At 62.3% G+C, this 57,671-nt stretch carries 43 protein-coding genes (2 of these 43 only partly in view); 16 read left to right on the forward strand and 27 right to left on the reverse strand.

What is annotated here, in order from left to right; all coding sequences use genetic code 11:
• Window positions 1-211 carry the 3' end of a methyl-accepting chemotaxis protein gene (locus tag JV551A3_RS31515; RefSeq protein WP_372239061.1) on the forward strand. Its footprint begins 494 nt before the window's first position, so the window shows 211 of its 705 coding nt (coding positions 495-705); its start codon lies off the left edge, out of view; it ends in the stop codon at window positions 209-211.
• A 115-nt stretch (window positions 212-326) separates the two neighbouring features.
• Here JV551A3_RS31515 and JV551A3_RS29100 read toward each other — a convergent pair whose 3' ends face one another.
• From JV551A3_RS29100 to pip, 7 genes are all read right to left on the reverse strand, one after another.
• Window positions 327-1,061, reverse strand: a complete 735-nt coding sequence (locus JV551A3_RS29100) for an amino acid ABC transporter ATP-binding protein (RefSeq protein ID WP_013974550.1) — start codon at window positions 1,059-1,061, stop codon at window positions 327-329.
• Window positions 1,054-2,016, reverse strand: coding sequence for an amino acid ABC transporter permease (locus JV551A3_RS29105; RefSeq protein ID WP_112249560.1), 963 nt, complete (start codon window positions 2,014-2,016; stop codon window positions 1,054-1,056). The genes JV551A3_RS29100 and JV551A3_RS29105 overlap by 8 nt, the downstream gene beginning before the upstream one ends.
• 79 nt (window positions 2,017-2,095) lie before the next feature.
• Window positions 2,096-2,893: a transporter substrate-binding domain-containing protein gene (locus JV551A3_RS29110; RefSeq protein ID WP_024087841.1), complete on the reverse strand. Its 798-nt coding sequence runs from the start codon at window positions 2,891-2,893 to the stop codon at window positions 2,096-2,098.
• Between the two features lie 235 nt (window positions 2,894-3,128).
• On the reverse strand, window positions 3,129-5,702 hold the full coding sequence (gene mdoH / locus JV551A3_RS29115; protein ID WP_133975940.1) for a glucans biosynthesis glucosyltransferase MdoH: 2,574 nt from the start codon (window positions 5,700-5,702) through the stop codon (window positions 3,129-3,131).
• On the reverse strand, window positions 5,695-7,416 hold the full coding sequence (locus tag JV551A3_RS29120; protein ID WP_205125975.1) for a glucan biosynthesis protein G: 1,722 nt from the start codon (window positions 7,414-7,416) through the stop codon (window positions 5,695-5,697). The genes mdoH and JV551A3_RS29120 overlap by 8 nt, the downstream gene beginning before the upstream one ends.
• A gap of 263 nt (window positions 7,417-7,679) precedes the next feature.
• Window positions 7,680-8,117, reverse strand: coding sequence for a D-aminoacyl-tRNA deacylase (gene dtd, locus JV551A3_RS29125; protein ID WP_133975942.1), 438 nt, complete (start codon window positions 8,115-8,117; stop codon window positions 7,680-7,682).
• Window positions 8,114-9,085, reverse strand: a complete 972-nt coding sequence (gene pip, locus JV551A3_RS29130; protein WP_133975944.1) for a prolyl aminopeptidase — start codon at window positions 9,083-9,085, stop codon at window positions 8,114-8,116. Before pip ends, dtd begins: the two co-directional genes overlap by 4 nt.
• A gap of 169 nt (window positions 9,086-9,254) precedes the next feature.
• Here pip and JV551A3_RS29135 point away from each other — a divergent pair, with 169 nt between their 5' ends.
• Complete coding sequence (locus JV551A3_RS29135) at window positions 9,255-14,783, forward strand: dermonecrotic toxin domain-containing protein (protein WP_235874652.1); 5,529 nt, start codon at window positions 9,255-9,257, stop codon at window positions 14,781-14,783.
• Between the two features lie 59 nt (window positions 14,784-14,842).
• Here JV551A3_RS29135 and hutG read toward each other — a convergent pair whose 3' ends face one another.
• From hutG to hutC, 7 genes are all read right to left on the reverse strand, one after another.
• Complete coding sequence (hutG, locus tag JV551A3_RS29140; RefSeq protein WP_133975946.1) at window positions 14,843-15,646, reverse strand: N-formylglutamate deformylase; 804 nt, start codon at window positions 15,644-15,646, stop codon at window positions 14,843-14,845.
• 10 nt (window positions 15,647-15,656) lie between these two features.
• Complete coding sequence (hutI, locus tag JV551A3_RS29145; RefSeq protein ID WP_133975948.1) at window positions 15,657-16,862, reverse strand: imidazolonepropionase; 1,206 nt, start codon at window positions 16,860-16,862, stop codon at window positions 15,657-15,659.
• A gap of 16 nt (window positions 16,863-16,878) precedes the next feature.
• The gene (locus JV551A3_RS29150; protein WP_133975950.1) at window positions 16,879-18,282 is read right to left on the reverse strand and encodes an amino acid permease; all 1,404 of its coding nucleotides are present in this window, start codon (window positions 18,280-18,282) and stop codon (window positions 16,879-16,881) included.
• A 153-nt stretch (window positions 18,283-18,435) separates the two neighbouring features.
• The gene (hutH, locus tag JV551A3_RS29155; protein ID WP_133975952.1) at window positions 18,436-19,968 is read right to left on the reverse strand and encodes a histidine ammonia-lyase; all 1,533 of its coding nucleotides are present in this window, start codon (window positions 19,966-19,968) and stop codon (window positions 18,436-18,438) included.
• Between the two features lie 106 nt (window positions 19,969-20,074).
• Window positions 20,075-21,748 carry a urocanate hydratase gene (gene hutU, locus JV551A3_RS29160; RefSeq protein ID WP_133975954.1) on the reverse strand — a complete coding sequence of 558 codons (1,674 nt, stop codon included), beginning with the start codon at window positions 21,746-21,748 and terminating at the stop codon, window positions 20,075-20,077.
• A 244-nt stretch (window positions 21,749-21,992) separates the two neighbouring features.
• A complete protein-coding gene (locus JV551A3_RS29165; RefSeq protein ID WP_133975956.1) occupies window positions 21,993-22,565 on the reverse strand; it encodes a HutD/Ves family protein in 573 nt (190 codons plus the stop codon).
• A complete protein-coding gene (gene hutC / locus JV551A3_RS29170; protein WP_013974563.1) occupies window positions 22,562-23,272 on the reverse strand; it encodes a histidine utilization repressor in 711 nt (236 codons plus the stop codon). Before hutC ends, JV551A3_RS29165 begins: the two co-directional genes overlap by 4 nt.
• A 145-nt stretch (window positions 23,273-23,417) precedes the next feature.
• On the opposite strand from hutC, the gene JV551A3_RS29175 reads away from it, so the two are divergent.
• A complete protein-coding gene (locus tag JV551A3_RS29175; RefSeq protein WP_133975957.1) occupies window positions 23,418-24,782 on the forward strand; it encodes a formimidoylglutamate deiminase in 1,365 nt (454 codons plus the stop codon).
• A gap of 115 nt (window positions 24,783-24,897) precedes the next feature.
• Here JV551A3_RS29175 and JV551A3_RS29180 read toward each other — a convergent pair whose 3' ends face one another.
• From JV551A3_RS29180 to JV551A3_RS29200, 5 genes are all read right to left on the reverse strand, one after another.
• Entirely contained in the window at window positions 24,898-25,470 is a 573-nt protein-coding gene (locus JV551A3_RS29180; protein ID WP_133975959.1) for a lipocalin family protein, read from the reverse strand.
• Entirely contained in the window at window positions 25,467-25,721 is a 255-nt protein-coding gene (bamE, locus tag JV551A3_RS29185) for an outer membrane protein assembly factor BamE domain-containing protein (protein ID WP_003249234.1), read from the reverse strand. Before bamE ends, JV551A3_RS29180 begins: the two co-directional genes overlap by 4 nt.
• 297 nt (window positions 25,722-26,018) lie before the next feature.
• On the reverse strand, window positions 26,019-26,615 hold the full coding sequence (locus JV551A3_RS29190) for a DUF924 family protein (protein WP_133975961.1): 597 nt from the start codon (window positions 26,613-26,615) through the stop codon (window positions 26,019-26,021).
• A gap of 3 nt (window positions 26,616-26,618) precedes the next feature.
• The gene (locus JV551A3_RS29195; RefSeq protein ID WP_133975963.1) at window positions 26,619-27,629 is read right to left on the reverse strand and encodes a class 1 fructose-bisphosphatase; all 1,011 of its coding nucleotides are present in this window, start codon (window positions 27,627-27,629) and stop codon (window positions 26,619-26,621) included.
• A 254-nt stretch (window positions 27,630-27,883) separates the two neighbouring features.
• A complete protein-coding gene (locus tag JV551A3_RS29200) occupies window positions 27,884-30,334 on the reverse strand; it encodes a glycogen/starch/alpha-glucan phosphorylase (RefSeq protein WP_133975965.1) in 2,451 nt (816 codons plus the stop codon).
• Between the two features lie 185 nt (window positions 30,335-30,519).
• Between JV551A3_RS29200 and JV551A3_RS29205 the strand changes: the two genes are divergently transcribed.
• Window positions 30,520-30,924 (forward strand): YkgJ family cysteine cluster protein, encoded by a 405-nt coding sequence (locus JV551A3_RS29205; RefSeq protein WP_003259873.1) that lies wholly within the window; start codon window positions 30,520-30,522, stop codon window positions 30,922-30,924.
• A 182-nt stretch (window positions 30,925-31,106) separates the two neighbouring features.
• Here JV551A3_RS29205 and typA read toward each other — a convergent pair whose 3' ends face one another.
• Window positions 31,107-32,927: a translational GTPase TypA gene (gene typA, locus JV551A3_RS29215; RefSeq protein ID WP_016712460.1), complete on the reverse strand. Its 1,821-nt coding sequence runs from the start codon at window positions 32,925-32,927 to the stop codon at window positions 31,107-31,109.
• Between the two features lie 127 nt (window positions 32,928-33,054).
• Window positions 33,055-34,509, reverse strand: coding sequence for a tRNA uracil 4-sulfurtransferase ThiI (gene thiI / locus JV551A3_RS29220; RefSeq protein ID WP_112249590.1), 1,455 nt, complete (start codon window positions 34,507-34,509; stop codon window positions 33,055-33,057).
• A 489-nt stretch (window positions 34,510-34,998) separates the two neighbouring features.
• Here thiI and glnA point away from each other — a divergent pair, with 489 nt between their 5' ends.
• The 4 genes from glnA (at window position 34,999) to ntrC (ending at window position 39,879) form a co-directional block, all read left to right on the forward strand.
• Window positions 34,999-36,405 carry a type I glutamate--ammonia ligase gene (gene glnA, locus JV551A3_RS29225; protein ID WP_025340936.1) on the forward strand — a complete coding sequence of 469 codons (1,407 nt, stop codon included), beginning with the start codon at window positions 34,999-35,001 and terminating at the stop codon, window positions 36,403-36,405.
• Window positions 36,406-36,555: 150 nt separating this feature from the next.
• Window positions 36,556-37,098, forward strand: coding sequence for a chorismate mutase (locus tag JV551A3_RS29230; protein ID WP_133975975.1), 543 nt, complete (start codon window positions 36,556-36,558; stop codon window positions 37,096-37,098).
• A 262-nt stretch (window positions 37,099-37,360) separates the two neighbouring features.
• Entirely contained in the window at window positions 37,361-38,446 is a 1,086-nt protein-coding gene (glnL, locus tag JV551A3_RS29235; RefSeq protein WP_133975977.1) for a nitrogen regulation protein NR(II), read from the forward strand.
• Window positions 38,443-39,879, forward strand: coding sequence for a nitrogen regulation protein NR(I) (ntrC, locus tag JV551A3_RS29240; RefSeq protein WP_013974578.1), 1,437 nt, complete (start codon window positions 38,443-38,445; stop codon window positions 39,877-39,879). Before glnL ends, ntrC begins: the two co-directional genes overlap by 4 nt.
• 401 nt (window positions 39,880-40,280) lie before the next feature.
• Here ntrC and JV551A3_RS29245 read toward each other — a convergent pair whose 3' ends face one another.
• The gene (locus JV551A3_RS29245) at window positions 40,281-40,718 is read right to left on the reverse strand and encodes a hypothetical protein (protein WP_133975979.1); all 438 of its coding nucleotides are present in this window, start codon (window positions 40,716-40,718) and stop codon (window positions 40,281-40,283) included.
• On the opposite strand from JV551A3_RS29245, the gene trmL reads away from it, so the two are divergent.
• Window positions 40,717-41,178 (forward strand): tRNA (uridine(34)/cytosine(34)/5-carboxymethylaminomethyluridine(34)-2'-O)-methyltransferase TrmL, encoded by a 462-nt coding sequence (gene trmL, locus JV551A3_RS29250; protein ID WP_133975981.1) that lies wholly within the window; start codon window positions 40,717-40,719, stop codon window positions 41,176-41,178. The genes JV551A3_RS29245 and trmL overlap by 2 nt on opposite strands.
• 162 nt (window positions 41,179-41,340) lie before the next feature.
• Here the strand turns inward: trmL and secB are convergent, their stop codons facing one another.
• Genes secB through JV551A3_RS29265 form a run of 3 tightly spaced genes read right to left on the reverse strand, consistent with a single transcriptional unit; the run spans window position 41,341 to window position 42,535 of the window.
• Window positions 41,341-41,826 carry a protein-export chaperone SecB gene (gene secB, locus JV551A3_RS29255; RefSeq protein ID WP_013974581.1) on the reverse strand — a complete coding sequence of 162 codons (486 nt, stop codon included), beginning with the start codon at window positions 41,824-41,826 and terminating at the stop codon, window positions 41,341-41,343.
• Window positions 41,827-41,865: 39 nt separating this feature from the next.
• Window positions 41,866-42,120 carry a glutaredoxin 3 gene (gene grxC, locus JV551A3_RS29260; RefSeq protein ID WP_003249204.1) on the reverse strand — a complete coding sequence of 85 codons (255 nt, stop codon included), beginning with the start codon at window positions 42,118-42,120 and terminating at the stop codon, window positions 41,866-41,868.
• A gap of 1 nt (window position 42,121) precedes the next feature.
• The gene (locus JV551A3_RS29265) at window positions 42,122-42,535 is read right to left on the reverse strand and encodes a rhodanese-like domain-containing protein (RefSeq protein WP_112249599.1); all 414 of its coding nucleotides are present in this window, start codon (window positions 42,533-42,535) and stop codon (window positions 42,122-42,124) included.
• 206 nt (window positions 42,536-42,741) lie between these two features.
• On the opposite strand from JV551A3_RS29265, the gene gpmI reads away from it, so the two are divergent.
• The 4 genes from gpmI to JV551A3_RS29285 all read left to right on the forward strand — a co-directional run bounded on the left by gpmI (window position 42,742) and on the right by JV551A3_RS29285 (window position 48,003).
• Window positions 42,742-44,277 (forward strand): 2,3-bisphosphoglycerate-independent phosphoglycerate mutase, encoded by a 1,536-nt coding sequence (gene gpmI / locus JV551A3_RS29270; protein WP_133975982.1) that lies wholly within the window; start codon window positions 42,742-42,744, stop codon window positions 44,275-44,277.
• A gap of 229 nt (window positions 44,278-44,506) precedes the next feature.
• Window positions 44,507-45,811, forward strand: coding sequence for a murein hydrolase activator EnvC family protein (locus JV551A3_RS29275; RefSeq protein ID WP_133975984.1), 1,305 nt, complete (start codon window positions 44,507-44,509; stop codon window positions 45,809-45,811).
• Between the two features lie 78 nt (window positions 45,812-45,889).
• The gene (locus JV551A3_RS29280; protein ID WP_133975986.1) at window positions 45,890-47,206 is read left to right on the forward strand and encodes a S41 family peptidase; all 1,317 of its coding nucleotides are present in this window, start codon (window positions 45,890-45,892) and stop codon (window positions 47,204-47,206) included.
• Between the two features lie 8 nt (window positions 47,207-47,214).
• Window positions 47,215-48,003, forward strand: coding sequence for a divergent polysaccharide deacetylase family protein (locus JV551A3_RS29285; protein WP_133975988.1), 789 nt, complete (start codon window positions 47,215-47,217; stop codon window positions 48,001-48,003).
• Here JV551A3_RS29285 and JV551A3_RS29290 read toward each other — a convergent pair.
• Complete coding sequence (locus tag JV551A3_RS29290) at window positions 47,987-52,606, reverse strand: dermonecrotic toxin domain-containing protein (protein ID WP_235874653.1); 4,620 nt, start codon at window positions 52,604-52,606, stop codon at window positions 47,987-47,989. The genes JV551A3_RS29285 and JV551A3_RS29290 overlap by 17 nt on opposite strands.
• A 118-nt stretch (window positions 52,607-52,724) precedes the next feature.
• Entirely contained in the window at window positions 52,725-54,671 is a 1,947-nt protein-coding gene (locus tag JV551A3_RS29295) for a BCCT family transporter (RefSeq protein ID WP_235874657.1), read from the reverse strand.
• Between the two features lie 534 nt (window positions 54,672-55,205).
• Here JV551A3_RS29295 and betI point away from each other — a divergent pair.
• The 3 genes from betI to betA all read left to right on the forward strand — a co-directional run.
• Window positions 55,206-55,862 carry a transcriptional regulator BetI gene (betI, locus tag JV551A3_RS29300; RefSeq protein WP_112249611.1) on the forward strand — a complete coding sequence of 219 codons (657 nt, stop codon included), beginning with the start codon at window positions 55,206-55,208 and terminating at the stop codon, window positions 55,860-55,862.
• Between the two features lie 39 nt (window positions 55,863-55,901).
• Window positions 55,902-57,374 carry a betaine-aldehyde dehydrogenase gene (betB, locus tag JV551A3_RS29305; protein ID WP_133975992.1) on the forward strand — a complete coding sequence of 491 codons (1,473 nt, stop codon included), beginning with the start codon at window positions 55,902-55,904 and terminating at the stop codon, window positions 57,372-57,374.
• 77 nt (window positions 57,375-57,451) lie between these two features.
• Window positions 57,452-57,671, forward strand: the 5' end (the start) of a protein-coding gene (gene betA / locus JV551A3_RS29310; protein WP_112249615.1) for a choline dehydrogenase. Its footprint extends 1,478 nt past the window's final position; 220 of the gene's 1,698 nt are visible here — the first part of the coding sequence; the start codon lies at window positions 57,452-57,454; its stop codon lies off the right edge, out of view.

A 57,671-nucleotide genomic window follows, 5' to 3' on the forward strand; every position in this document is an offset into this window, starting at 1 on the left:
GGTGTCCAGCATCCAGGGCATGAACCAGCAGATTGCGACCGCCAGCGAAGAACAGAGTGTGGTGGCCGAGCAGATAAACCGCAGTGTGCTGAATGTGCGCGATGTGTCGGATCAGACCAGTGCCGCCAGTGAGCAGACGGCGGCTTCGAGTGGGGAACTGGAGCAGCTGGGGCAGCAGTTGCGGGGGATGGTCGGGCGGTTCAACATCTGAGATTGTTGGGGCTGCTTTGCAGCCCATCGCGACACAAGGCCGCTCCTACAAGAGATTGCATTCCCCTGTAGGAGCGGCCTTGTGTCGCGAAAGGGGCGCAAAGCGCCCCCAGCGGCTACAGCACCTGGCGCAGGAATGCCTGTGCGCGCGGGTCCTTCGGCGAGGCGAAGAACGCGGCCGGCGCCGAATCTTCCAGCAACTTGCCATGATCGAAGAACAGCACGCGGTCCGCCACTTCGCGGGCAAAGCCCATTTCGTGGGTAACGCAGACCATGGTCATGCCTTCCTGAGCCAGGGTCTTCATCACGTCCAGCACCTCGCCGACCATTTCCGGGTCAAGCGCCGAGGTCGGTTCGTCGAACAGCATCACTTTCGGGTCCATGGCCAAGGCACGGGCGATCGCCACCCGCTGCTGCTGGCCACCAGACAGGCGCGATGGGTATTCGTTGGCCTTCTGCGCAATGCCCACCTTCTCCAGCAACGCCCGGGCCTTGGCCTCGCGGTCAGCCTTGTTGCGCTTGCGTACCACCTTTTGCGCCAGGCACAGGTTTTCCAGCACGGTCATGTGCGGGAACAGGTTGAAGTGCTGGAACACCATGCCGACTTCGCGGCGGTAGGCGTTGATATCGGTCTTCGGGTCGGCCAGTTGCAAGCCGTCGATGGCCACATGGCCTTCGTCGAAATGCTCCAGGCCGTTGAGGCAGCGCAGGAAGGTCGACTTGCCCGAGCCCGACGGGCCGAGCACCACCACCACCTCGCCCTTGGCGACCTGGGTGGTGACGTTATCCACGGCCCGTACCACGTGGCCACGGGTGTCGAAGACTTTCAGCAGGTCACGGACTTCAATCACTTTGCGCAAGCCTCCGCTCGAGCCGGCTGGCCAGGTGCGACAGCGGCAGGTTGATCAGCAGGTACAGGCCTGCCACGCAGAACCAGATCTCGAAGGTCGAGAACGATGTGGTAATGGCCTCGCGGCCGCTCTTGGTCAGTTCGGTGATGGCGATCACCGAGACCAGCGAGGTGTCCTTGACCAGGCTGATGAACTGGCCGGCCAAAGGCGGCAGCACACGCTTGAAGGCCTGCGGCAGGATCACGTGGCGCATCGACTGGCCCGCGTTCAGGCCAAGCGAGCGGGCCGCTTCGTTCTGGCCCTTGGCGATGGATTGCACGCCGGCACGAACGATTTCAGCCACATAGGCACCGGTGAACAGCGCCAGTGCAGCCACCCCGGCAAACTCGCGGGACAGGTTGAGCACGGTACCGATGAAGAAGTAGAAGATGAATATCTGCACCAGCAACGGTGTACCGCGCACCAGTTCGACATACACCGTCGACAGGTCATGCAGCGTAGGGTTGCTGGAGAGTCGGCAGAGACCGGCGAACAGGCCGATCAACAGGCCCAGGGCACCGGATACCACCGAAATCCAAAGCGTTGTCCACAGGCCCCAGGCCAGCGGGCCGGCCGCCCAGTGGCGGGTGACGCCAATCTGGTCGCCTTCGGAAACATCATCGCCACGGGACAGCTGCAGGCTGTCCTTGGCCACATCGAGCACCTGCTCGGCACCATTTTCATCTTTCAGCGTGACACGGGCATTGTCGCCAGAGATGACGATCTCCTGCACGGTGCCGTAACCGGCTGCGCGTTGTGCTTCCTCGGCCTTGTAGGCGAAGTACTGCGGTACGCGGTTCCAGCGCCACTCGTAGGAAATCATCGAGGTGGCCATGTACAGGCTGAACGCCAGGCCCACCAGGACCAGGGCAGTCAAACCGTGCCAGGGCCACTGGGCTTTCTTGTGTTTGATCACGTGGGGTACTTCCGTAAATGCGAACGCGCAGGGTTTGCCTGCGCGTCGAGGTCATAAAGCCGGGCTTGTGGCCTGGGCCTTATTCCATTTCCTTCAGCCAGTCCTTGTTCTTGAACCACTTGTCGTGAATACGATCGTAGGTCCCGTCATGCTTGATCTGGTGCAGGAAGTTGTTGATGAAGTTGATGCTGTCGTAGTCGCCTTTCTTCAGGCCAAAGGCCAGCGGCTCGTAGGTGAAGGGTTCTTCGAGGAACAACAGCTTGCCGGCACCGGCCTTGTCCACTGCCACCACGTTGTACGGCGCGTCATAGACGAAGGCGTCAGCCTTGCCGTTGACCACGTCCATCACCGCTTCCTGCTCGTTGTCGTAGCCGTGGTACTTGGCCTTGGCGATCAGCTTCTTGGAAACCATTTCGCCGGTGGTACCGAGCTTGGAGGTGATGCGGTACTTCTCGTTGTTCAGGTCCTTGTACGACTTGATCTCGCCCGCCAGTTCCTTGCGGATCAGCAGGGTCTGGCCAACCACGATGAAGGGTTCGCTGAAGTTCAGGCGCAGGTTGCGTTCCTGGGTGAGGGTCATGCCGCTGCCGATCATGTCGAACTTGTCGGTCAGCAGGGCCGGGATGATGCCGTCATAGGCCGTGGATACCGGCTCGAACTTGACGCCCATGGACTTGGCCATGGCTTTGAGGATATCGACTTCGAAGCCGATGATCTCGCCACGTTTGTTGGTCATCTGGAACGGCATGTAGGTCGGGTCCATGCCCACACGCAGGGTGCCGCGCTTGACCGCGTCATCGATCGCGCCCGCCTGGGCCGCCGTCACGGCGACCAGGGCGGTGACACCGACCAGCAGTCGCGAAAGGTATTTCTTGATCATCACCAAGTCCCCTAGCAAGAAAAGTAGCGAATCTTATTGTTGGCACGGCCGTGGCGGCCGATGCGTCATATCGGGGAGGGATGCTAACGCATGGCGGCTCGGGGACCTAGAGCCGGGGGGGACTTTGTTGGCCAAAATCTAGGCAAGGACCTAAAAGCTTCGCGGGTGAACCCGCTCCCACAAGGTACTGCACAGCCCCTGTGGGAGCGGGTTCACCCGCGAATTGGCCGGTTCAGGCGCCGACGAGTGCCGGTTGGCCTTCATTCTCCGGGTGCAACGGCAACAGCGGCGAATGCGGGTCGTTCTTGATCGATGCGCGCCACACGTTGATCCATTCCGCATTGTGCTCGGCCCAGACCTGCTCGTGCAGGCGGGTCAGCGCCACCGGGTCGCTGAGCAGGGCCAGGCGGGTATTGAGGTCCAGCCCTTGCGGCCCGACCTCCATCGCCTTGGCCACGCGCTCCACGCGCAGTGCCTCGATCGGTGCCGCCTGACCATGACGGGCAGTGGCCATGGCGCAGGCCAGGGCGTTCTGCCGCGGGTCGACCACAGCCCGCACGAAGCCGTCATGCAGGGCATGCCAGCGGTTTTCGTGGGTGTACTGGTCGGTAGCCAGCAGCTCTGGCGGAGTGGCGTATTCCTCGGGGATGAGGAACAGCTTCTCGTCCTTGGCCGCCAGGCCCAGGCGGGTGCGGCTGGAAATCACCGATACCGGGATCGACAGCACCAGCGAACCGACGATCGGCGCCAGCCACCACAGGAAGCTCGGGTTCAGCCAGGCCACCAGCGCCGCCCAGGCAAGGCCCAGCAGGGTCTGCGGGCCATGCCGGCGCACCGCTTCACCCCACGGCGTGGAGTCATCGTCACGCTGCGGCGAGTTCCAGGTCGCGGCCCAGCCGAGGAAGGCGGCCAGTACGAAACGGGTGTGGAAAATCATGCGCACCGGTGCCAGCAGCATGGAGAACAGCATTTCCATCAGCATCGACAGGGTGACCTTGATGCGCCCGCCAAACTCGGTCGCGCCCTTCGCCCAGATGAGGATGACGCTGAGCAGCTTGGGCAGGAACAGCAGCACGATGGTGGTGGAGAACAGCGCCACGGCTTTTTCCGGGTGCCACTGCGGCCACAGTGGGTAGAGCTGGTACGGCTCGATGAAATACTGCGGCTCCATCAGCGTGTTGGTCGCCAGCAGTGCGGTCGACAGCACCAGGAACAGGAACCACAGCGGCGCCGACAGGTACGACATGACCCCGGTGAGGAATACCGCGCGGTGCACCGGGTGCATGCCCTTGACCAGGAACAGGCGGAAGTTCATCAGGTTGCCATGGCACCAGCGGCGGTCGCGCTTGAGCTCGTCGAGCAGGTTCGGCGGCAGTTCTTCATAGCTGCCCGGCAGGTCGTAGGCGATCCACACGCCCCAGCCGGCACGGCGCATCAGCGCGGCTTCGACAAAGTCGTGCGACAGAATGGCACCGGCGAACGCACCCTTGCCCGGCAACGGCGCCAAGGCGCAGTGCTCGATGAACGGCTTCATGCGGATGATCGCGTTGTGGCCCCAGTAGTGCGACTCGCCCAGCTGCCAGAAGTGCAGGCCAGCGGTGAACAGCGGGCCGTACACGCGGGTGGCGAACTGCTGCATGCGCGCATACAAGGTATCCATGCCCGAGGCTTTCGGCCCGGTCTGGATGATGCCGGCGTCCGGGTTGGCCTCCATCAGGCGCACCAGGCTGCTCAGGCATTCGCCGCTCATGACGCTGTCGGCGTCGAGCACGACCATGTACTTGTACTCGCCGCCCCAGCGACGGCAGAAGTCGTCGAGGTTGCCGCTCTTGCGCTTCACCCGGCGCCGGCGGCGGCGGTAGAAGATGCGGCCGAAGCCTTTGGTTTCACGGCATACGTCCAGCCAGGCCTGTTGCTCGGCAACGGCGATGTCGGTGTCGTTGGTGTCGCTGAGCACGAAGAAGTCGAAGCGATCGAGGTTGCCGCTGGCGGCCACCGACTCGAACGTTGCGCGCAGGCCGGCGAACACCCGCGGTACGTCTTCGTTGCAGATAGGCATCACCAGCGCGGTACGCGCCTCGGGCGCGATCGGCTCGTTGCCCGCACTGCTACCCGAAATCTTGTACTTGTCGCGCCCGGTGAGCAGCTCGAGGAAGCCCATCAGTGCGGTCCAGAAGCCCGCCGATACCCAGCAGAACAGGATGCCGAAGAGGATCAGGATGGATGTCTGCAGGGCATACGGCCAAACCTGCACCACGGTGTCCCACAGCGGCTGGTTGACGACTTCGTCCAAGTCCACGAACGACCAGCCCTGGTAAGGCAGGATGCCCTTCATGTACCAGCCGGCAACGATGGTCTGGCCGATCATCAGCGCCAGCAGGATATAACGGCGGATCGAGCCGACCGTACGCCAGCGAGCTGGCGGCAACTCGCGCTTGGGCGGCTGCGGGGCGTTGGTGCGGCCGGTCATGCGCCGCCACATGCGGATAAGCACGTTGGTGCGCCACGGCTCGGGCACGACCTTGGTACGCTTGATCGGCGGGGCGATCTTCAGGCACAGGCGGCCGCTGCCGTCGACGCCGAGCATTTCGGCGTCTTCCAGCTCGGCGGCGCTGCCTACGGTCAGGCGTGGGCCCACCGAGGCCTGCACGGCCTCGGCAGAGCTGGCGGCCGGGTTGGCCGCCAGGCGTTGGTGCAGCTCACTGAATGACGTGCAGCTGGCGAGTTCCGCCCGTTGCTCGTCGCTCAGTGGTAGGTGGGCCAGGTACTCGCGAAGCGATTCCGGCCTTGCGCTTGAGTTACTCATCGGCAGGCAACTGATAGCTCCAGGTCTCGGTCAGCACCTTCTCGGTGGTGGCCGGGGTCCCGTTGGTGGGCGCCGCATCGGCGGCAGGTTGTTCGGCCTTGGCGGCTTTCTCGGCCTTGGCTTGCTTGGCAGCAGCCTTGTCCTGCTTGGCGTCCTTGGCAGGCTTGGCGGCTTCGACCGGCACATCACGCACCAGGGCGGCACGCATTTCGGTCGATTTGTTGGCTTCCTTCACCTTCAAACGCAGGGTCAGGCGCCAGCCCTTGGTCTCAGGGTTATAGCGCAGGTTGTTCTCGACCACCTCGGCGTTGTCGCCCACGCTGATCTGGCTGCGCACGGCGGAGTCTTCCGGCAGGGCGGCCAGTGCCGGGCCAGCGAAGTCGACCAGGAAGGCCACGCTGCCGTCTGGTTGGCGGATCAGGTTGGACTGCTTGACGTCGCCGGTGGAACGCAGGGTCTGCTTGACCCAGCCCAGCTCGGGAGCCTGGAACTTCGGCTCGTCGATGGTCCAGTGCAGGCGATAGGCGTACTCGAATGGCTTGCCTGGCTCAGGCAGCTTTTCCGGGCTCCAGAAGGCCACGATGTTGTCGTTGGTCTCGTCGGCAGTCGGGATTTCGACCAGGTCGACAGTGCCCTTGCCCCAGTCACCCTTCGGCTCGATCCAGGCGCTCGGGCGCTTCTGGTAGTTGTCATCGAGGTCTTCATAATCGCTGAAGGCACGCTGGCGCTGCATCAGGCCGAAACCTCGCGGGTTCTCGACGCTGAAATTGCTCACGGCCAGGTGTTTCGGGTTGTTCAGCGGGCGCCACAGCCACTCGCCGTTGCCGGCATGGATCGACAGGCCTTCGGAATCGTGCAGGGCCGGGCGGTAGTTGAGGACCTTGGACGGCTGGTTGGGGCCGAACAGGTACATGCTGGTCAGTGGGGCGATGCCCAGGCGGCTGACATGGTCACGCAGGAATACGCGGGACTGCACATCGACCACGGTGTCGTTGCCAGGGCGCAGGGTCAGCTTGTACGCGCCGGTGGAGCGCGGCGAGTCCAGCAGGGCGTAGATGACCAGATGCTTGTCGGCCGGCTTGGGCTTCTCGACCCAGAACTCGGTGAAGCGCGGGAATTCCTCGCCCGACGGCAGTGCGGTATCGATGGCCAGGCCACGGGCAGACAGGCCATATACATGGCCCTTGCCGACCACGCGGAAGTAGCTGGCGCCAAGCAGGGTCATGATCTCGTCCTGCTTGTCGGCCTTGTTGATCGGGTAAAGCACGCGGAAACCGGCGTAACCCAGGTTCTTGGTGGTTTCCGGGTCGTGCGGCACGTCACCGAACTCGAAACGGTTCGGGTCGTACTTGATTTCCTCGACCTTGGTGGCGGTGACCTGGTTGATCTTCACCGGCGTGTCGAAGTGCATGCCCTGGTGATAGAACGACAGCTTGAACGGGGTCTTGTCCTTGGCCCACTCGGCCTTTTCCTGCAGGAAGTGAATCTTCTGGTAGTCCGCGAACTTCATGTCGCGGAATACGGCCGGCAGGTTGCTTTTCGGTGCTTCGTACTTCTGGCCGGCCAGATCCTTTGCCTTGGCTGCAACATCGTCAAGATTGAATGCCCACAGCTGGCCCGCGCTCATCAGGCCGACCAGTGCCACACTGGCCATCAGGGCCTTGCGCAGCCCGGTACCGGGGATTCTTGATGCTTTTTGGGGACTAACAATCACGAGCAACCCTCGCCGAAAACAGATCATGAAACCAACGGCCAGCGACAAATGCCGGGTTGGCGAGCACTGTTCGGACCCCGTGAGGGCGTAATGATTCCCCAAACGGATCCAGACAATGCTCGAGTCAGAGTGAAACGAACCTGCGAACGCAGGTCCATGCAGCGCGCGATTATCCAGCAGGTCGCGTGACAACGCATCAGGCTGGAACAACTATTTATCGTACAAAACCCCTTGTTTTCCTGTGAACAAGGGGTTTTTTGCACTCACATTTGTAACATAAATGTTACGGGGCCATCATTGACCAGGTGCACCTGCATGTCTGCGCCGAATTGCCCGCTTGCCACATCGGCGTGTCGAGCCTTCGCCTGATGCAAAAGATAGTCGAACAACTCGGCACCGAGGGCCGGTGGCGCTGCCGTCGAGAAGCTGGGACGCATGCCGTTGCGGGTGTCCGCCGCCAGGGTGAACTGCGACACCAGCAACAGACCACCCCCGACATCCTTGAGCGACAGGTTCATCTTGCCCTGCTCGTCGCTGAACACCCGGTAGTTCAACAGCTTGTGCAACAGCTTGTCGGCCTGCTCGCGGGTATCTTCAGGCTCGACTGCCACCAGCACCAGCAAACCCTGATCTATTGCACCCACAACCTCCCCCGCTACCTCCACCCGCGCGCCACGCACGCGCTGCAGCAGGCCCCTCATGCTTCTTCCAGGGGCAGGTCCAGCAGGCGCCGGGCCATCTGGTCGGCGGCGCGCACCAGGGCATCGGTGATGCCCGGCTCGGAAGCCGCGTGGCCAGCGTCACGGATCACCTTCAGTTCGCTGTTCGGCCACGCCTGGTGCAGCGCCCAGGCGTTGTCCAGTGGGCAGATCACATCATAGCGGCCATGCACGATCACGGCTGGCAGGTGGGCGATCTTTGGCAGATCGCGGATCAGCTGGTCAGGTTCGAGGAACGCGTTGTTCATGAAGTAGTGGCATTCGATACGGGCGATCGAAAGTGCGCGCTGCGGCTCGGAGAAGCGGTCGACCACCAGGGGGTTGGGGCGCAGGGTGGCGGTACGGCCTTCCCAGGTGGACCAAGCCTTGGCCGCGTGCATCTGGGCGATCTGGTCGTTGCCGGTCAGGCGCTTGTGGAAAGCCGTGACCAGGTCACCACGCTCTTCCGGCGGGATCGGCGCGATGTAGTCCTGCCAGTAATCAGGGAACAGGCGGCTGGCGCCTTCCTGGTAGAACCACTGGATTTCCTGGGGCCTGCACAGGAAGATGCCGCGCAGGATCAGGCCATTCACCCGCTCGGGGTGGGTCTGGGCGTAGGCCAGGGCCAGGGTGGAGCCCCACGAGCCGCCGAACAGCACCCATTTGTCGATGCCCAGGTGCTCGCGGATACGCTCAAGGTCCTCGACCAGGTGCCAGGTGGTGTTGTTCTCCAGGCTCGCGTGCGGCGTGGAGCGGCCACAGCCGCGCTGGTCGAAGGTGATGATGCGATACAGGGTTGGGTCGAAGTAGCAGCGGCTCTGGGCATCGCAACCGGCGCCCGGGCCGCCGTGGATGAATACCACCGGCAGACCTTCTGGCGAGCCGCTTTCGTCGACATACAGCACATGCGGCGCTTCCACGGCCAGATCGTGCCGGGCGTAGGGTTTGATCTGCGGGTACAGGGTCTGCATTGCGCACTCCGTGTGAGGATTATTCGGCCGTGGGCCATCATAAACCTGAATTGCGCTTTGAGCACTGCCCGCGCTGATGCCGCCGCTCCTGAGGGCACATATATCTACCCCCCACAACCTGGACAGGCCAGTGATAGTCCCTTGCCCCATACCAAGCAAGGGCCTCGCCATGCCAACTGCAGTCACTGCCGTGCCTAATGTTCACTACTCCATCATCGAGCGCAAAATCCCCACCTGGCTCAAGCAGGCTCCGCCAGAAACCCACCGCGCGATGCGCAACTGGCTTCAACCCCCTGCCTGGCTGGCGACGGCACTCCAGCAACAACCGGAAGTCGCCAAGGCATGGCAGGAAGAGCATGCACGTCATCGCGAACACCAGGCACAGGTGCACAAGCTGTTCGAGCAGCTGCCAACCCTGGAAACCTACGCCACCAAAGCACTCTCCGAAGCCATCAAGCAGCGATTCGGCCTTGACCTGGATGTGCGTGACACCTACCTCGTCGATGCCCGCCTGATCGACACGACCAATGCCATCGACAGCCGCCAGGCCGTAGACCGGGCTACACGCTCGCTGCTGCATTGCGCCTTGCACAATTTCGACCAGGCCGCCACCGCTGAACATGGCATGGATGCGCCTGCCAACCTGCTCGAGAAGTCGGTCATCGTCGATCACCGGCGCTTCATGGGCACAGTGCCGATCACCAATGCACTGGACATCGCCGCCGAAGACTTTGCCGACTTGTGTCGCACGCTGGATATCGGCGGCAAGTACCATGAGCTGGTACATGCCATCTACTATCCGGCGGCCACGCCGCCACTCAGCGCCGACGAAACTGCACTTGCCGTTTATGAAACGCTGGGGCGTGCCGAGGTCTCGGCATTCCGGCAATCCCTGCATTTCGCCCGCCTCAAGGGCGATATCAGCGAAACGCTATATTCCGCCGCTCTTGCCACGCCACTAGACCAGGCGCCATCGTCCTCCTCCGCGGTGACGTTCAGCTTGCTCGACTTGTGGGAAGCTGAACTGACCGGCGTTGTGCTCCTCACCCTGCACACCGAAGGGCATCAGGCCGTGGCGCTGTATATCCCTGAAGACAGCACGACGCCCCTCAAGGAATTCACTAGCCAGAAGGCCTTGCACGACGAACTGCGCGACAGGCTCCAGGCCGATATCGGCTACCTGGACAGGCACCTTGCCGACCGCGACAAGGCACCGATAATCACCCGCCTCAAAGACCGGCTCACCCCCCTCGCCTGGAGTGTCCGCGGCCTGCAGGAACGTGTTCCGGACCCGCACGCCACCCTGTACCCGGTGAAAAGACCTTTCAGCCACGCATTTCAGGGCGTGATGGCCTTCCAGAAGGCCCAGCGTCATGAGAAGGATGTGCTGTACCACGCCACTCCGACCGAAATCGTCGACCGGCGCACCGCACAAGCCCACCGGGAACTGATTGCCGGCCGCGTACTGACAGGCTTGAACATCGCCGGCTTCTTCGTGCCAGGGCTGGGCGAGGCGATGCTTGCCGTGTGCCTGGCCCAGCTGGCCCATGAGGTATATGAAGGTATCGAAGCCTGGGAAAACGACGAGCGTGATACCGCCTATGGCTACATGGTCGATGTGATCGAGAACGTGGCGATCATGGCCGCCCTCGGCGCGGCAGCCAAAGCACTGAGCGGTGCACGAGGCAGCGAAGCCGGCACGGAGCTGGGAGGGCCGGAGATCGAAGAGCCAGCAGACAAGGTACCAGAGCTAGAACGTATTCCTGTGGAAACGCCTTCCTTCATCGAAGAACTGGAAGACGTGGAAACACCCGATGGCCAGACGCGCCTGTGGAAACCTGACCTCGCGCCCTACCAGAGCCCCGAGGTGCTGCCCGACGACCTGGTACCGGACGAACTGGGTCTACGGCATCACCAAGGGAAACGCTGGCTGGTATTGCAGGGCAATCAGTACCTCGTCACGCAAGCGCCAACGACCGGTGAGTATCGCCTGCAACACCCGGCAAATCCTCGTCGGTACCAACCGCCAGTGCGGCACAACGGTGCCGGGGCATGGTTGCACGTGACGGACAGGCCATTGAGTTGGTCGGGCACGGCACTGCTGCACCGCATCGGCCACTTGAGCGCACACTTCGACGGGCCGACGCTGCAACGGATTGTCGCCGTCAGCGGCATACGTGAAGACGAGCTGCGCCGTGCCCTGGCTGACAGCCAGCGGCTGCCGGCCTTGCTGGAGGACACCCTGCAACGCTTCAAGCTGGACGAAACGATCCGCCAACTGCCCGATGCCACCACACACCCGGCTGAGTTTTCCAATGCCTACGCCAGCCTTCCGCTCAGCCTGGCGCCGGGCGCCGAGGCCATAAAGCGGGTGTACCCGAAACTGCCGAAAGCAGTCGCCAACGAGTTGGCGCGCGGCGCCAGTGCCGACGAGCTGCAAATGCTCGACAACGGCAAGGTACCACTGCGCCTTGGCGAGGAGGCCCGCATCTACCAGCAACAAATCCGCCTTGCCCGCGCCTGTGAAGGGCTGTACCTGTCCAGCGTGCCAAACTGGGATAGCGACCGGTTGATCATGCATACGCTCGAACGCCTGCCAGGCTGGCCCGCAGAGACCAGGCTCCGGCTGCTCCAGCGCATGTCCTGGCCGCCTCAGGACCATGCCATAGGCCCACTGGACGACCACCCGTACAAGACCATCACGCATGCCCAGGCAGGGTATATCGTTCACGATGAAAACCTGTCGAGCGCGGTGGTCACAACACACCCAAGCCTTTACGCCGCCTTGTACGAGGCACTGCCAGCGGCCATGGCCCAAATTGATGTCGCCAACCACCAAGCGCTGCAGCACCTTGTACAGGAAAGCCCCCTGCTGCCCCGCCCAGCCCTGAGGGTACTGCTGGGCATGCAGCCCGTACGCCCAGGCTATCGCTCCCCCATGCGTCTGGCCGATGGCCGCCTGGGCTACCCGCTCAGTGGCGGCGGCCCGGCCACGCAAGGCGTCACCCGCCAGCGCCTGCTTGAAGCGGTCGAAGCCACAGGCCTCGCTGCACGTACCGGCCGCACCCCGGACCAGGTTCTGCTGGCACTTGCCGGTCACGGCCGTACACAACTGCAGATACTCGAACATTTGCAGACACTGCTGGAGCAGCGCATCGAGCTGCAAAGCAGGCTGGACGACTGGAGCGAAGCCATTTCGCCGGCAACCGACCAGGCAGCACAGGATTACGACAGCCTGCGTGACTCGATCATGCAACATTGGTACGACGCCGCACTGGACGAAAGCGCCGGGCCTGGCACGGAGCTTCGTATCGCCCGTGTGCCCCTGGCCGACATCCCCCTGACCTTGCCTGATTTCTTCAACAACCGGGTGCGCAGCCTGAGCCTGATCGACCTGCCTTCAGGAACTCTGGCAGGCTGGGCGCAAAACGAGCGCCTTCTGCAACGCCTGCTCCGGCAGATGCCGCAGATCGAATCGCTGGAAATCAGCCGGCCATTCGACCCCAGGGCAACACCCTCGTCCTTCCTGTTCTGCATTCCCACCATTACCGAACACTTGCCAGGGTTGCAACGGCTGGTGATCACCAACCAGAACATCGCGCTTTCCGAAAGTGACCTGAACCTGCTGGCAGGGCTTCGCCAGTTGAGATACCTGGACTTGAGTGGCAACCGACTGGCACAGGGCAACAGGCCAAGTTTCCATGAACTGACCTTGGACTACCTGGGCCTGGACCAGATGCAGCTGGCCCAGTGGCCAAGCGGGATTGGCAGCGACGCCTTGGCGCGTATTGCCCACCTGTCGTTGCGCCATAACAACCTCAGGTCGTTGCCCTCGTTCCTGCTTCATGAAACAGACACGCTGACAACCCCACCGGTGATCTCCCTGGAAGGCAACAGCATCAATGAATCCCACTTGCAGCGCTTGTGGCTGAATGAGCGTTTCGACACGTCGGGTATCACCACGGACCAGCCCGCAGCACTTTCCGAACAGCTCGCACGAATTCGCGATGAACGACAACAGATGCGTGAAGCGATCGATGGCTGGGCCCAGGCGTCCAGCTCAAGCAACCCATTGACCCAGGCCGCCCTGGCAGACAGGCAGCGCATCGCGTCGGCGATCAGCCAATTCTGGGAACAACAGGAGCAGGGCCAGTCATACCTTCGCTTGCAACTCGATGAGGTGGCCATCGAGCATTTCCCCAGGCGGCTTCCACCGTTCTTCGGTGCGCGCGTGAGTACACTCAGCCTGACGCGATTACAGGGCAGCGCCTCGCAGCTCGATGAACTGCTCAGGCGGTTCCCTAACATCACCCGATTGACCATCGATGAGCACCAGGCCGCCACCCCCGCGCTGGCATCGGCCCTGGCTCGCGTTCCCCAACTCACCTACCTGGAGTTTCGCAACATGGGGCTGGAAGTCGACCAGGCCATGCTGGACATCTTCGCAGGGCTGCAACACCTGACCTCGCTGGACCTGTCGGGCAACCGTGTGGGCAGCATCGACCGGGTACCCGCATCGCTGTCCGGCAGCCTGCAGTCACTCGCATTGACCAACATGAACCTGCAAACCTGGCCTAGTTGGTGTGACAGCTTGCTGCCGCTGGAGCTGCTGGACCTGAGCTCCAACAACATTACCCAGTTGCCCGAGCACATTCTCTCGAACCTGAACAATCCCATGCCGATCACGTCGATTGCCCTGTTCGACAACCCGCTGCCTCTTGAAACCATCCTGCGGGTGCGCGCGTTCTCGGACAGCAGCCAGCACAGCTATTCGTTTGCATTGGATATTCCGGACAACCTGATGCTCGCCGACTCTTCGAGCGAAGGGTCACTAGACCACCCTCACTTCCCCCTGCTGGGCGACGATACGCCCAGACTGGAGGACTGGATGCTGGGCAGCGAGGCGCAGAACGAGGCATTGCAGGACTGCTGGGAACGGCTTGAAGGCAGTGACCTGTTGCGTCTGGCGGGCCGTTTGCACAATGCCGCCCCATACGTTGACCCGAATACGCGAAACACTTTCTGCGAACGGGTACGCATGATGCTGGTGGTGGCTGCAAGCAACGAATCCGAACGACCGATCATGGAAAGCATTGCCGCCGCAGCATTGCCAGACCCGGACACCGGCTCGCAGACCTGTCATGACGGCGCGCTTCAGGAGTTCAACAACATTGAACTGTATCTGATGGGCCAGCGCCTGTTGATCGACGCCGGCGATACCCTGCAAGCCTTGCGACATCGCCTGTTGCAGCTTTTCCGGATCGAACAGCTGGAGCTGCTGGCCACCCAACGGACTGGCTCGGGTGACCGGGTCTCGGTACGCCTGGCCTACCGCCGGGAACTGGCCAGGGAATTGGACCTGCCGATCGCCGACAGCATGCGTTTTCGAGGTGCTGCGAACCTGGCGCGCGATGAGCTATCCAGCGTGCTGGAAAAGGTCCGCAAAAGTGAACTGAGCGATGCACTGGTCGACTACATGCTGGCGAATACGGACTGGACCACGCGCCTGCGCGCCGAGTGTGCCGACCGCTTCGCCGAAATAGACGCACGTTTCCGCCTGCGGGTGCTCGAGTTGGCCAGCAAGGACCACTCGCTTGAGGAGGAGTTGAACTTGCAGCAAGGCCTGCAAGATGACAAGGATCAGGAAGAGAAGGAGCTACTGCGCGAGCTTACCATCAAGCAGATCAACAACAACTGACCCATAGTGACTGGCGACGCGCATGACCTGCATCGCGTCGCCATTCTTACTGGCGAACTTCACCGCCCGTAATGTGCCTTGCTCCAGTCCAGCACTGCCTGCAGAAGCTGCTTCAACACCTCCTGTGTCGGCCGTGCCAGGTCTTCGCGGAAATTGAACGGCTCGGTCTCTTCCATATAGGTGCTCTGCGCCAGCTCCAGCTGCACCGCATGAATGTGGTTGGCCGGGTCGCCGTAATGCCGTGTGATATGCCCGCCCTTGAAGCGGCCATTGAGCACATGGCTGTAGCCCTGGGCCTGGGCGCATACCTTTTTCAGCCGTTCGGCCAGAGCCGGGTCGCAGCTGGCGCCGTTGAAGGTACCCAGGTTGAAATCCGGCAGCTTGCCGTCGAACAGGTGCGGGATCAGCGAACGGATCGAATGGGCGTCCCACAGCAGGGCGTAGCCGAACTGCTCGCGCAGCCGCGCCAGCTCGCGACGAATCGTGTCGTGGTAGGGGCGCCAGATCTGTTCCAGATACTGTTTGCGGTCCTCGCCTGTCGGCTCCAGCCCTTCCTTGAACAATGGCTCACCATCGAACAGCGTGGCTGGATACAGGCCAGTGGTGGCACCGGCGTACAGCGGCTTGTCGTCATCCGGCCGGTTCAGGTCAATAACGAAACGCGAATACTCCGCGGCCACCACACTGGCGCCCATTTCACGGGCAAAGTCATACAGCCGTGGAATGTGCCAGTCAGTGTCCGGCAGGCTGCGCGCCTGATCGACCAGGCCGTCTCGTACAGCCGGCGACAGGTTCAGGCCGGCATGGGGCATGCTGATCAGCAGCGGCAGGCGGCCCTGGTGGAAACTCAGTACCTTGTCCATCGTGCCTCACTCAGTTGGAAATCTCATTGCCCTTGCGCACCACGCGCTTGGGCAGGTCGCCGCCCAGCCAGTAGGCCAGGTCGGCGGGGCGTTCGATCTGCCAGGCGACGAAGTCGGCTACCTTGCCGGCCTCCAGCGAGCCGTGACTGTCGCCCAGGCCCAGCGCCGTGGCAGCGTGCACGGTGACACCGGCAAGGGCTTCTTCCGGGGTCATGCGGAAGCAGGTGCAGCCCATGTTCAGCATCAGCCGTAGCGACAGCCCTGGCGAGGTGCCGGGGTTGAGGTCGCTGGCCAGGGCAATCTTCACGCCGTGGCGGCGTAGCGCGTCCATTGGCGGCAGCTGGGTTTCACGCAGGAAGTAGAACGCGCCCGGCAGCAGCACGGCGACCGTGCCGGCTTCTGCCATGGCAATGGCGTCTTCCTCGGTCATGAATTCCAGATGATCGGCCGACAGCGCCTGGTAGCGCGCCGCCAGGCTGGAGCCGTGCAGCGACGACAACTGTTCGGCGTGCAGCTTGACCGGCAGACCCAACTCGCGCGCCTTGATGAACAGCCGCTCGACCTGGGCCGGGGAGAACGCCAGGTGTTCGCAGAAGGCGTCCACTGCGTCCACCAGGCCTTCGGCGGCCAGGGCCGGCAGCATTTCGTCGCAGATGTGCGCGATGTAGTCGTCAGCCCGGCCGACGTATTCCGGTGGCAAGGCATGGGCTGCCAGGCAGGTGGCGCGCACCGCCAGCGGCAACTCGTCGGCCAGGCGCCGGGCCACGCGCAGCATCTTGCGCTCATTGGCCAGGTCCAGGCCGTAGCCGGACTTGACCTCGATGGTTGTCACGCCATCGCGCATCAGCGCCTGGACCCGCTGGCGAGCACTGGCGAACAGCTCGTCCTCGCTGGCCGCGCGGGTGGCCCGCACAGTGCTGGCGATGCCACCGCCCTGTGCGGCGATTTCGGCATAGCTCACACCCTGCAGGCGCTGCTCGAACTCGCCGCTGCGGTTGCCACCGAACACCGCGTGGGTGTGGCAGTCGATCAGCCCAGGGGTGACCCAGGCGCCGCCCAGGTCCACCGTACGCTCGGCCTCGACCGCCGCCAGCTCGACGCGTGGGCCGATCCACTCGATCAGCCCGTCGTTGGTGACGATGGCCGCGTCCTCGATGGCCGAGTAACGGCCCTCGGCCATGGTTGCCACATGGCAGTGCTGCCAGACGGTTCTCATACATTGACTCCTGTACTTAGCGGTGCAACTCGGCCGGTTCCGCTACCGGCTTGCCCTGCCCTGCGCGCGGCTTGCACCACAGCAGGTAGGACGCCACCAGGAACACCACCCAGACCACGCCGACGAGCAGTGCCGCCTGGGTATCCGGGAAGTAACCGAGCACGCCAAAGATGAACACCATGAACGCAATGGCCATGGCCGGGCCGTAAGGCCAGAACGGTACCGGGAACTGTAGCTGGGCCACTTGTTCACGGCTCATGCTGCGGCGCATGGCTACCTGGGTGAGCAGGATCATCAGCCACACCCACACAGTGGCGAAGGTGGCGATCGAGGCGATCAGCAGGAACACGTTCTCCGGGATCAGGTAATTGAGCAGCACGCCGATCAGCAGCGCAGCGCCCATCACCACCACGGTCATCCACGGCACGCCATGCTTCGACAGTTTACTGAAGCCACGCGGTGCGTGGCCTTGCTGGGCCAGGCCGTACATCATGCGGCCAGCGCCGAAGATGTCGCTGTTGATGGCCGAGATCGCGGCGGAAATCACCACGATGTTCAGCACGGCGGCGGCAGAGCCAATGCCCAGGTTGCTGAAGATCTGCACGAACGGGCTGCCTTGGCTGCCGATCTGCGGCCATGGGAACAGGCACATCAGCACGAACAGGGTGAGCACGTAGAACAGCAGGATGCGCAGCGGCACGGCGTTGATCGCCTTGGGGATGACCCGCTGCGGGTCCTTGGCCTCACCGGCTGTGACGCCGATGATCTCGATGCCGCCGAATGCGAACATCACCACGGCAAAGGAGGCGATCAGGCCAGCCACGCCATTGGGCATGAAGCCGCCGTGGTCGAACAGGTTGCTGACGCCCACGGCATGCCCGTTGCCCACCTGGCTGAAGCCGAAGGCCATGATGCCGAGGCCGGCCAGGATCATCGCCACGATGGCGCCGACCTTGAGCAGCGACAGCCAGAATTCCATTTCGCCAAAGACCTTGACGTTGCACAGGTTGAGGCCGCCGATCAGGAACACGATGCCCAGCACCCAGATCCAGCGGGCGACTTCCGGGAACCAGAAGCCCATGTAGATACCGAAGGCGGTGACGTCGGCGATGGCGACGATGACCATCTCGAAGGCGTAGGTCCAGCCAAGGATGAAACCGGCCATGGGGCCGAGGTAGGTGCTGGCGTAGTGGCCGAACGAGCCGGCGACCGGGTTGTGTACAGCCATTTCGCCAAGGGCGCGCATGACCATGAACACGGCGGCACCGCCGATCAGGTAGGCCAGCAACACGGCCGGGCCGGCCATCTGGATGGCCGAGGCGGAGCCGTAGAACAGGCCGGTACCGATGGCGGAACCTAGGGCCATGAAACGGATGTGGCGGGCATTCAGCCCGCGCTTTAGACCTTGAGCTTGTTGCATGTCACGTCCTTAAATTGTTTTTGTGGTCGTGAGATCGAGGGGGGCTGCCTTGCAGCCCTTTCGCAGCACAAGGCTGCTCCTACAAGAGAGCGCGTCGCCTTTGTAGGAGCAGCCTTGTGCTGCGAATGGGCCGCACAGCGGCCCCTGAGGGCATTAAAGGCTTGGCAGCACACCAGCCGGCAGCAGGCCGGTCAGGCGACCTTTGGCCAACAACTCCACGGCCTTTTCGATGTCGGGCGCGAAGAAACGGTCACGGTCGTAGTGCGGCACTTCGCTGCGCAGCGCCTGGCGCGCCTGCTCCAGCTTGGCCGAGGTCTTCAGGCCCTTGCGCAGGTCCAGGCCCTGGCAGGCGCCCAGCCATTCGATGGCCAGCACGCCACGGGTGTTTTCGGCCATTTCCCACAGGCGCTTGCCAGCAGCCGGGGCCATCGACACATGGTCTTCCTGGTTGGCCGAGGTCGGCAGGCTGTCGACGCTGTGCGGGTGCGACAGGGCCTTGTTCTCGCTGGCCAGGGCAGCAGCGGTGACCTGGGCGATCATGAAGCCCGAGTTGACACCACCGTTTTCCACCAGGAACGGCGGCAGCTGGGACATGTGCTTGTCCATCATCAGCGAGATACGGCGCTCGCTGAGCGAACCGATTTCGGCAATGGCCAGGGCGATGTTGTCGGCGGCCATGGCCACCGGCTCGGCGTGGAAGTTACCGCCAGAAATCACGTCACCTTCGGCCGCGAACACCAGCGGGTTGTCCGACACGGCGTTGGCTTCGATGCCCAGTACCTCGGCAGCCTGGCGCAGCTGGGTCAGGCAAGCGCCCATGACCTGCGGCTGGCAGCGCAGCGAGTACGGGTCCTGGACCTTGTCGCAGTTCTTGTGCGACAGCGACACTTCGCTGGAATCGCCCAGCAGATCACGGAAGCAGGCAGCAGTGTCGATCTGGCCACGCTGGCCTCGCACTTCGTGGATACGCGCATCGAACGGCGAACGCGAGCCCAGTGCGGCTTCGACGCTCAGGCCGCCGCAGGCAATGGCGGCGGCGTACAGGTCTTCACCCTGGAACAGGCCACGCAGGGCATAGGCGGTGGACGCCTGGGTGCCGTTGAGAAGGGCCAGGCCCTCCTTGGCGGCCAGGGTCAGTGGCTCGAGGCCGGCCACGGCCAGGGCTTCGGTGGCTGGCAGCCATTGGCCCTTGTAGCGGGCCTTGCCTTCACCCAGCAGCACCAGCGACATGTGCGCCAGCGGGGCGAGGTCACCGGAAGCGCCCACCGAACCCTTCAGCGGGATGTGCGGATAGACTTCGGCGTTGACCAGGGTGATCAGCGCGTCGATGACTTTGCGACGGATACCGGAGAAGCCACGGCTGAGACTGTTGATCTTCAGCACCATGATCAGCCGCACCAGGTCGTCATCCAGCGGAGCGCCGACACCGGCGGCGTGGGACAGCACCAGCGAGCGCTGCAGGTTTTCCAGGTCATGGCTGGCGATGCGGGTCGAGGCCAGCAGGCCGAAACCGGTGTTGATGCCGTAGGCGGTACGGTCTTCGGCAATGATCTGCTCGACGCACGCAACGCTGGCGTCGATGGCCGGCGCAGCACTGGCATCCAGCTGCAGGCGCACGGGCGCGGCATGGATGGCGCGCAGCTGGGCCAGGGTCAGGGTGCCAGGCTTGAGGGTCAATTCGGTCACTTTACTACTCCAATCGCGTGGAGCCGCAGACCCGTTTGTAGGTGCCTGCGCGCTCCTTCTTGTTGTTCAGTATCACCCTTGTGGGGTGCGATCCAAAGCGTGGCGATCAGCCAGTGATCATCGGCAGGTCCAGGCCCTGCTCCTTGGCGCAGTCGATGGCGATGTCGTAACCGGCATCGGCGTGACGCATTACGCCAGTCCCTGGGTCGTTGGTCAGCACGCGAGCGATACGCGCGGCTGCTTCGTCGGTACCGTCGCAGACGATGACCATGCCCGAGTGCTGGGAGAAGCCCATGCCCACGCCGCCGCCGTGGTGCAGCGACACCCAGGTGGCGCCGCCTGCGGTGTTCAGCAGGGCGTTGAGCAGTGGCCAGTCGGAGACGGCATCGGAACCATCGCGCATGGCTTCGGTTTCACGGTTGGGGCTGGACACCGAGCCGGAGTCCAGGTGGTCACGACCGATCACGATCGGTGCCGACAGCTCGCCGCTGCGTACCATTTCGTTGAACGCCAGGCCCAGCTTGGCGCGCAGGCCCAGGCCAACCCAGCAGATACGTGCCGGCAGGCCCTGGAAGCTGATGCGCTCGCGGGCCATGTCCAGCCAGCGGTGCAGGTGGGCGTCGTCCGGGATCAGTTCCTTGACCTTGGCGTCGGTCTTGTAGATGTCTTCGGCATCACCGGACAGCGCCGCCCAGCGGAACGGACCGATACCACGGCAGAACAGTGGGCGGATGTAGGCCGGGACGAAGCCTGGGAAATCGAAGGCATTGGCCACGCCTTCTTCCTTGGCCATCTGGCGGATGTTGTTGCCGTAGTCGAAGGTCGGGACGCCCTGCTTCTGGAAGTCGAGCATGGCTTGCACGTGCACGGCCATCGACTGCTTGGCGGCCTTGACCACTGCAGCCGGTTCGGTCTGCGCGCGGTCGCGGTACTGTTCCCAGGTCCAGCCAGCTGGCAGGTAGCCGTTCAGCGGGTCGTGGGCGCTGGTCTGGTCGGTGACCATGTCCGGACGCACGCCACGCTTGACCAGCTCTGGCAGGATTTCGGCAGCGTTGCCGTGCAGGGCGATGGAGATGGCCTTGCCTTCAGCGGTGTACTTGGCGATGCGTGCCAAGGCGTCGTCGAGGTCGGTTGCCTGCTCGTCTACGTAACGGGTTTCCAGGCGGAAGTCGATGCGGCTCTGCTGGCATTCGATGTTCAGCGAGCAGGCACCGGCCAGGGTGGCGGCCAGTGGCTGGGCGCCGCCCATGCCGCCCAGGCCGGCGGTGAGCACCCACTTGCCTTTCAGGCTGCCGCCGTAATGCTGGCGACCGGCTTCGACGAAGGTTTCGTAGGTGCCCTGGACGATGCCCTGGCTGCCGATGTAGATCCAGCTGCCGGCGGTCATCTGGCCGTACATGGCCAGGCCCTTGGCGTCCAGCTCGTTGAAGTGTTCCCAGTTGGCCCAGTGCGGCACCAGGTTGGAGTTGGCGATCAGCACGCGCGGGGCGTTGCTGTGGGTCTTGAACACGCCGACCGGCTTGCCCGATTGCACCAGCAGGGTTTCGTCGTCTTCCAGGCGGGTCAGGGTTTCGACGATCTTGTCGTAGCACGCCCAGTTACGGGCAGCGCGGCCGATACCGCCGTACACCACCAGTTCTTTCGGGTTTTCCGCGACCTGTGGATCGAGGTTGTTCATCAGCATGCGCAGTGGCGCTTCGGTCAGCCAGCTTTTGGCGGTCAGCTTGTTGCCACGTGGGGCACGGATTTCAACGTCACGGTATTTGTTGTTGTCGGTCACGGGAAAGGTCCTCTGCGGTCGTCCGCGGGCGGGTATGTCGTGGTAGATATACAAACACACCTTTACTTGTATGTACAAGCATGGACAACCAAAATAATCGGACCTTTCCGCTGAATGGTTGGGAAAACAAAGGGGCCGCTGCGCGGCCCATTCGCAGCACAAGGCTGCTCCTACAAGGGTTTTGAGTTCCCCTGTAGGAGCAGCCTTGTGCTGCGAATGGGCTGCGCAGCAGCCCCTGGCTATCTCAACGTGAAACGAGTTCGATCAGGCAGAACCGCCCTTGCACATCCAACCCCAGCAACTGATCATTACCCTCCAGCCGCAGGCAGTCATACAACCCCAACCGCTGCGTCTCGCGCCCGGCAATACCCACCTCGACCTGGCTGCTGGCAGCAAACAGCAACAGCGTCGTCGCCGAACTGTACAAACGGCTGGTGCCATCGAACCACTGCAACCGTGCCCGGTAGCGCTGCGGTGCATAGATCAGGTTGAAATCGCGGATCGCGCCGCCCAGCAACTTGCAGCTGACCTGGCTCTCGCCGCTGAAGGCAAACGCATCGAACGGAAGCAACGGCCGGCTGACCTGGCCGTCGACCAGCAGGCGCATGCCGTCGCCCTGCAACACGGTGATGATCCGCTGATAGCCGGCGAAGGTGGAAAACCCACCGGACTCCTCGATATCGGCAATCGACAAGCGCCAGCCAAAGCCGTCCAGGCCCTCGCCATTGTCGCGGGTAATCTCTTCGGTGAAACCGCCACCGTTCTTCCACGGCATGCGCGGGTAGCCCTGCGCACGCAACAACTGCAGCTGACTCATTTGCTGAAACGTCCTTCCAGGCGATGACGGGAACCGGGGTGTATCAGCCGCGCGGCGGTCACCGGCTGGCGGCCGGACCAGGTGCGACGGCGGATCAGCAGGCAGGGCTCGCCCCGCTCGATTTGCAACAGCCGGCATTCTTCCGGCTCGGCGAGGATTGCCTCGACCACGTGTTCCCCCTCGGTCAGCGGCGCCACCTGCGACAGGTAGGCGTAAGGCGTCTGCCGGGTGAAGTCCTGCTTGAGGTAGTCGGGGGCAATCGCAGCATTGACGTAGCGGTCCTCGATCTGCACCGGCACGCCGTTCTCGAAATGCACGATCAGCGAGTGGAACACCCGCTGGCCTTCGCGCATGTCCAAGGCCAGGGCCCGCTCGGAACCGGCCGTTTCCTCGGTGAGGGTGATCACCTGGCAGCTATGCTGGTGGCCACGAGCGGCAATTTCATCGGCGATGTTGTTGACCTCGAACAGCGCCGAACGCCCCTTGGGCTCGGCCACGAAGGTACCGACCCCTTGCATGCGCACCAGAAGGCCTTCGGCGGTAAGTTCGCGCAGGGCGCGGTTGATGGTCATACGGCTGAAGCCCAGCTCGCTGACCAGTTCGCTCTCCGAGGGTACTCGGTGATGCGGTGGCCAGCTGCCGTTGTCGATCTGCTGGATGATCATCTGTTTGACCCGGGCGTACAGCGGCGCCGGGCCCTCGCCCATCTGGGCAACCAGCGCGGAGACAGGAGGTGTCGGCACGGCGTTGGATCCTTGTGCAAATGGAATGAGCGGTAGCTTGCCGCAGTTTACCCGGCAGGCAAACGCCTGTATATGTATATACAAGTTAACAATAACAGGATTTTCACCGATGTCCGCCTACTTCGCCGAACGCGCTCTGCTACCCACGGGCTGGGCCAGCAATGTCCGCATCGAGGTCACCTGCGATGGCCACGTGGCCCGCATCGAACCGGATGCTTCGGCCGAAGGCGCCGAGCTGCTGGCCGGCCCGCTGCTACCCGGCATGCCCAACCTGCACTCGCATGCCTTCCAACGCGCCATGGCAGGGCTGGCGGAAGTCGCCGGCAACCCCAACGACAGTTTCTGGACCTGGCGCGACCTGATGTACCGCCTGGTCGGGCAGATCAGTCCGGAGCAGCTGCAGGTCATTGCCCGCCAGCTCTATATCGAAATGCTCAAGGCCGGCTATACCTCGGTGGCCGAATTCCACTACGTGCACCACGACCAGGCCGGCAAGGCCTATGCCGATCCGGCCGAACTGTCCCGCCGCATCAGCGCGGCTGCAGCCGACAGCGGCATTGGTCTGACCTTGCTGCCGGTGCTGTACAGCCACGCAGGCTTCGGCGGCCAGGCCCCGAATGAAGGGCAACGCCGCTTCATCAACTCCACCGAGCAGTACCTGCAACTGCAAGCGCAGCTGGCCCCGCTGCTGGCGGCACAGCCAGCGCAGCAACTGGGCTTGTGCTTCCATTCACTGCGCGCGGTAACGCCTGGGCAGATCGCCGAAGTACTGGCAGCCAGCAACAAGCAGTGCCCGGTGCATATCCATATCGCCGAGCAGCAGAAGGAGGTCGACGACTGCCTGGCCTGGAGTGGCCTGCGACCATTGCAGTGGCTGTACGAGCATGTGGACGTGGACCCGCGCTGGTGCCTGGTGCACGCCACCCATGCCGAGCGGGATGAAGTCACCGCCATGGCCCGCAGCGGCGCAGTAGCCGGGCTGTGCCTGACCACCGAGGCCAACCTGGGCGACGGGATTTTCCCGGCAGTAGACTACCTGGCACAGGGCGGGCGCATGGGCATTGGTTCGGACAGCCATGTGTCGTTGAGTGTGGTGGAGGAACTGCGCTGGCTGGAATACGGCCAGCGGCTGCGCGACCAGCGGCGTAACCGCCTGTATCGCGGCGACCAGCCGATGGTCGGGCGCACCCTGTATGACGCTGCGCTGGCGGGTGGCGCGCAGGCGCTGGGGCAGGCGGTCGGGGAACTGGCCGTGGGCAAGCGCGCCGACTGGCTGGTGCTCGATGGGCAGGACCCTTACATCGCCATGGCCGATGGGGATGCGATTCTCAACCGCTGGCTGTTTGCCGGCGGCGATCGCCAGGTGCGGGATGTGATGGTGAATGGGCAGTGGGTGGTGCGCCAGGGGCAACATGCACAGCAAGAGGAAAGCGGGCGCGCGTTTGCCGAGGTGTTGCGCCAGCTTTTGGGCTGAGTTTTTGGGGCCGCTTTGCGGCCCATCGCGACACAAGGCCGCTCCTACAGGGATATGCGTTCCCCTGTAGGAGCGGCCTTGTGTCGCGATGGGTTGCAAAGCAACCCCCAGAAATTCAGTGCCTCTTGACGATCTGCTGGTCCGACGCACGCCAGATCAGCCGACTGGTGTCATACCCCTGCTGCCGGGCCCTGGACATCAGGTTTTCACGCTCCCAGGCCGGTAGCGTCGGCGTACGCGACAGGATCCACAAGTGCTTGCGGTCCGGGCTGCCGACCACCGCCGTGCGGTAGCGATCATCCACATACAGAATCCAGTACTCGCCCCTCGCCACGCCTGGCACCAGCTTGGTGAACCAGTTGTCGAACTCGACCCACAACTTGTCGGTGTGCCCCGGCTCCTGGATGTTCGCATGCCCTTCGGCGCGCAGCCATTCGTCACCCATGGTGCGGCAGCGGTTGAGCACGCCGAGGCTACCATCGAGCCTGAGGTTGTAGTGCGCTTCGGACTGCTCGCAGCCGGTCTGGTAGCGCATCGGCAGGCGCGCCAGCTCGTACCACTTGCCCTGGTAGCGCTTGAGGTCGATGTTGCCTGCGGTCTTCGGTGCCAGCGGGTCATGCACGGAGCCGGCGCAACCGCCCAGCAGCAACGCCAGGCACACCCCCATCAGCAGATACAGGTGCCTCATTTGAGACCCTGCCCTGAATACATGAGCACCTTGTCAGCCGCATACTGGACACTGATGAAGCTCTTCTCGTCCCCCCAGGTGCAGCTGCTCATCCCCAGCGCGCCAGAACACTCGGTCGGCGTGCCGAGCAACTGCTCGACCTCGGCCTTGTTCATTCCGGCCTTGATCTTGGAATAGTTTTCCTGATTGATCTTGCTGCAGGCAGTCAGAACGACGCACAGCGACAACAGGGCGAGGGAACGCAACGACATGAAGGACACTCCTGGACAGGGGATACAGGCGAGTGGCCTGCAGTGACCTTCGACGGTAAAAACCCTCCCAGGTTCCCTACCCTCCCTCCTCTATTCCTACGCCATTGGTCGGATGGCCACTACTGTGCGATTAATCACAAAGCATTAAACCGCCCAAACAAAAAAGGCCGCCCCTACGCACTGTAGGAGCAGCCTTGTGCTGCGAAAGGGCCGGCAAGGCCAACAGAGATGTAATGGGCAGCAAGGGCCTTTTCGCAGCACAAGGCTGCTCCTACAAAGCTCCCGCCAGCCCTGGAATCAGAACCTGGACCCAGGCTCCAGTAAAAAGTCCATCTCTTCGCTGGTGCTCGGCCGCTCCAGCACCAGGTTGCGGTGCGGGAAGCGCCCGAAACGGGCAATCACCCGCTGGTGCTGCTCGGCATAGTCGAGGAAGCCTTCGAACAACCGGCGGTTGGCCTCGGGCTGCTCCTCCAGCAGTAGCTGGTAGCGCTCGACGCACAGGTTCTGCCAGTCCAGTACCTCGGCGTGCTCCAGCACCAGCAGCACGAACACCCGCTGGATTGGCAGCAGCTGGTAATCCCAGTTCTTCTGCAACCCTTGCATCGCCACCACCTGCGCACGCCGATCGCCCTCGAAGGCGCGCGGCGTGTCGCGGTAGATCATGCGCGGCAGCTGGTCCAGCAGAATCAGCAGGCCCAGCCAGCCCTGCGGGCTTTGCTGCCACTCATCGAGCCCACCCGCCAGGGCATGCTCGACCAGGTCGCCAAACAGCGCACGGGCATCGGCATCATGATGCTTGCCGAACCACAGCGTGCTCTTCTCGTCAGCCACGGCCTGGGGACTGGTGCCCCAACCGAACCACCACTCCAGCAACGGCTGCCAAGGTGCGAGCATGACTTACTCCTTGTGGTAGGCGGTAACGCGCTCGACCTCTTCCTTCGAGCCGAGGATTACCGACACACGCTGGTGCAGGCTGTCTGGCTGGATGTCGAGGATGCGATCGTAACCGTTGGTGGAGGCGCCGCCGGCCTGTTCGATGATGAACGACATCGGGTTGGCTTCGTACATCAGGCGCAGCTTGCCCGGCTTGCTCGGCTCGCGGGCGTCACGCGGGTACATGAACAGGCCGCCACGGGTCAGGATGCGGTGTACGTCAGCCACCATCGAGGCGATCCAGCGCATGTTGTAGTTCTTTTTCAGCGGGCCGGTCTCGCCTGCCAGCAGTTCGCCCACGTAACGCTGAACCGGGGCTTCCCAGTGGCGCTGGTTGGACATGTTGATGGCGAACTCTGCAGTGGTTTCCGGCACGCGGATGTTTTCGTGGGTGAGGACGAAGCTGCCCAGTTCGCGGTCCAGGGTGAAGCCCTTGACGCCGTTGCCCAGGGTCAGGATCAGCATGGTCTGCGGGCCGTAGATGGCGTAACCGGCGGCGACCTGCTGGGTGCCTGGCTGCAGGAAAGCGTTTTCGTTCAGGGTTTCGTTCTGGCTCAGGTACTCGTTAGGGCAACGCAGTACCGAGAAGATGGTGCCGACCGAAACGTTGACGTCGATGTTGGACGAGCCGTCCAGCGGGTCGAAGACCAGCAGGTAGGCGCCTTTCGGGTACTTGCCCGGAATCTGGTAGGCGTTGTCCATTTCTTCGGAAGCCATGCCGGCCAGGTGGCCGCCCCACTCGTTGGCTTCCAGCAGGATATCGTTGGAAATCACGTCCAGTTTCTTCTGGACTTCGCCCTGCACGTTTTCAGTGCCCATGCTGCCCAGCACACCGCCGAGGGCGCCTTTGGACACGTGATGGCTGATTTCCTTGCACGCACGCGCCACCACCTCGATCAGGAAGCGCAGATCGGCAGGGGTATTGTTGCTGCGGGTCTGCTCAATCAGATAGCGACTCAGGGTAACGCGGGACATGTATGGCTCCGAAAGGATGGGGGGAATAAAAACCCCCGCAGTTTACAGGGAGAGTTGCGGGCTAGCGAGTGATGAGATTCGCCACGGCTCTCAGACGGCACAATAGGTCGGTAGTTCAGCGCGCGCCAGGCCGGTGGTCTGGTTGTGGGCCCATTCGCGGGCACGCCCGCTCCCACAGGGACTGCACAGATTTCCAAGGCTGTGCAATTCCTGTGGGAGCGGGCGTGCCCGCGAAGAGGCGGCACAGGCTTACCTCAATCCAAGGCCCTCCAGATCTCGCTGGCATACTCCCGAATGGTCCGGTCCGAAGAGAACCAGCCCATCCGCGCGGTGTTCAGCACCGCCATGCGCCACCATTCCTGCGGCTTGTGCCACAGGTCCTCGACCCGCCGCTGGGCATCCCAGTAGGCATCGAAGTCGGCACACACCAGGAAGCGGTCATAAGCCACCAACCCATCGATCAATGCGGTGTAGCGCGACGGGTCATCCGGCGAGAACACCCCGCTGCGAATGGCTTGCAGCACATCGTTCAGGCGACTGGATGCGGCAATCGCCGCCGTCGCACCGAAGTCCCCGGCGCGGCGCCGCGCTTCAACCTGCTGCGCGGTGAGGCCGAAGATGAACATGTTGTCGGCCCCGACCTGCTCGCTCATTTCCACGTTGGCACCATCCAGGGTGCCGATGGTCAGCGCGCCATTGAGGCCGAACTTCATGTTGCTGGTGCCGGAAGCTTCGTAACCGGCGGTGGAAATCTGCTCGGAAAGGTCCGCCGCCGGGATGATGCTTTCAGCCAGGCTGACGTTGTAGTTGGGCAGGAACACCACCTTCAGCAGGCCGCGTACGGTCGGGTCGTTGTTCACCACCCGGGCGATGTCGTTGGCCAACTTGATGATCAGCTTGGCCTGGTGATAGCTGGCCGCGGCCTTGCCGGCGAAGATCTTCACCCGTGGCACCCAGTCGGTACCGGGGTCGTTGCGCATGGCCTGGTACAGCGCCACCGTATGCAGCAGGTTGAGCAACTGGCGCTTGTATTCGTGGATGCGCTTGACCTGCACATCGAACAACGCTTCGGGGTTCACCGTAACGCCCAGGCGGTCCTGGATGATGCTGGCCAGGGCGCGCTTGCTGTGCAGGCGCTGCGCGGCGAACTGCTTGCGGAAGCCGCTCTTGTCGGCGAACGGCACCAGATTGGCCAGGCGCCCTTCGGGGTCGTCCAGCAGCTCGGGGCCCAGAGCCTCCACCAGCATCGCGGTCAGCTGCGGGTTGGACTGGTACAGCCAGCGGCGGAAGGTAATGCCGTTGGTCTTGTTGTTGATCCGCTGCGGGTAGAGCTTGTGCAGCTCGGCGAACACCGTGCTCTTCATCAGCTTGCTGTGCAGCGCCGATACACCGTTGACGCTGTGCGAACCGAGGAACGCCAGGTTGCCCATACGCACCCGACGGCCGTTGTCTTCCTCGATCAGCGACACGGCCCGCAACACATCGAAGTCGTGCAGGCCTTTCGCCCGCAGCGCGTCGATGTGGTAGGCGTTGATCAGGTAGATGATCTGCATGTGCCGCGGCAGCATGCGCTCCATCAGCGCTACCGGCCAGGTTTCCAGGGCTTCGGGCAGCAAGGTGTGGTTGGTGTAGGCCAGGGTGCCGACGGTGAGCTCCCAGGCGGTATCCCAAGGGATTTCATGCTGATCGACCAGCAGGCGCATCAGCTCGGCCACGGCGATCGACGGGTGGGTGTCATTAAGCTGGATGGCCGCCGCGTCCGGCAGGTTGAGCAGGTTGTCATGCATGTTCAGGTGGCGGCGCAGCAGGTCTTGCAACGAGGCCGAGACGAAGAAGTATTCCTGGCGCAGGCGCAGTTCCTGGCCTGCCTCGGTGCTGTCGGCCGGATACAGCACTCGCGAAATGCTTTCGGCCCGAGCCACTTCGGCCACCGCGCCCAGGTGGTCACCGGCATTGAAGCGTTCCAGGTGCAGCTCTTCCAGCGCCCGCGCACGCCACAGGCGCAGGGTATTGACGCTGGCCCCGCGCCAACCGACCACCGGCGTGTCATAGGCCACGGCCCGCACGGTCTCGCCCGGCCACCACACCTGGCGCTGCTGGCCGTGGGTGTCGTGCACCGTTTCGACGCTGCCGCCAAAGCTGATGGGGTAGATCACCTCGGCGCGCTCGAACTCCCATGGGTTGCCGAAGTCCAGCCAGTTCTCGGTCTGCTCCTGTTGCCAGCCATCGACCATGGCCTGGCGGAACAGCCCGTGCTCGTAGCGGATGCCATAGCCGTGGGCAGCGATGCCCAGGGTGGACATGCTCTCCATGAAGCACGCCGCCAGGCGGCCTAGGCCACCGTTGCCCAACGCGGCATCGGGCTCGAGCAGGCGGATGCGCTCCAGGTCCACGTCCAGCCCTTCCAGGGCGTCGCGGGCAATGTCGAGCAGGCCCAGGTTGCTCAGGCTGTCATACAGCAGGCGGCCGATGAGGAATTCGAGGGAAAGGTAATAGACCCGCTTCTGGCTGCGGCGATAAGCCTGGCGAGTGTGGTCCATCCAGTGATCGACCATGTGATCGCGCGCGGCCAGGGCGATGGCTTCGAACCAGTCGTGGTCGAAGGCGTGCTCCGGGTCCTTGCCGACCGCGTAGGTCAGCTTGTCCAGTACAGCGGCGCGAAATTCGGCCACCTCGGCGTCACGAGCTTTGGGTTCCTGGGACATGCGGCATCCTCGGGCAAGTTGACGAAAACGGAGGGAGACTGTTGAGCCTAGACCCTTCGACAGGGAGTGACAGTTACCGTTCGCAGTTTTCATGCCCACTTTGCGATTCCGGCAAAAGGTTGTTCATAAATTGAACAATTCCGGTATGATCGCGCGCCCCAAGACCGTGATACACCCCCATAACGATGAAAACGACCCTGATCGCCGCGGCCGAAGTCGACCGCCTGGAGACCTGGCAGCGCTATACCAGCAACATGTGCCATGGCTGCCATTCGACCTGCTGCACCCTGCCGGTGGAGGTGAAGATCAAGGATCTGATCCGTATCGGTGTGGTCGACGAGTTCGAGAAAGACGAACCGCCGAAGAACATCGCCAAGCGCCTGCAGAAGGACGGCATCATCGAGCGCTTCAACCAGAAGTCGGGGATCTTCACCCTGACCCGGATGAGCAATGATGACTGCCTGTACCTGGACCGTAAAAGCCGGCTGTGCACCATTTATGACAAGCGGCCGGATACCTGCCGCAACCACCCCAAGGTCGGGCCGCGACCGGGGTATTGTGCGTACAAGCCCAAGGTGGTCGGGCGCTGATCGCTAGCCTCAAAGGGCCTCTTCGCGGGCTTGCCCGCTCCCACAGGATCTCCACAACATTCACGACCTGTGCAGTACCTGTGGGAGCGGGCAAGCCCGCGAAAGGGCCGACACAAATCCTGAGGCAAAAAAAACGCCCCCGGCCTTTCGACCGGGGGCGTTTTCATTCAGCCTGAGCTAACTCAGTTCTTGGCTTTCTTGGCAGCGCGGGTACGCTCGCCTTCGTCCAGGATCTTCTTGCGCAGACGGATCGACTTAGGAGTCACTTCGCACAGCTCGTCGTCCTGGATGAATTCCAGGGCTTGTTCCAGGGTGTGGCGAACTGGCGGTACCAGGGCGATGACTTCGTCTTTGCCCGAAGCACGCATGTTGTCGAGCTTCTTGCCCTTGGTCGGGTTCACGCCCAGGTCGTTGTCACGGCTGTTCAGGCCGATGATCTGACCGTTGTAGATCTCCTGGCCGTGTTCAACGAACAGCTTGCCGCGAGCCTGCAGGGTTTCCAGCGAGTAGGTCAGCGCCTTGCCAGTTTCGACCGATACCAGAACGCCGTTCAGGCGGCCGGACATCTGGCCCGACTTCATGGTGTCGTAGCGATCGAAGATCGAGGTCAGGATGCCTGCACCGTTGGTCAGGGTCAGGAACTGGTTACGGAAACCGATCAGACCACGGGCTGGAATGTTGTATTCCAGGCGAACACGGCCTTTGCCATCCGGCACCATGTTGGTCAGGTCGCCCTTACGCAGGCCCATCTCTTCCATGACCTTGCCCTGGGATTCTTCAGGGATGTCGATGGTGACGTTCTCGAACGGCTCCTGCTTGACGCCGTCAACTTCGCGGATGATCACTTCAGGACGGCCTACAGCCATCTCGAAGCCTTCACGACGCATGGTTTCGATCAGTACCGACAGGTGCAGCTCACCACGGCCCGATACCTTGAACTTGTCAGGGGAATCGGTTTCCTGAACGCGCAGGGCTACGTTGTACAGCAGCTCTTTGTCCAGACGGTCCTTGATGTTACGGCTGGTGACGAACTTGCCTTCCTTGCCGCAGAACGGCGAGTCGTTGACCTGGAAGGTCATCGAAACGGTTGGCTCGTCGACGGTCAGCGGCTTCATCGCTTCTACCGCATCCGGTGCGCACAGGGTGTCGGAGATGAACAGCTCGTCGAAACCGCTGATGCAGACGATATCGCCGGCCTGGGCTTCTTCGACATCCACGCGGTGCAGGCCGTGGTGACCCATCAGCTTCAGGATACGACCGTTACGCTTCTTGCCGTTGGTGTCGATGGCGACAACCGGGGTGTTCGGCTTGACGCGACCACGGGCGATACGGCCAACGCCGATAACACCGAGGAAGCTGTTGTAGTCCAGTGCGGAGATCTGCATCTGGAACGGGCCGTCACGGTCAACGGACGGTGCTGGTACGTTGTCGACGATCGACTGGTACAGCGCGGTCATGTCTTCGCCCATTTCGGTGTGGTCCAGACCGGCAATGCCGTTCAGGGCCGAGGCGTAGACAACTTTGAAGTCCAGCTGCTCATCGGTGGCACCGAGGTTGTCGAACAGATCGAAGATCTGGTCCAGAACCCAGTCAGGACGCGCGCCCGGGCGGTCAACCTTGTTGATCACCACGATCGGCTTCAGGCCAGCTTCGAAAGCCTTCTTGGTCACGAAGCGGGTTTGCGGCATCGGGCCGTCCTGGGCGTCGACCAGCAGCAGCACGGAGTCGACCATCGACATTACACGCTCAACCTCGCCACCGAAGTCGGCGTGGCCGGGGGTGTCGACGATGTTGATGTGGTAGCCGTTCCAGTTGATGGCGGTGTTTTTCGCCAGAATGGTAATGCCGCGCTCTTTTTCCTGGTCGTTGGAGTCCATCACGCGCTCGTCGTTGAGCTCGTTACGCTCCAGGGTGCCGGACTGGCGCAGGAGTTTGTCGACCAGGGTGGTTTTACCATGGTCAACGTGGGCGATGATGGCGATGTTACGCAGATTTTCGATCACAACTGTATCTCGATCAGAGGATTCGGTTGCCGCCAGTGTAGGCGGCGAATATGTACGGTTTGAGGCTCAGCGGGCCCGATGGTCGGGAGGGCGATGGCGGATGCTGCCGCCATACAGCCCTGGCGTCTTATGTCGGACGATAAACACGCACATTGGCATGTCCCTCACTGAGCAGGTGGTGTGCGTGCAAACGGCTCATCACACCTTTGTCGCAATACAGCAAGTACTGGCGGTTGGCATCCAGCTGCTTGAACTTGCTGTTGATGGCATAAAACGGCATGGCCTGGACTTCGATACCGTCGAGCACCAGAGGTTCGTCTTCCTGGGCATCGGGGTGACGAATGTCGATGACGATCTGACCGGGCAGCGCCTCGGTCACTTCCTCGATTTCGATGTCCTTGCCCAGTTCGTCGATCACATGGTCGATGGAGATCAGCCGGGCGCGTTCCAGGGCACGCTCCAGCACGGCCATGTCGAACTGCTTCTCTTCATGCTCCATGCGGTGACGCTTGGCGTGGGTGGTCGGGTTTACCGAGATCACGCCGCAGTATTCTGGCATGTGCTTGGCGAAGTCGGCAGTGCCGATCGCGTTGGCCTGGTCGATGATGTCCTGCTTGTGGCTGGCCAGCAGCGGGCGCAGCACCAGCTTGTCGGTGGCCGAGTCGATGATCGACAGGTTCGGCAGGGTCTGGCTGGAAACCTGGGAAATCGCTTCGCCGGTGACCAGGGCGTCGATCTCCAGGCGGTCGGCCATGTGCGCGGCACCGCGCAGCATCATGCGCTTGAGGGTCACGCCCATGTAGCTGTTGTCGACCTTGTTGAGGATCTCGCCGACCACTTCCTCGAACGGCACGCTGATGAACAGCACGCGCTGGCTGCTGCCGAACTTCTTCCACAGGTAGTGGGCCACTTCCATCACGCCCAGCTCGTGGGCGCGGCCGCCGAGGTTGAAGAAGCAGAAGTGGGTCATCAGGCCACGGCGCATCATCTGGTAGGCCGCCACGGTGGAGTCGAAGCCGCCGGACATCAGTACCAGGGTCTGCTCCAGGGCGCCCAGCGGGTAGCCGCCAATGCCCTGGTGCTGGTTGTGGATCACGTACAGGCGCTGGTCGCGGATTTCGATGCGTACCAGCACTTCCGGGTTCTTCAGCTCGATGCCGGCGGCGCCGCACTGCTGGCGCAGCTGGCTGCCGACGTATCGGTCGACATCCATCGAGGTGAAATCGTGGTGGCCGCCGCGCTTGCAGCGTACGGCGAAGTGCTTGCCGGCCAGCAGGTGACCGAAGTGCTGCTTGCACTTGGCAACGATGTCGTCGAAGTCCCCGAGCGGGTATTCCTCTACCTGCAGGAAGTGGGTGATACCCGGCGTGCAGGTGAGGCGCTCGATCATCTCGCGCTGGACTTTTTCGTCTTCGACGCGGGTGACCACTTCGAGATTGTCCCAGACACCATCGACCACGAGCTCAGGGTCGAGGTCCTTGAGCACGTTGCGGATGTTCTTGCCGAGCTGGCGGATGAAGCGCTTGCGCACCGGCCGGCTCTTGATGGTGATTTCTGGGAAGACTTTGACGATAAGTTTCATTGGTTAACAGCGCGCGCAGGGCCTGCCGAAAATGAGGGGCGCGAATTATAGCGGAAATTGCTCAGGATTTGACCAACTTTTGATCAGAAGCTTTCAGATGAATACAGGGAGCGGGTTTTGCGCTGGCTGTGCCGACCCTTTCGCGGGTGAACCCGCTCCCACAAGAATGTCACAGCCTTCGAAATCTGTGCGGCCCCTGTGGGAGCGGGTTCTCCCGCGAAGAGGCCCTCAAAGAACGCACAAATCCAACCAGTGCACACTATTGGTGCACGACTACCGAAAATCGCATCGTAAGAGTGCACTTTTCGCCATTAACCCAACACCAGATGCTCGCAAACGCCCCCTTTTATCCCGCCCTCGCCATTTTCGGGCACTGGCATGCAATTTGCTCCCTTGTGAGGCAGGTAAGCTTGGCCGACTATCCGCGCCCGGCAACACCCTTTTTCCAGGGCAGCGGCCCACCGCGCTCTAGACCATCCGGAGGACAACATGTCGAAGTCGGTTCAACTCATCAAAGATCATGACGTCAAGTGGATTGATCTGCGTTTCACGGACACCAAAGGCATTCAGCACCACGTGACCATGCCGTCGCGTGATGCGCTGGAAGACGACTTCTTCGAAGTCGGCAAGATGTTCGACGGTTCCTCCATCGCTGGCTGGAAAGGCATCGAAGCTTCCGACATGATCCTGATGCCGGTCGACGAAACTGCCGTACTGGACCCGTTCACCGAAGAGCCGACCCTGATCATCACCTGCGACATCGTCGACCCGTCGAGCATGCAGGGCTACGATCGTGACCCTCGCGCCATCGCCAAGCGCGCCGAAGAGTACCTCAAGAGCACCGGCATCGGTGACACCGTATTCGCAGGCCCAGAGCCAGAGTTCTTCATCTTCGACGAAGTGAAGTTCCAGTCGGACATCTCCGGCTCGATGTTCAAGATCTTCTCCGAGCAAGGCTCGTGGATGACCGGCGCTGACGTGGAAGGCGGCAACAAAGGCCACCGCCCAGGCGTGAAAGGCGGCTACTTCCCGGTTCCGCCGTTCGACCACGACCACGAAATCCGTACTGCCATGTGCAACGCACTGGAAGAAATGGGCCAGACCGTCGAAGTTCACCACCACGAAGTGGCGACTGCCGGCCAGAACGAAATCGGCGTCAAGTTCAACACCCTGGTGAAGAAGGCTGACGAAGTACAGGCGCTGAAGTACGTCGTGCACAACGTTGCCGATGCCTACGGCCGCACCGCCACCTTCATGCCGAAGCCACTGTACGGCGACAACGGCTCGGGCATGCACGTGCACATGTCGATCTGGAAAGACGGCAAGAACACCTTCTCGGGTGAAGGCTATGCCGGCCTGTCCGACACCGCCCTGTACTTCATCGGCGGTATCATCAAGCACGGCAAGGCCCTGAACGGCTTCACCAACCCGTCGACCAACTCCTACAAGCGTCTGGTACCAGGCTTCGAAGCCCCGGTAATGCTGGCCTACTCGGCTCGCAACCGTTCCGCCTCGATCCGTATTCCTTACGTCGGCAGCCCGAAAGCACGCCGTATCGAAGCTCGCTTCCCGGACCCATCGGCCAACCCGTACCTGGCCTTCGCGGCCCTGCTGATGGCCGGCCTGGACGGTATCCAGAACAAGATCCACCCAGGCGATGCTGCCGACAAGAACCTGTACGACCTGCCGCCTGAAGAGGCCAAGGACATCCCACAGGTTTGCGGCAGCCTGAAGGAAGCCCTGGAAGAGCTGGACAAGGGCCGTGCGTTCCTGACCAAGGGCGGCGTGTTCTCCGACGACTTCATCGATGCCTTCATCGAGCTGAAGAGCGAAGAAGAAATCAAGGTCCGCACCTTCGTTCACCCGCTGGAATACGAGCTGTACTACAGCTGCTGATCTGATTGGCGCCCCGCGCCGATGACATGATCAGGACGGCCTCCTTCGGGAGGCCGTTTTCGTTTCTGCCGTTGCAATTTCGGACGACTCCTACCCAAAAAACGGGCTGGCACCTTCACACTCCAGGTTTCGCTCAATGGAGGTTTTGTCATGCGCCGTTTCCCCCTCGCCGTTTTTGCTGCATTTGCATTTACAGGCTGCACCGCAACCGCAGCACCCAACCCTGCGCTCGCCCCCTTGCTCGATACGATAGAGCGTCGGCTTGCACTGGCAGAAGCTGTCGCGCTGCACAAGTGGGACAAGAACCAGCCGGTCCAGGCCACCCTGCGGGAGCAACAAGTGCTGGCGAATGTACGTACCGCGTCACTCAGACAAGGCATGGAGCCACAACGCGCCGAAGCCTTCTTCGCCGACCAGATCGAAGCCAACAAGCTGGTGCAGTACACATTGCTTTCCCGCTGGCATCACAAGGGTTCTGCGCCGGACACGCAACGCAGAGACTTGCAACACGAGATACGTCCGCAACTGGATGAATTGCAGGTAGTGCTACTGCAACAACTGGCAACCTTCGATCAGCAGCCTACGCACACCTGCAGCGCCGACCTGGCCAATGAAGTGGCCCGTCGCCCGGTGCCGCCTCTGATACGGCAAGCCTTGGTTCGCGCTACGGGCCAACTGTGCGATAAGCCCTGAAAGTTCTATGCTCTAGTTTGGTGCATCTCACGGGACGACGCCCTTGAATGCACCCCAAATAAGGTCACAAGAAACGTTACACCAGAACATTCTGGTGCATATTTGCGCAAATTCAGTTCTTTATCGGCCAATTCCGCTTCTTTTCGGAGCCTTGGTTTGTTTCTTGCATTTCCTCGGGAATACCGGAATCGGCGGATCCACCGTGCGGCCACCCCTGCCCGCTCCCTGCCAGACAAGCGCCAAAAGAGGTCAACGACGCCTTATGACCATCAGCGATGCACAGCACCGTCTGCTTCTGGACAACCTGACCACCGCCACCCTGCTGCTCAACGCCGAGCTGCGCCTGGAGTACATGAACCCGGCCGCGGAAATGCTGCTGGCGGTCAGTGGCCAGCGCAGCCATGGGCAGTTCATCAGCGAACTGTTCACCGAGTCGACCGAAGCACTCAGCTCCCTGCGCCAGGCGGTCGAGCAGGCGCACCCGTTCACCAAGCGCGAAGCGCAGCTCACCTCGCTGACCGGGCAGACCATCACCGTCGACTACGCGGTAACGCCGATCCTGCACCAGGGCCAGACCCTGCTGCTGCTGGAGGTGCACCCGCGTGACCGGCTGCTGCGCATCACCAAGGAAGAGGCCCAGCTGAGCAAGCAGGAAACCACAAAGATGCTGGTGCGCGGCCTGGCCCACGAAATCAAGAACCCCCTCGGCGGCATCCGCGGCGCAGCCCAGCTGCTGGCTCGCGAGCTGCCTGAAGAAAGCCTGCGCGACTATACCAACGTGATCATCGAGGAAGCCGACCGCCTGCGTAATCTGGTCGACCGCATGCTCGGTTCGAACAAGCTGCCGTCGCTGGCCATGACCAATATCCACGAAGTATTGGAGCGGGTCTGCAGCCTGGTAGAGGCCGAAAGCCAAGGCTGCATCACTTTGGTGCGCGACTACGACCCCAGCCTGCCGGATGTGTTGATCGACCGCGAACAGATGATCCAGGCCGTGCTCAACATCGTGCGCAATGCCATGCAGGCGATCAGTTCGCAGAACGAATTGCGCCTGGGCCGCATCACCCTGCGCAGCCGCGCCCTGCGCCAGTTCACCATCGGCCACGTGCGCCATCGCCTGGTAGCGCGGGTGGAGATCATCGACAACGGCCCGGGCATCCCGCCGGAGCTGCAGGACACCCTCTTCTATCCCATGGTCAGCGGCCGCCCGGACGGTACCGGGCTGGGCCTGGCCATTACCCAGAACATCATCAGCCAGCACCAGGGCCTGATCGAGTGTGAAAGCCATGCAGGCCACACCGCCTTTTCGATCTACCTGCCCCTGGAACAAGGAGCCACCGCCTCATGAGCCGAAGTGAAACCGTATGGATCGTCGACGATGATCGCTCCATCCGCTGGGTCCTGGAAAAAGCCCTGCAACAGGAAGGCATGACCACCCAGAGCTTCGACAGCGCCGATGGCGTTATGGGCCGCCTGGCACGCCAGCAACCGGATGTGATCATTTCCGATATCCGCATGCCGGGCACCAGCGGCCTCGACCTGTTGGCACAGATACGTGAGCAGCACCCGCGCCTGCCGGTCATCATCATGACCGCCCATTCCGACCTGGACAGCGCCGTGGCGTCGTACCAGGGCGGTGCCTTCGAGTACCTGCCCAAGCCGTTCGATGTGGACGAGGCAGTCTCGCTGGTCAAGCGCGCCAACCAGCACGCCCAGGAGCAACAAGGGCTGGATGTGCCGCAGAGCCTGGCGCGCACCCCGGAAATCATCGGTGAAGCACCGGCGATGCAGGAAGTGTTTCGCGCCATCGGCCGCCTCAGCCACTCCAATATCACCGTGCTTATCAATGGCGAGTCCGGTACCGGCAAGGAACTGGTGGCCCACGCCCTGCACCGCCACAGCCCGCGTGCGGCGTCGCCGTTCATTGCCCTGAACATGGCCGCCATCCCCAAGGACCTGATGGAGTCCGAGCTGTTCGGCCACGAGAAAGGCGCCTTTACCGGCGCCGCCAACCTGCGCCGGGGTCGCTTCGAGCAGGCCGACGGCGGCACCCTGTTCCTCGACGAGATCGGTGACATGCCTGCCGACACCCAGACCCGTCTGCTGCGGGTACTGGCCGATGGCGAGTTCTATCGCGTGGGCGGGCACGTGCCGGTCAAGGTCGACGTGCGCATAATCGCCGCCACCCACCAGAACCTGGAGTCGCTGGTACAGGCCGGCAAGTTCCGCGAGGACTTGTTCCACCGCCTGAACGTGATTCGCATCCACATTCCACGGCTGGCCGACCGCCGCGAAGATATCCCCGCCCTCGCCCGCCACTTCCTCGCCCGCGCCGCGCAGGAACTGGCGGTCGAGCCGAAGATCCTCAAGCCGGAAACCGAGGAGTTCATTCGCAACCTGCCGTGGCCGGGCAACGTACGGCAGATGGAGAACACCTGCCGCTGGATCACCGTGATGGCCTCCAGCCGCGAAGTGCTGATCGGCGACCTGCCGCCCGAGCTGTTGAACCTGCCACAGGACGCGGCCCCGGTAACCAACTGGGAGCAGGCCCTGCGCCAGTGGGCCGACCAGGCGTTGGCGCGTGGGCAGACCAGCCTGCTGGACAGCGCAGTGCCGAGCTTCGAGCGGATCATGATCGAGACGGCGCTCAAGCACACCGCTGGCCGTCGGCGCGATGCGGCGCTGCTGCTCGGCTGGGGGCGAAATACCCTGACGCGCAAGATCAAGGAGCTGGGGATGAATGTGGCGGGTGGGGATGATGAGGAAGGTGACGAGCACTAACGTCCGGTAAACCTTCAAAGCCATTGGGGCTGCTGCGCAGCCCTTTCGCGACACAAGGCCGCTCCCACAGGTACGGCGCTATCTCTGAACCGAGCGGCGTCCTGTGGGAGCGGCCTTGTGTCGCGATAGGCCTGCGAAGCAGGCCCCGCCATTCCCACGCCCATGCACCGATCCTGTGCCCGATGCACCTCTCGAAGGCACTAATCCCCCGCAAAAACGGCCAATTCACCCTGAAAACCCATAATTCACAGGCTTTTCAAAACTGGCACGCCCCCTGCAATAGCTAATACATCCCAAGTTTCGGGGGCCCTGGTACAGGCAGGCCGGGTGAACCCCTCTTTTATTCGCAACATCGCCAGTTTTGGGGACCTCGGTACAGGCAGGCCGGGATATCCCCTCTTTTATTCGTGCAGTTTCACCAGCAATCGCCAGCGCCCAGCGTCCTCTGCACCGACCCACTCACCGTGCAGGGGGCGCGCGGCTACCACCGTCAGCAACAGCCCCTCCTTGCTCATTTGCACCCGCCAGCTCACCGGCTTGCCCTGCAGGCTCAGTTGCCCCTGCCGGGCCTTGCCTTGGGCCTGGAACAACAGCGCTACCGTACCTTCCACATTCTCGCCATGCAGCTGAGGCTCTTCGTTGAACCACAGCTCCAGGCCGTCCTGCACTACCTCCACCTGCTGCAGCTCGCGCTCCTCGGGCGTCGTCAGGCGCCCAATCATCAGCCCCACCATCAAGCCGACAATCGCCAGCGACAGCATCACCCGCGGGAACGCCTTCGAACGCATGTCCGGTTCGGGGGTAGAATGCCCGTCATCTTCACGCTTGGAGCCGTGCATGTTTCACGTCATCCTTTTTCAACCAGAAATTCCGCCGAATACCGGCAACATCATTCGCCTCTGCGCCAACAGCGGTTGCGACCTGCACCTGATCGAGCCCATCAGCTTCGAACTGGATGACAAGCGCCTGCGGCGCGCGGGGCTGGACTACCACGAGTATGCCACGCTCAAGCGCCACGAGAGCCTGGCCGGATGCCTGGAAAGCCTGGGCAACCCACGACTGTTCGCCTTCACCACCAAGGGCTCGCACCCGTTCCACGAAGTGGCGTACCAGCCGGGCGATGCGTTCCTGTTCGGGCCGGAAAGCCGAGGCTTGCCGACCGAAGTGCTGGAAAGCCTGCCTGCCGAACAACGCCTGCGCCTGCCGATGCGGCCGGGGTGCCGTAGCCTGAACCTGTCCAATACCGTGGCTGTGACGGTGTATGAGGCGTGGCGGCAGAATGGGTTTGCGGGGAGCTGAGTTATAGCCTGTGCCGGCCTCTTCGCGGGTAAACCCGCTCCCACAGGTGTTGCACTGGCTTTGAGTCTGTGCGGCCGCTGTGGGAGCGGGTTTACCCGCGAAGAGGCCGGCACAGGCAACAAAAAAGCGCCCCGAAAGGCGCTTTTCTGATACCGGCAGATATTACTGCACGGTCGGCGCTTCGCCAGCTTCCTGCATGCGCTGCATTTCCTGCGCGTACAGGGCGTCGAAGTTGACCGGCGACAGCATCAGGGCCGGGAACGAACCACGGGTCACCAGGCTGTCCAGGGTCTCGCGGGCGTAAGGGAACAGGATGTTCGGGCAGAACGCGCCCAGGGTGTGGCTCATCGAAGCCGCGTCCAGGTTCTTGATCAGGAAGATACCGGCCTGCTGCACTTCAGCGATGAAAGCCACTTCGTCACCATTCTTGACGGTAACCGACAGGGTCAGTACCACCTCGTGGAAGTCACCTTCCAGGGCTTTCTGCTTGGTGTTCAGGTCCAGGGCAACGCTCGGCTCCCAGGTCTGGCGGAAGATCTGCGGGCTTTTCGGGGCTTCGAACGACAGGTCGCGCACATAGATGCGCTGCATGGAGAACTGAGGGCTGTTGTCTTCTGCAGCAGCGCCGTTGGTCTGTTGGTCAGTCATGGCAGATCCTTATCCTAATGTTTTTGAATGCAGTGCAAATCAGGCTGCCAGCAGCGCATCGAGCTTGCCGGCGCGCTCCAGCGCATAAAGGTCATCGCATCCACCGACGTGGGTGCTGCCGATCCAGATCTGCGGCACCGATGTACGGCCGGCCTTCTGGCTCATCTCGGCACGAACCTGGGGCTTGCCGTCGACCTTGATTTCCTCGAAGGCCACGCCCTTGCTCTCGAGCAGGTACTTGGCGCGCATGCAGTAGGGGCAGTAGTCGCTGGAATAGACGATGACGGGCTTCATATCACTTCACCAGGGGCAGGTTATCGGCTTTCCAGCTGGAAACGCCACCGCTCAGTTTGGCGGCGTTGTAACCAGCCTTGAGCAGCTCGCGGCAGATGGTGCCGGACTGCTGGCCCATAGAATCGACGACGATCAGGGTCTTGTCTTTGTGCTTGTCCAACTCGCTCATGCGGTTGACCAGCTTGTCCTGTGGGATGTTCACCGCACCGACGATGTGACCGGCGGAGTATTCCTTGGCCGGGCGGATGTCGATGACCAGGGCTTTCTCGGCATTGACCAGGGCAGTCAGCTGGCCGTTGCTCAGGCTCTGGCCGCCGCGACGGATTTCGTTGACCAGCAGCGCGACCAGCAAGACAACGAAGATCGCCACCAGGATGTAGTGGTTTGTCGCAAATTGAATCAGGTTAGCAACCATCTGGGGTGTTCCACGCGATTGAAAATGCCGGCCAGTATACACAGCCCCTTATTGCCACCAAAGCCCGACGGGCCGGCCGGAAAGGTACCTTCATGTTGCCACATCGGCCACGCTGGTCAGGGAACAGGACGAATATTCGCCGCCGGTGGCGCATTTGCCCTAAAATGCGTGTCTTTATCATCTTTGAACAACCGTGAGTTTGATTGATGACGAGTACGCCCAAACCCCTGGTCCTGATCATCCTGGATGGCTTCGGCCACAGCGAAAGCCCCGAATACAACGCCATCTATGCCGCCAACACACCGGTCTATGACCGCCTGCGCGCCAGCCAGCCGCATGGCCTCATTTCCGGCTCGGGCATGGATGTCGGCCTGCCGGACGGGCAGATGGGCAACTCCGAAGTCGGTCACATGAACCTCGGCGCCGGCCGCGTCGTGTACCAGGATTTCACCCGGGTGACCAAGGCCATCCGCGACGGCGATTTCTTCGAGAACCCGGTACTGACCGGTGCCGTGGACAAGGCAGCCAGTGCCGGCAAGGCCGTGCATATCCTGGGGCTGTTGTCCGATGGCGGCGTACACAGCCACCAGGACCACCTGGTGGCCATGGTCGAGCTTGCCGCGCAGCGCGGTGCGCAGAAGATCTACCTGCATGCCTTCCTCGATGGCCGCGACACGCCGCCACGCAGCGCGCAGTCGTCCATCGAACTGCTCGATGCCACCTTTGCCAAGCTGGGCAAGGGCCGCATCGCCAGCCTGATCGGTCGCTACTACGCCATGGACCGCGACAACCGCTGGGACCGCGTCAGCGCCGCCTACAACCTGATCGTCGACAGCGCTGCCGAATACACCGCCGACACCGCCCTGGCCGGCCTGGAAGCGGCCTACGCTCGCGACGAGAGCGACGAGTTCGTCAAGGCCACACGCGTGGGTGAAGCAGTCAAGGTCGAAGACGGCGACGCAGTGATCTTCATGAACTTCCGCGCCGACCGCGCCCGCGAACTGTCGCGCGTGTTCGTCGAGCCCGACTTCAATGAATTCCCCCGCGCCCGCCTGCCAAAACTGGCCGCCTACATTGGCCTGACCCAGTACTCGGCGAAGATCCCGGCCCCCGCCGCCTTCGCTCCGGCCAGCCTGAACAACGTGCTGGGCGAGTACCTGGCGAAGAACGGCAAGACCCAGCTGCGCATCGCCGAGACCGAGAAGTATGCACACGTCACCTTCTTCTTCTCCGGTGGCCGCGAAGAGCCGTTCGAAGGCGAAGAACGCATCCTGATCCCGTCGCCGAAGGTTGCCACCTACGACCTGCAGCCGGAAATGAGCGCGCCCGAGGTTACCGACCGCATCGTCGAAGCCATCGAGCAGCAGCGTTATGACGTGATCGTGGTCAACTACGCCAACGGCGACATGGTTGGCCATACCGGCGTGTTCGAAGCGGCGGTGAAGGCCGTCGAGGCCCTGGATGGTTGCGTCGGGCGCATCGTCGAAGCACTGGACAAGGTCGGCGGCGAAGCGCTGATCACCGCTGACCACGGCAACGTCGAGCAGATGGAAGACGAGTGCACCGGCCAAGCGCACACCGCGCACACCACCGAGCCGGTGCCGTTCATCTATGTGGGCAAGCGCAACGTCAAAGTGCGTGACGGCGGCGTGCTGGCGGATGTGGCGCCGACCATGCTGAAGCTGCTGGGGCTGGAAAAACCGGTGGAAATGACCGGTACATCCATCCTGGTCGATGCCTGATTTTGTGTAAGGGGGCCGCTTTGCGGCCCATTCGCAGCACAAGGCTGCTCCTACAAAAGGATCGCGTGATGCTTGTAGGAGCAGCCTTGTGCTGCGAAAGGGCTGCACAGCAGCCCCAATTACACATGAATTCCAGACAAACGCCCCTCTGCACCCGCAGCGAGGCGTTTTTTTTGCCCGCCCGCGCGGGCATACTAGGCCAGTCTCCATCCTTGGTACGCCAAACCCCATGCTTCGCGCCCTGATTCTCCTAGCCCTGTCTTGCCTGCTCAGCCCGGCCTTCGCCGATGAGCGTGCGCAGACCCAGCAGCAACTGGACGCCACCCGTCAGGACATTGCCGAGCTCAAGAAGACGCTGGGCAAGCTCCAGGAAGAAAAAGCCGGTGTGCAAAAGGACCTCAAAGCCACCGAGACCGATATCGGCAACCTCGAAAAGCAGGTGGAGGCCCTGCAGCAAGAACTAAAAAAGACCGAGGGCGAGCTGGAGCGCCTTGATACCGAGAAAAAAAAACTCCAGAGCGCCCGCGTTGAACAACAGCGACTGATCGCCATCCAGGCCCGTTCGGGCTACCAGAACGGCCGCGAGGAATACCTCAAGCTTCTGCTCAACCAGCAGAACCCCGAGAAGTTCGCCCGTACCCTCACTTACTACGACTACCTGAGCAAGGCGCGCCTGGAGCAACTGCGCACCTTCAACGAGACCCTGCGCCAACTGGCCAATGTCGAACAGGAAATAGCTACCCAGCAGCAACAGCTGCTGGCCCAGCGCGCCGACCTGGACACCCGCCGCCAGGCCCTGGAAACCGAGCGTGGCAAGCGCCAGCAGGTACTGGCCAAGCTCAATAGCGACATGAAGGACCGCGACCAGAAGCTGCAATCACGCCAGCAGGATCAGGCCGACCTGTCCAAAGTACTCAAGACCATCGAAGAAACCCTTGCCCGCCAGGCCCGCGAGGCCGAAGAAGCGCGCAAGAAGGCCTTGCTGGCCCAGCAGGAAGCGGAAAAACGCCGTCAGCAGGAAGCCTTGGCCGCCGCTGCCGCCCGCGAACAGGCCGGCGAACCGGTGGAACCACCGAAAAAGGCCCGCACCACCCTGGGCCCGATGGTTTCCAGCGATGGCGCGAGCTACGGCGGCGCATTTTCTGCCGCACGGGGAAAACTTCCATGGCCGGTCAATGGTCGATTGCTGGCACGTTTCGGTGATGCCCGCGGCAGCGATGCCCGTGCCAAGTGGGACGGGGTGATGATCAGCGCCAACCCGGGCACCCAGGTACGAGCCGTGCATGGCGGGCGCGTAGTGTTCGCCGACTGGTTGCGCGGCGCCGGGCTTCTGGTCATTCTCGACCATGGTAACGGTTACCTGAGCCTGTACGGCCATAACCAGAGCCTGCTCAAGAGCGCCGGTGATATCGTCAAGGCCGGCGAGGCCATTTCCACCGTTGGCGACAGCGGCGGCCAGGACGCTGCCGGCTTGTACTTCGCCATCCGCCAACAAGGTCGGCCTACCGATCCTTCGCAGTGGTGCCGGGGCTAGTCAAATTTCTACGGTGTAGCCCATGGGCTGTGCCGACGCTCCCCAGGGAGCGCTTACAGGATCAGGAGTTCGTTCGACATGCTGCACTCGCCTCGTCTCACCCAGCTGGCCCTGTCCATCGCCCTGGCGGTCGGCGCGCCCCTGGCCACTGCCGCAGAGCCGGCCAAGCCTGCCGCAGTACCGGCCACCGAGGTGACCGCCAAGGCGCCACTGCCGCTTGAAGAGCTGCGCACCTTCGCCGAGGTAATGGACCGCATCAAGGCGGCCTATGTGGAGCCGGTGGACGACAAGACCCTGCTGGAAAATGCCATCAAAGGCATGCTCAGCAACCTCGACCCGCACTCGGCCTACCTCGGCCCCGAGGACTTCCAGGAGTTGCAGGAAAGCACCAGCGGCGAGTTCGGCGGGCTGGGCATCGAAGTGGGCCAGGAAGACGGCTTCATCAAGGTGGTCTCGCCGATCGATGACACCCCGGCCTCGCGTGCCGGCGTGCAGGCCGGCGACCTGATCGTCAAGATCAACGGCGCCCCGACCCGTGGCCAGACCATGACCGAAGCGGTCGACAAGATGCGCGGCAAGGTCGGCGAGAAAATCACCCTGACCCTTGTGCGCGACGGCGGCACCCCCTTCGACGTGACCCTGGCCCGCGCTGTCATCCAGGTCAAGAGCGTGAAGAGCCAGTTGCTGGAGAACGACTACGGCTACATCCGCATCACCCAGTTCCAGGTCAAGACTGGCGACGAAGTGGGCAAGGCCTTGGCCAAGATGCGCAAGGACAACGGCAAGAAGCTGCGCGGCGTGGTGCTTGACCTGCGCAACAACCCAGGCGGCGTATTGCAGTCGGCGGTGGAAGTGGCCGACCACTTCCTGACCAAGGGCCTGATCGTCTACACCAAGGGTCGCATCGCCAACTCCGAGCTGCGCTTCTCGGCCGACCCGGCCGACGCCAGCGACGGCGTGCCACTGGTGGTGCTGATCAACGGCGGTAGCGCCTCGGCCTCGGAAATTGTCGCCGGCGCCCTGCAAGACCAGAAACGCGCCGTGCTGATGGGCACCGACAGCTTCGGCAAAGGCTCGGTGCAGACCGTGCTGCCACTGGCCAACGACCGGGCGCTGAAGCTCACCACGGCGCTGTACTTCACCCCCAACGGCCGCTCGATCCAGGCCCAGGGCATCGTCCCCGACATCGAAGTGCGCCCAGCCAAGCTCACTGCCGAAGCCGACACCGACAACTTCAAGGAAGCCGACCTGCAGGGCCATCTGGGCAATGGCAACGGCGGCGCCGACCGACCGACCGGCAGCGGCAAGCGCAAGGAGCGCCCGCAGGATGACGACTTCCAGCTGAGCCAGGCCCTGAGCCTGCTCAAGGGCCTGAACATCACCAAGGGCGAATGATCCAGCCCATGCGTTTTCTGTTGTGCGTGCTGTTTGGTCTGATGGCCAGTGCTGCGCAGGCGGCACCGGCCACCAAGGCCTACATGAGCATCATCATCGACGACCTGGGCCAGAGCAGCGAGCGCGACAGCCGTACCCTGGCCCTGCCCGGCCCGGTGACCATGGCGATCATGCCCGACACCCCACATGCCACAGATTTTGCCCGTCAGGCACACAAGGCTGGCAAGACGGTGATCCTGCACATGCCCATGGACCCTGCCACCGGGCCCTATGCCTGGCACCCAGGTGTGCCGATTGAAACGCTGGCCAAGCGGTTGGACATGGCGTTGAGCAAAGTCCCGTGCGCCGTTGGCGTCAATAACCACATGGGTAGCCGCATGACTGCCCAGGACGAGGCGATGGCCTGGTTGATGGCCGAACTGCAACGTCGTCACCTGTTTTTCGTAGACAGCCGCACCAGTGCTGCCACCGTGGCGGCGGCGCACGCACAGAAGATAGGCCTGGCCCACGTATCACGCGATGTATTTCTGGATAATGAGCGGTCGCTCGAGGCAATCGAGCACCAATTGCTCCAGGGTATCGTCCTTGCCCGCAGGCAGGGCTCGGCAGTGCTTATCGGCCACCCGTATCCGCAGACACTGGCAGTACTGGCGCGCGAGCTGCCCCGGCTGAAAAGCCAGGGCATCGAACTGATCAGCCTCGAGCAGATGATTGCCGAACGAGGCAACCAGACGATGCCTGCGCATCGCGGGCACCGTGCAGCTGCCCCAACTGGCCAGGTCAGCGGAACGGAATGATGCCCCTGGCCTGCTCAAGGGTCAGTTTGCCGCGATGCAACCGCTGACCTGCAATGGCAGCCAGGCGGCTACTTAGCCGACGCTGGCTCCAGGTCTTGAGATGGCCCACGGTAAAGTCCTCAGCGTTGGCATCATGTGTAGGCAAATGAAAATGCGCAGCCCAGAGGTTGCGTTTGCTTGGCAGGCGCACAATACGGTATTCATCAAAGACGCTACCATCCTGCATGGTCTGCCTTGCGGTGTATTCGACCCGGATCAAACCTTCGCCATGCAGGAAACGCAGCGCTTCAGCCGAAGGATATTTGGTATCGGTATACAGCGTTGTCAGTTGCAGCCTCTTCTCGTGGCGTAGGGTATCGGCGTCACGCTCAAGGCTTCTTATCAGCGCATCGTTTCCTCCGGCATCGCGCACCACATCAACCGCCTTGTCCAGTTTCTCCAGCTGCTGGTCAAACAACTGAGCAAGCAAGGTGCCTTTGATATCGTTCTCGACATAATCACTGGCCTTGGCTCGCACAGTGGTACTCTCATCCAGCAAAGCCTGGACCCACATCGGCAGGTCGCTCGGCGCGCTATCTTCGGTCAAGGATGGGCGCTTGCTGACACGCTGCACCCACTGGCCCTCCACCAGGTCAAAAGTCGCCAGCATCTCTTCACTGAACGCTTCGCGCACCTCGACGACAGGCTGGCCGTCGATCTCGACCTGCGTGCCGATCATCAGCTGGCCCTCGCGGTTGCGCACCACCCGCTGTTGCTCGGTGGAAACCAGATACGGTACACGTTTGCCCGCCGCTTCAACGGCTGGCTGCTGCAGCGCGGCGACCAGGCGCTGTCCCGCATCATGCTTCAATTGCTCGACATGCTGGCGGTACCGCTCAAGCATGGCAGGCTCTATCAGCTCGCCGCCATCACGCAGGATTCGAGCACTGTTGAGTAGTGCAGCAGAGTACTCATCCCATGCCTCCTGCAGGATCACCACCTGGTCTTCTGCCGAAAGATTGGCCAGGTCCAGCTCACCGTGCGCATCAGCCGCACTGCGCAGGGACAGCCCGACCAGTTCTTCCCGATAGGCAGCAACCGTCTGCTGGCCAGAAGCTGCGTCCAGGTGCAACGCCAGGTCCGCCAGGTTTTGAACCTGGTGGAAGCGCAGCTGGATCGTGGTGAATTTGCGCTCACGGATCAATTGCCCCACCGTTTGCTGGTGCTCGGGAATGACCGAGGGTATGACCAGCTCATCCGGCGAACTGGCCAGCAAATCATCCAGTACGATGCGCATGGCGAGCATGCGGTCCTGGTAATCAGCAACGATCGCTAAACGATCGCGAAGCGCGGCGTATTGTTCGCCAACTTCTGCCAAGGGCTTACCATCAAGGTTACTTTGCAGCACGCTCAGCTGAGGGTAGTCGGCCAGGATCTGGAACTCGTTGAAAACGAACTGGCTGTCGCGAATCAGGTCGACTCGGGTCGTGGTCTTATGCTCTTCAAGCACCGGGTCCCAGCTCCCCTTCCTGCGCTGGGTCGCATATTTGGCTTCTAGCATGGTCGATAACAGCTCTAGCCGATCCTGACCTTTGCGAACCGCTTCCTCCAGCGAAGTCGCCACCAGTTCCCGCGCTCGCACGATACGAGTCTTTAGCGTGGCAGTTTTTTCGTCATACTTGAGCGCCAGCGATTGCAAACCCGAGAGTTTCTCAGTCGGTGCCGAATCGATCTGCGACTGCAAACCACTGCGCAAGCGCTGTACGGTTTCAAGCTCGCGCCCAGCGGCGACAACATCAGAGCCTGCGCTTGCCACGTTCAACCTGACGTTTGCGATTTCAATGTCCAGGCGCGCAATTTGCGTATGCATGGCGTTGAACCGTGCGGCAATCCGAGCTGCGCCGCCCGGGGCGCCCCCGGCAAGGCGTAACCCGTTATCGATGCGCCAGACATCATTGATGAAGGTAAGCCAGGGCCCTGATGCGCCTGTGCCATCAACTACCCGAACACCCTGCGATAATACCTCCACGCGATAGACATCACCCGACATGGCGGCATAGTAGTTGCCATCGATGCGATACAACCCCGCGTTCACACCCTCAGGCAGGGGCCGCAAACCATCGATCGACACCTTCGAGCGCATGGCTTGCAACTGCTTGCGCTGTGCTGGCGGCAACCAGTTGAAGCCGTGCTGGCCGCGCCACGAAAAGTCTATCGCCTGGCCGACCAAGGGGATGAGTGCCTGCTCGACGGGTTTGACAGCCACTTCGCCGAACGCCCCTGTCTGCGCTCGGGAGCCTTCAAAGCTCAAGGTGCCAGGCAAGGCCTCGGGAGATACTTCAAGATTCGGTTGATGGGCGTGCAGCAATACCATCGAAAGGTTCAGCAACAGATCGGCAATGGCAGCAGGCCGGTCGAAATCGCTGCCCTGCTCCAGCGCCGTCAGGTCATGCTGCAACGACGTCAGCAGCTGCAAGAGCCAGGCTGCTGTAGCAACCGGGCCGCGCACCGCCAAGGTCACCACATCGAACAACAGCCAGGCCCCCTCAGTCAGGAGCGCCCAGCGGCTTTCGGCAGTGGAAACGGATTGCAGGTCTGCCAGCTCGATCAGCAAATCAGCATTGGCCTTGTAGAAACGTTCGTCGAGGTCGTTGAGCCAGTACTTGATGTCGAGCATCGCCGGGGCAGGACGCTCGGGCAACGCATACGGGTCGATGCCCAAGCTGACAATATGCGGCTCGGTGAAGCCACCTTGCTGGTAGATGCTCCTGGCGCCTGGCTCCATCCAGTCGAGGATGCTGGTTTGCAGCAACGACGACTCTTGCACGTGTTCAAGCAATGCGGCGAGGCTCGCATACTCGCGAACGGTGTCCTGCCGATACAACGGCCGGTACAACAACACCCTACGCGGCTCGGCACAGAACAGCACATACATGCCACGTACAGCGTCTTTGTGCGTAGAGGTGCTACTGCGCCTGAATGCCAGGGGGAAAATGGTCATTCTAGGCGTCTGCGGGTCCACATGGCCCGCGCAGAAATCAACCACGCACTGCAAACCGGTTTCGGACACCTTTTTGTCCAGCTTCCCAGCCAGGGCGCTCGCCAGTAATGCGCTTCGCCATTCCTTGCCAAAGCGCATCACACGCTCGGCCCGCCCGGTAGTATCGTTCAGTCGAGCAGCCACGTAGGTCGGATACTGGCCTCCGATATCGAGTTCAGTCACCAGCTGTGCAGCGGCCTTTGCAGTCAGCCAGGCCGGGCTTGCCTTGCCGTCCTTGCGACGAATCTGTTTGATGAAAGCACCCTTGAGCGAAGCAAGGTTGCCGATGGCGAACTGTGTCAGGGTCTTGCTGCCGACAAACACCAAGGGTTCACCACCACCTGCACCTGTCGCCGCCCCGCCCGGTACCCCGTTGGCGAGGTATAAATCCAGCAGCAGGTCATCGGGAGAGGTGTCATCGCCATGGTCCTCGGCGATCCGCTCACTCAACTTTTGGCGGGCGTACTCCGTTAATGGCGGGATGCCATCCAGCGCAGACACGCCATCGGCATCCATGTGGTGCAGCGCCAACTGCAGCAAAGCAGCACGCCATGCAAAACTGTCCTGCGGCGCACTGGCCGCAATTCCCGGGGGTGGTGCAACTGCTGCCGTCTCGTTCTCATAACGGAGGAACCAGGCGGCTGGATCGCTCAACCGGGCGTAGCACCGCTCAAGCTCGTCGATATCGGCAAAATTTTTGTGACGTAACAGGTCAAAGCGTTCGAACATGCCGTCGAGAAGCAGCGATACCTGTTGGGCAAACACGTTGCCCTCAACGCTGCAGCGGGTCCAGCTGAGACTGTCGAAGCTGTAGCGCTGGGCCAATTCGTCGCGCAAGCCTTCGCCGAACGCTGATAACGAGGCAAAACTACGGACAATGCCCGACGGGGCGCACCACAACACCATCTGACGGGCATCGGACTCGCCCATCACCAGCAGGTTGCTGAGCTTCTCCTGAAAATGCAGCGACCCACTTTCCAACTTGGCCTGCACAACAAACACCAAGGGCTGGTCCTTGCCACCGCTGATCAAGCCGCGCAAGCAAGCCTGCTCCTCTTTGTCCAGACCTTGTAACGGTAGACCGCGCAACAGGGCGGTGCGCAGCAGCAATTGCAACCAGCTGTCCCGGCTAACGTCAGCGCTCCCCTTGGCCCGCCAGTAGTCCAGCTGCGCTTCACAGAACCGCTGCGGCAACTGTTCAAGCAGTTCATTGAGCGGGGCCGACAAGCCGGCCAGTTGCCGCGTGGCAAATTCGCTGTCGGAGCCGGCGAAGCGGTAGTCTGCCGTCAAGCCCAGATTGTGATGACGCTCGCCGATTGGCTCCAGATCCAGCTCGCCAGGACCACGCAGGGCTTCGAGCACCCTGTCAAGTAAAGACTGTGTGGTCCAATAAGGCGTGTCAGGGTCTGGGCTATCAAGCATCAACGGGTCGGCATCCGACAGCGCTGGGGACACATAGGCAAGCCACGGTAGCTCAGCCAGCAAGACCTTTAATAATTGGCGACTGGCCACTTGACGTAACGTCGGACGGTCGGAGAACTGCCTGGCGGCTGCGTACTGGAAGTCGAAGGCGGGATGTTTCATGTAAAGCACCTCTGGGCAAAACCAGGAAGGTGCCTTGGCTGTATCAACCGCGCGGGTTACATAATGCTTGGGCAAAAAAAAGGCCTTGCATCCGGCAAGGCCCTTTGGATATAGCTGATCAGCTGTAGACACGCCCCAGCAACTGGCGGTGGCTCTCGAACTGATCCAGCACATCGCGCACAATCTGGTCCGGGGCAAAGCCCATCAGGTCGTACTCCTGGCTTCCATCGTGCAGGTACACCTCGGCGCGGTAGAAGCGCTGGCGCACTTCCGGCTCGCCCTCCACTGGTGCTTCGCTAGGCGCGGCCAGATAGCCGTCCAGGCTCACTTCATAGACGAACGGGTTGCCCTCTTCCATCATCACCCGCAGGCCCATCATGTTGCGCGATTGGCCGACACGGGTTTCCACCTCGAAGCCCAGGGTCTGCAGCTGCGCGGCCGCTTCCTTCAGCGCCGGGCTGACTTGCTTGTCCATGAAACGCTGCACCACGGCCTGGGTCGGCTGCAGTTCCAGCTGGGTCAAGCGCTCACTGAAGCCGCGACGGCCGCGGGCGGCCAGCTCGGCACGCTCCTGCTCGACCACCACATCCTGTTTCATGGCCTTGTACAGGCCGAACATGAACAGCACCAGCACGACCGAGAACGGCAGGCCCGCCAGAACCACCATGGTCTGCATGGCCTCGAAGTTACCGGCAAACAGCAAACCGATGGTGACCAGGGTGATGACCACCGACCAGAACACCACCATCCAGTGCGGGGCGTCTTCGTCTACCTTGCCGCCTTTGCACGACAGGTTGGCCATCATCACCGCGCCGGAGTCGGCCGGGGTCAGGAACAGCACGAAGCCGACGAACACCGCTACACCGATCACGATCTTGGCCGCCGGGAAGTATTCCAGCAGTTGGTAGATCGACATCGACGGTTGCTCCAGAGCGGTCTTGCCCAGCTCCACGGCGCCCTGGTTGATCACCAGGTCCAGCGCGGTGTTGCCGAAGATCGACAGCCAGGCCAGGGTGAAGCCCAGCGGGATCAACAGCACGCCGCTGACCAGTTGGCGAACGGTGCGGCCCTTGGAGATACGGGCAATGAACATGCCGACGAACGGACCCCAGGAGATCCACCAGGCCCAGTAGAACACGGTCCACAGGCCCAGCCAGCGCTCGGACTTGCCGGTTTCGCCTTCATAGACGTAGAGGTCGAAGGTTTTCAGCACGATGCCGTTGAGGTAGTCGCCGATGTTCTGCACGAAGCCGTTGAGCAGGTGCAGGGTTTCACCGCCCAGCAGGACGAAGATCAGCAGGCCGCTGAACAGCACGATGTTCAGGTTGGACAGGCGGCGAATGCCGTTTTCCACACCCGAGACCGCTGCCACGGTGGCAACGCCGGCCATGACCAGGATCACCACCAGCAGGTTGGTCTTGCTGTGGTCCATGCCGAACAGGTATTCCAGGCCGGAGGCCACCTGCATCGAACCGATGCCCAGGTTGGTCACCAGGCCCAGCAGGGTGACGAACATGCCGAAGATGTCCACGGCATTGCCGGCAGCGCCCTTGACCCAACGCTCACCGACCAGCGGGTACAGCGCCGAACGCAGGGCCAGCGGCTGGTTGTGGCGGTAGGCGAAGTAACCCACGGCAAGGCCGACCAAGGCGTAGATCGCCCAGCCATGCAGGCCCCAGTGCAGGAAGGTCAGCTGCAGGCCCTGGCGCGCTGCATCGAGGCTGGCAGAGGCGCCTTCCGGTGGGTTGAAGTAGTGGTCCAGCGACTCAGAGGCGCCGAAGTACAGCAGCGAAATGCCGATACCGGAGGAGAACAGCATGCCGGCCCAGGCGCCATAGCTGAAGTCGGGCTGGTCATCCTTGCCGCCAAGCTTGAGCTTGCCGTAGTCGGAGAAGGCCAGGTAGATGACGAACAGCAGGTAACCGCCGATTACCAGCATGTAGTACCAGCCGAAGGTGCGCGTCAGCCATTTCTGGGCCACGCCCAGCATTTGGCCGGCGGTTTCGGGTACAGCGATAAGCAAGGCAGTCAGAACGAGGATCATCAGCGCGGAGGTGAAGAACACCACGCGGTTGACCCGTACCCTCTCGGCCGGAGGGTTGGTAAGTGAGGCAGAACTCATTGCACGAATGCTCCGGGCAGTACGGCTGTGGAGGCTAATCAGTCTTTCCCGAGCAATTGGTGGAATATCCCCACTGCATCAGGTGTTATAAAAGCACCCTTGGAAACCGTGATCCCGAATCGATACGTTGCAAAAAAACAGACAGGTGGCCTGCTGAAAATGCCACGCCTCAGCCGAGGTGCGCGCATTCGTCACAGATCACCCCGCCCGCTCCAAGGGCCTGCCGCAGGGTCCATGACCGCACGGCAGAATCTGCATTTCGCATCGCTCATGCCCGTCAACGCCTTGTATTCCGGGGGTTACGCGATTTCCTGGGGTGTCAATCCGTGCCTTCTCGACCGCCTGAAAAACTGTCAATGGCACAAATTGTCGCAGAGCTTATTCTTTATTGATTGAACGTTCAATCAAAACAAAATAGACTGGCCTTCGCCGAGTCAGCCGCCCGTCGTCTGCTCGCAGGCCTGAGGAGATAGCAAGATGCCCAAGGTCGGTATGCAACCCATCCGCCGCCAGCAGTTGATCGAAGCCACGTTGCTGGCGGTCGATCAGGTCGGACTGGGTGACGCCAGCATTGCGCTGATTGCCCGTTTGGCCGGTGTGTCGAACGGCATCATCAGTCACTACTTTCGGGACAAGAACGGCCTGATCGCAGCGACGATGGGTTACATCATGAACATGCTCAACGAAGGCGTCAGAGCACGTCGCCAGGCCCTGACGGACGACAGCCCGCGCGCCCACCTGAAAGTGATCATCGAGGGCAACTTCGATGCCAGCCAGGTGAACGGCCCGGCGATGAAAACCTGGTTGGCCTTCTGGGCTTCCAGCATGCACCAGCCCGATTTGCACAGGTTGCAGCGGATCAACGACCACCGCTTGTATTCCAACCTGTGCTGTCAGTTCCGCCGCGCCCTGCCGCTCTACCATGCGCGCAAGGCAGCCCGCGGCCTGGCGGCTTTGATCGACGGCTTGTGGCTGCGTGGCGCCCTGTCGGGTGATGCATTCGACACCGACCAGGCGATACGGATTGCTTACGAATACATGGATCTACAACTGGCTAAACAGCACACCCTGGGTACAAACGACCAGGCCGCTGAACAAGCGCGCACGGCCCTAGCCAACCCGGCAGGAGCCTGACGCGCAAGCCAAACCACACACTGCACTTGCGAGGACACTATGGCCCGTTTCGGAACGCAAAAACTCTACATTGATGGCGCTTACGTCGACGCTGGTAGCGATGCCACCTTCGAAGCCATCAACCCGGCTACCGGCGAAGTCCTCGCCCACGTGCAACGTGCCACCGAGGCTGACGTCGAAAAGGCCGTCGAAAGCGCCGAGCGTGGCCAGAAAGTCTGGGCCGCGATGACCGCCATGCAGCGCTCGCGCATCCTGCGCCGCGCCGTCGAGATTCTGCGCGAGCGCAACGACGAGCTGGCCATGCTGGAAACCCTGGACACCGGCAAGTCGTACTCGGAAACCCGCTACGTCGACATCGTCACCGGCGCCGACGTGCTGGAATACTATGCTGGCCTGGTTCCGGCTATCGAAGGCGAGCAGATCCCGCTGCGTGAATCGTCCTTCGTCTACACCCGCCGCGAGCCGCTGGGCGTGACCGCCGGTATCGGCGCCTGGAACTACCCGATCCAGATCGCCCTGTGGAAATCCGCCCCGGCTCTGGCCGCCGGCAACGCGATGATCTTCAAGCCGTCGGAAGTCACCTCGCTGACCACCCTGAAACTGGCCGAGATCTACACCGAAGCCGGCCTGCCGAACGGCGTGTTCAACGTACTGACCGGCAGCGGCCGCGAAGTCGGCACCTGGCTGACCGAGCACCCACGCATCGAGAAAGTCTCCTTCACCGGCGGTACCACCACCGGCAAGAAGGTCATGGCCAGCGCCTCGAGCTCGTCGCTCAAGGAAGTCACCATGGAACTGGGCGGCAAGTCGCCACTGATCATCTGCGCCGACGCCGACCTGGACAAGGCCGCCGACATCGCCATGATGGCCAACTTCTACAGCTCGGGCCAGGTGTGCACCAACGGCACCCGCGTGTTCATCCCGGCTGAAATGAAGGCGGCCTTCGAGGCCAAGATCGTCGAGCGCGTTGCCCGCATCCGCGCTGGCAACCCGGAAGACGAAAACACCAACTTCGGCCCGCTGGTCAGCTTCCAGCACATGGAAAGCGTGCTTGGCTACATCGCCAAGGGCAAGGAAGAGGGTGCCCGCGTACTGTGCGGTGGCGAGCGTCTGACCGCCGGTGATTTCGCCAAGGGTGCGTTCGTGGCCCCGACCGTGTTCACCGACTGCACTGACGACATGACCATCGTCAAGGAAGAAATCTTCGGCCCGGTGATGAGCATCCTCACCTACGAAACCGAAGAAGAAGTCATCCGTCGTGCCAACGACACCGAGTACGGCCTGGCCGCCGGTGTCTGCACCAACGACATCACCCGCGCCCACCGCATCATCCACAAGCTGGAAGCCGGTATCTGCTGGATCAACGCCTGGGGCGAATCGCCGGCCGAAATGCCGGTCGGTGGCTACAAGCAGTCGGGCGTCGGCCGTGAGAACGGCATCAGCTCGCTGGCTCAATACACTCGCATCAAGTCGGTCCAGGTCGAGCTGGGCGGCTACAACTCGGTTTTCTAAACCCTGTCTAGCCACGCCCGTGCCGCTGCGCACGGGCGTTCCCGCTCCCTTATCACCGCCAACACGAGGGTACTTTCATGTCCCAAGAATTCGATTACATCATCGTCGGTGCCGGCTCGGCCGGTAACACCCTGGCGACCCGCCTGACCGAAGACGCCGGCGTCACCGTATTGCTGCTGGAAGCCGGTGGCCCCGACTACCGCTTCGACTTCCGCACCCAGATGCCAGCCGCCCTGGCCTTCCCGCTGCAGGGCCGCCGCTACAACTGGGCCTACGAGACCGACCCGGAACCGCACA

Origin of the sequence: Pseudomonas inefficax (assembly GCF_900277125.1) — a bacterium.
GTDB lineage: Bacteria > Pseudomonadota > Gammaproteobacteria > Pseudomonadales > Pseudomonadaceae > Aquipseudomonas > Aquipseudomonas inefficax.

Coding starts and splice junctions, on each gene's coding strand:
- mdoH (WP_133975940.1), bottom strand. CDS start 5,702: ATGAGTAACTCAAGCGCAAGGCCGGAATCGCTTCGCGAGTACCTGGCC.
- dtd (WP_133975942.1), bottom strand. CDS start 8,117: ATGAGGGGCCTGCTGCAGCGCGTGCGTGGCGCGCGGGTGGAGGTAGCG.
- pip (WP_133975944.1), bottom strand. CDS start 9,085: ATGCAGACCCTGTACCCGCAGATCAAACCCTACGCCCGGCACGATCTG.
- JV551A3_RS29135 (WP_235874652.1), top strand. CDS start 9,255: ATGCCAACTGCAGTCACTGCCGTGCCTAATGTTCACTACTCCATCATC.
- hutG (WP_133975946.1), bottom strand. CDS start 15,646: ATGGACAAGGTACTGAGTTTCCACCAGGGCCGCCTGCCGCTGCTGATC.
- hutI (WP_133975948.1), bottom strand. CDS start 16,862: ATGAGAACCGTCTGGCAGCACTGCCATGTGGCAACCATGGCCGAGGGC.
- JV551A3_RS29150 (WP_133975950.1), bottom strand. CDS start 18,282: ATGCAACAAGCTCAAGGTCTAAAGCGCGGGCTGAATGCCCGCCACATC.
- JV551A3_RS29165 (WP_133975956.1), bottom strand. CDS start 22,565: ATGAGTCAGCTGCAGTTGTTGCGTGCGCAGGGCTACCCGCGCATGCCG.
- hutC (WP_013974563.1), bottom strand. CDS start 23,272: ATGGGCGAGGGCCCGGCGCCGCTGTACGCCCGGGTCAAACAGATGATC.
- JV551A3_RS29175 (WP_133975957.1), top strand. CDS start 23,418: ATGTCCGCCTACTTCGCCGAACGCGCTCTGCTACCCACGGGCTGGGCC.
- JV551A3_RS29180 (WP_133975959.1), bottom strand. CDS start 25,470: ATGAGGCACCTGTATCTGCTGATGGGGGTGTGCCTGGCGTTGCTGCTG.
- bamE (WP_003249234.1), bottom strand. CDS start 25,721: ATGTCGTTGCGTTCCCTCGCCCTGTTGTCGCTGTGCGTCGTTCTGACT.
- JV551A3_RS29190 (WP_133975961.1), bottom strand. CDS start 26,615: ATGCTCGCACCTTGGCAGCCGTTGCTGGAGTGGTGGTTCGGTTGGGGC.
- JV551A3_RS29195 (WP_133975963.1), bottom strand. CDS start 27,629: ATGTCCCGCGTTACCCTGAGTCGCTATCTGATTGAGCAGACCCGCAGC.
- JV551A3_RS29200 (WP_133975965.1), bottom strand. CDS start 30,334: ATGTCCCAGGAACCCAAAGCTCGTGACGCCGAGGTGGCCGAATTTCGC.
- JV551A3_RS29205 (WP_003259873.1), top strand. CDS start 30,520: ATGAAAACGACCCTGATCGCCGCGGCCGAAGTCGACCGCCTGGAGACC.
- thiI (WP_112249590.1), bottom strand. CDS start 34,509: ATGAAACTTATCGTCAAAGTCTTCCCAGAAATCACCATCAAGAGCCGG.
- glnA (WP_025340936.1), top strand. CDS start 34,999: ATGTCGAAGTCGGTTCAACTCATCAAAGATCATGACGTCAAGTGGATT.
- JV551A3_RS29230 (WP_133975975.1), top strand. CDS start 36,556: ATGCGCCGTTTCCCCCTCGCCGTTTTTGCTGCATTTGCATTTACAGGC.
- glnL (WP_133975977.1), top strand. CDS start 37,361: ATGACCATCAGCGATGCACAGCACCGTCTGCTTCTGGACAACCTGACC.
- ntrC (WP_013974578.1), top strand. CDS start 38,443: ATGAGCCGAAGTGAAACCGTATGGATCGTCGACGATGATCGCTCCATC.
- trmL (WP_133975981.1), top strand. CDS start 40,717: ATGTTTCACGTCATCCTTTTTCAACCAGAAATTCCGCCGAATACCGGC.
- JV551A3_RS29245 (WP_133975979.1), bottom strand. CDS start 40,718: ATGCACGGCTCCAAGCGTGAAGATGACGGGCATTCTACCCCCGAACCG.
- secB (WP_013974581.1), bottom strand. CDS start 41,826: ATGACTGACCAACAGACCAACGGCGCTGCTGCAGAAGACAACAGCCCT.
- grxC (WP_003249204.1), bottom strand. CDS start 42,120: ATGAAGCCCGTCATCGTCTATTCCAGCGACTACTGCCCCTACTGCATG.
- JV551A3_RS29265 (WP_112249599.1), bottom strand. CDS start 42,535: ATGGTTGCTAACCTGATTCAATTTGCGACAAACCACTACATCCTGGTG.
- gpmI (WP_133975982.1), top strand. CDS start 42,742: ATGACGAGTACGCCCAAACCCCTGGTCCTGATCATCCTGGATGGCTTC.
- JV551A3_RS29275 (WP_133975984.1), top strand. CDS start 44,507: ATGCTTCGCGCCCTGATTCTCCTAGCCCTGTCTTGCCTGCTCAGCCCG.
- JV551A3_RS29280 (WP_133975986.1), top strand. CDS start 45,890: ATGCTGCACTCGCCTCGTCTCACCCAGCTGGCCCTGTCCATCGCCCTG.
- JV551A3_RS29285 (WP_133975988.1), top strand. CDS start 47,215: ATGCGTTTTCTGTTGTGCGTGCTGTTTGGTCTGATGGCCAGTGCTGCG.
- JV551A3_RS29290 (WP_235874653.1), bottom strand. CDS start 52,606: ATGAAACATCCCGCCTTCGACTTCCAGTACGCAGCCGCCAGGCAGTTC.
- betI (WP_112249611.1), top strand. CDS start 55,206: ATGCCCAAGGTCGGTATGCAACCCATCCGCCGCCAGCAGTTGATCGAA.
- betB (WP_133975992.1), top strand. CDS start 55,902: ATGGCCCGTTTCGGAACGCAAAAACTCTACATTGATGGCGCTTACGTC.